Source organism: Nesterenkonia halobia (assembly GCF_039536005.1).
GTDB classification, from domain to species: Bacteria; Actinomycetota; Actinomycetes; order Actinomycetales; family Micrococcaceae; genus Nesterenkonia; species Nesterenkonia halobia.
In genome coordinates, this window is the sequence record NZ_BAAAYG010000018.1 from 1 (window position 1) to 55,668 (window position 55,668).

General features: G+C 72.6%; 51 protein-coding genes and 2 tRNA genes (1 of these 53 only partly in view). 20 read left to right on the forward strand and 33 right to left on the reverse strand.

What is annotated here, in order from left to right:
• Nucleotides 1-224: 224 nt before the first annotated feature.
• Both ABD652_RS13555 and ABD652_RS13560 read right to left on the reverse strand, forming a co-directional pair.
• Complete coding sequence (locus tag ABD652_RS13555; RefSeq protein ID WP_344722287.1) at nt 225-683, reverse strand: pyrimidine dimer DNA glycosylase/endonuclease V; 459 nt, start codon at nt 681-683, stop codon at nt 225-227.
• A gap of 2 nt (nt 684-685) precedes the next feature.
• Nucleotides 686-1,891, reverse strand: a complete 1,206-nt coding sequence (locus ABD652_RS13560) for a ferrochelatase (protein WP_344722289.1) — start codon at nt 1,889-1,891, stop codon at nt 686-688.
• Nucleotides 1,892-2,033: 142 nt separating this feature from the next.
• Between ABD652_RS13560 and ABD652_RS13565 the strand changes: the two genes are divergently transcribed.
• The 3 genes from ABD652_RS13565 (at nt 2,034) to ABD652_RS13575 (ending at nt 4,229) form a co-directional block, all read left to right on the forward strand.
• Nucleotides 2,034-2,585 (forward strand): MarR family winged helix-turn-helix transcriptional regulator, encoded by a 552-nt coding sequence (locus tag ABD652_RS13565; protein WP_344722291.1) that lies wholly within the window; start codon nt 2,034-2,036, stop codon nt 2,583-2,585.
• Between the two features lie 90 nt (nt 2,586-2,675).
• The gene (locus ABD652_RS13570; RefSeq protein ID WP_344722293.1) at nt 2,676-2,981 is read left to right on the forward strand and encodes a DUF4333 domain-containing protein; all 306 of its coding nucleotides are present in this window, start codon (nt 2,676-2,678) and stop codon (nt 2,979-2,981) included.
• Nucleotides 2,982-3,101: 120 nt separating this feature from the next.
• Nucleotides 3,102-4,229 (forward strand): alkene reductase, encoded by a 1,128-nt coding sequence (locus ABD652_RS13575; protein WP_344722295.1) that lies wholly within the window; start codon nt 3,102-3,104, stop codon nt 4,227-4,229.
• Between the two features lie 25 nt (nt 4,230-4,254).
• Here the strand turns inward: ABD652_RS13575 and ABD652_RS13580 are convergent, their stop codons facing one another.
• The 4 genes from ABD652_RS13580 to ABD652_RS13595 form a co-directional block, all read right to left on the reverse strand.
• The gene (locus tag ABD652_RS13580) at nt 4,255-5,850 is read right to left on the reverse strand and encodes a molybdopterin-dependent oxidoreductase (RefSeq protein WP_344722297.1); all 1,596 of its coding nucleotides are present in this window, start codon (nt 5,848-5,850) and stop codon (nt 4,255-4,257) included.
• Nucleotides 5,851-5,905: 55 nt separating this feature from the next.
• Nucleotides 5,906-6,694 carry an anti-sigma factor gene (locus ABD652_RS13585; protein ID WP_344722299.1) on the reverse strand — a complete coding sequence of 263 codons (789 nt, stop codon included), beginning with the start codon at nt 6,692-6,694 and terminating at the stop codon, nt 5,906-5,908.
• Complete coding sequence (locus ABD652_RS13590; protein WP_344722301.1) at nt 6,684-7,292, reverse strand: sigma-70 family RNA polymerase sigma factor; 609 nt, start codon at nt 7,290-7,292, stop codon at nt 6,684-6,686. Before ABD652_RS13590 ends, ABD652_RS13585 begins: the two co-directional genes overlap by 11 nt.
• Before the next feature lie 185 nt (nt 7,293-7,477).
• Nucleotides 7,478-8,203, reverse strand: coding sequence for a fasciclin domain-containing protein (locus ABD652_RS13595; RefSeq protein ID WP_344722303.1), 726 nt, complete (start codon nt 8,201-8,203; stop codon nt 7,478-7,480).
• 323 nt (nt 8,204-8,526) lie between these two features.
• Between ABD652_RS13595 and ABD652_RS13600 the strand changes: the two genes are divergently transcribed.
• Nucleotides 8,527-10,056, forward strand: a complete 1,530-nt coding sequence (locus tag ABD652_RS13600; RefSeq protein ID WP_344722305.1) for an MFS transporter — start codon at nt 8,527-8,529, stop codon at nt 10,054-10,056.
• Between the two features lie 210 nt (nt 10,057-10,266).
• On the opposite strand, the gene ABD652_RS13605 is transcribed toward ABD652_RS13600, so the two are convergent.
• The 9 genes from ABD652_RS13605 to ABD652_RS13645 all read right to left on the reverse strand — a co-directional run bounded on the left by ABD652_RS13605 (nt 10,267) and on the right by ABD652_RS13645 (nt 19,881).
• Complete coding sequence (locus tag ABD652_RS13605) at nt 10,267-10,470, reverse strand: cold-shock protein (protein WP_153142715.1); 204 nt, start codon at nt 10,468-10,470, stop codon at nt 10,267-10,269.
• A 235-nt stretch (nt 10,471-10,705) separates the two neighbouring features.
• Entirely contained in the window at nt 10,706-13,126 is a 2,421-nt protein-coding gene (locus tag ABD652_RS13610; RefSeq protein WP_344722309.1) for an FdhF/YdeP family oxidoreductase, read from the reverse strand.
• 69 nt (nt 13,127-13,195) lie between these two features.
• Nucleotides 13,196-14,110: a formate dehydrogenase accessory sulfurtransferase FdhD gene (gene fdhD, locus ABD652_RS13615; RefSeq protein ID WP_344722311.1), complete on the reverse strand. Its 915-nt coding sequence runs from the start codon at nt 14,108-14,110 to the stop codon at nt 13,196-13,198.
• Nucleotides 14,098-15,387, reverse strand: a complete 1,290-nt coding sequence (locus ABD652_RS13620; protein WP_344722313.1) for a molybdopterin molybdotransferase MoeA — start codon at nt 15,385-15,387, stop codon at nt 14,098-14,100. The genes fdhD and ABD652_RS13620 overlap by 13 nt, the downstream gene beginning before the upstream one ends.
• Nucleotides 15,384-15,782 carry a DUF6457 domain-containing protein gene (locus ABD652_RS13625; RefSeq protein ID WP_344722315.1) on the reverse strand — a complete coding sequence of 133 codons (399 nt, stop codon included), beginning with the start codon at nt 15,780-15,782 and terminating at the stop codon, nt 15,384-15,386. The genes ABD652_RS13620 and ABD652_RS13625 overlap by 4 nt, the downstream gene beginning before the upstream one ends.
• Before the next feature lie 45 nt (nt 15,783-15,827).
• Nucleotides 15,828-16,523 (reverse strand): NTP transferase domain-containing protein, encoded by a 696-nt coding sequence (locus ABD652_RS13630; protein ID WP_344722317.1) that lies wholly within the window; start codon nt 16,521-16,523, stop codon nt 15,828-15,830.
• Nucleotides 16,513-17,007, reverse strand: a complete 495-nt coding sequence (locus ABD652_RS13635) for an HNH endonuclease (protein WP_344722320.1) — start codon at nt 17,005-17,007, stop codon at nt 16,513-16,515. Before ABD652_RS13635 ends, ABD652_RS13630 begins: the two co-directional genes overlap by 11 nt.
• Before the next feature lie 271 nt (nt 17,008-17,278).
• Nucleotides 17,279-18,703 (reverse strand): C40 family peptidase, encoded by a 1,425-nt coding sequence (locus ABD652_RS13640; RefSeq protein ID WP_344722322.1) that lies wholly within the window; start codon nt 18,701-18,703, stop codon nt 17,279-17,281.
• Between the two features lie 431 nt (nt 18,704-19,134).
• Nucleotides 19,135-19,881, reverse strand: coding sequence for an iron-dependent transcriptional repressor DtxR (locus tag ABD652_RS13645; protein WP_344722324.1), 747 nt, complete (start codon nt 19,879-19,881; stop codon nt 19,135-19,137).
• 226 nt (nt 19,882-20,107) lie between these two features.
• Between ABD652_RS13645 and serC the strand changes: the two genes are divergently transcribed.
• Nucleotides 20,108-21,244 (forward strand): phosphoserine transaminase, encoded by a 1,137-nt coding sequence (gene serC / locus ABD652_RS13650; protein WP_344722326.1) that lies wholly within the window; start codon nt 20,108-20,110, stop codon nt 21,242-21,244.
• 10 nt (nt 21,245-21,254) lie between these two features.
• Here the strand turns inward: serC and ABD652_RS13655 are convergent, their stop codons facing one another.
• The 3 genes from ABD652_RS13655 to ABD652_RS13665 form a co-directional block, all read right to left on the reverse strand.
• Nucleotides 21,255-21,758, reverse strand: a complete 504-nt coding sequence (locus ABD652_RS13655; protein WP_344722328.1) for an HD domain-containing protein — start codon at nt 21,756-21,758, stop codon at nt 21,255-21,257.
• A 95-nt stretch (nt 21,759-21,853) separates the two neighbouring features.
• On the reverse strand, nt 21,854-22,249 hold the full coding sequence (locus tag ABD652_RS13660; protein ID WP_344722330.1) for a DUF3027 domain-containing protein: 396 nt from the start codon (nt 22,247-22,249) through the stop codon (nt 21,854-21,856).
• A 1-nt stretch (nt 22,250) separates the two neighbouring features.
• The gene (locus tag ABD652_RS13665) at nt 22,251-22,634 is read right to left on the reverse strand and encodes a cold-shock protein (RefSeq protein ID WP_010524660.1); all 384 of its coding nucleotides are present in this window, start codon (nt 22,632-22,634) and stop codon (nt 22,251-22,253) included.
• 122 nt (nt 22,635-22,756) lie between these two features.
• Here ABD652_RS13665 and ABD652_RS13670 point away from each other — a divergent pair, with 122 nt between their 5' ends.
• From ABD652_RS13670 to ABD652_RS13680, 3 genes are read left to right on the forward strand one after another with little or no spacing between them, the layout of a single operon-like run.
• Nucleotides 22,757-23,029, forward strand: a complete 273-nt coding sequence (locus ABD652_RS13670) for a hypothetical protein (RefSeq protein WP_344722333.1) — start codon at nt 22,757-22,759, stop codon at nt 23,027-23,029.
• Between the two features lie 2 nt (nt 23,030-23,031).
• Nucleotides 23,032-25,275: a helicase-associated domain-containing protein gene (locus tag ABD652_RS13675; protein ID WP_344722336.1), complete on the forward strand. Its 2,244-nt coding sequence runs from the start codon at nt 23,032-23,034 to the stop codon at nt 25,273-25,275.
• Nucleotides 25,272-26,918: a DNA repair helicase XPB gene (locus tag ABD652_RS13680; protein WP_344722338.1), complete on the forward strand. Its 1,647-nt coding sequence runs from the start codon at nt 25,272-25,274 to the stop codon at nt 26,916-26,918. Before ABD652_RS13675 ends, ABD652_RS13680 begins: the two co-directional genes overlap by 4 nt.
• 93 nt (nt 26,919-27,011) lie before the next feature.
• On the opposite strand, the gene ABD652_RS13685 is transcribed toward ABD652_RS13680, so the two are convergent.
• A complete protein-coding gene (locus tag ABD652_RS13685) occupies nt 27,012-27,983 on the reverse strand; it encodes a hypothetical protein (RefSeq protein WP_344722340.1) in 972 nt (323 codons plus the stop codon).
• Between the two features lie 282 nt (nt 27,984-28,265).
• On the opposite strand from ABD652_RS13685, the gene ABD652_RS13690 reads away from it, so the two are divergent.
• A complete protein-coding gene (locus tag ABD652_RS13690) occupies nt 28,266-28,997 on the forward strand; it encodes a response regulator transcription factor (protein WP_010524479.1) in 732 nt (243 codons plus the stop codon).
• Between the two features lie 43 nt (nt 28,998-29,040).
• Complete coding sequence (locus ABD652_RS13695; protein WP_344722344.1) at nt 29,041-30,582, forward strand: sensor histidine kinase; 1,542 nt, start codon at nt 29,041-29,043, stop codon at nt 30,580-30,582.
• 176 nt (nt 30,583-30,758) lie between these two features.
• Here the strand turns inward: ABD652_RS13695 and groL are convergent, their stop codons facing one another.
• The 3 genes from groL to ABD652_RS13710 all read right to left on the reverse strand — a co-directional run bounded on the left by groL (nt 30,759) and on the right by ABD652_RS13710 (nt 33,801).
• Nucleotides 30,759-32,411 (reverse strand): chaperonin GroEL, encoded by a 1,653-nt coding sequence (gene groL, locus ABD652_RS13700; RefSeq protein WP_344722346.1) that lies wholly within the window; start codon nt 32,409-32,411, stop codon nt 30,759-30,761.
• A 303-nt stretch (nt 32,412-32,714) separates the two neighbouring features.
• On the reverse strand, nt 32,715-33,341 hold the full coding sequence (locus ABD652_RS13705) for a LytR C-terminal domain-containing protein (protein WP_344722348.1): 627 nt from the start codon (nt 33,339-33,341) through the stop codon (nt 32,715-32,717).
• Nucleotides 33,342-33,453: 112 nt separating this feature from the next.
• Nucleotides 33,454-33,801 carry a DUF3263 domain-containing protein gene (locus tag ABD652_RS13710; protein ID WP_344722350.1) on the reverse strand — a complete coding sequence of 116 codons (348 nt, stop codon included), beginning with the start codon at nt 33,799-33,801 and terminating at the stop codon, nt 33,454-33,456.
• A 154-nt stretch (nt 33,802-33,955) separates the two neighbouring features.
• Here ABD652_RS13710 and ABD652_RS13715 point away from each other — a divergent pair, with 154 nt between their 5' ends.
• A complete protein-coding gene (locus tag ABD652_RS13715; RefSeq protein ID WP_344722352.1) occupies nt 33,956-34,642 on the forward strand; it encodes a uracil-DNA glycosylase in 687 nt (228 codons plus the stop codon).
• A 52-nt stretch (nt 34,643-34,694) separates the two neighbouring features.
• Here ABD652_RS13715 and ABD652_RS13720 read toward each other — a convergent pair whose 3' ends face one another.
• The 4 genes from ABD652_RS13720 to ABD652_RS13735 form a co-directional block, all read right to left on the reverse strand.
• Nucleotides 34,695-36,824 (reverse strand): threonine/serine exporter family protein, encoded by a 2,130-nt coding sequence (locus tag ABD652_RS13720; protein WP_344722354.1) that lies wholly within the window; start codon nt 36,822-36,824, stop codon nt 34,695-34,697.
• 185 nt (nt 36,825-37,009) lie between these two features.
• Entirely contained in the window at nt 37,010-37,414 is a 405-nt protein-coding gene (gene cutA / locus ABD652_RS13725) for a divalent-cation tolerance protein CutA (protein WP_344722356.1), read from the reverse strand.
• Between the two features lie 120 nt (nt 37,415-37,534).
• Nucleotides 37,535-37,608 (reverse strand) — tRNA-Val (locus ABD652_RS13730).
• A 123-nt stretch (nt 37,609-37,731) separates the two neighbouring features.
• A complete protein-coding gene (locus ABD652_RS13735) occupies nt 37,732-38,421 on the reverse strand; it encodes an SDR family oxidoreductase (RefSeq protein WP_344722358.1) in 690 nt (229 codons plus the stop codon).
• Nucleotides 38,422-38,592: 171 nt separating this feature from the next.
• Here ABD652_RS13735 and ABD652_RS13740 point away from each other — a divergent pair, with 171 nt between their 5' ends.
• Genes ABD652_RS13740 through ABD652_RS13750 form a run of 3 tightly spaced genes read left to right on the forward strand, consistent with a single transcriptional unit; the run spans nt 38,593 to nt 40,264 of the window.
• Nucleotides 38,593-39,177 (forward strand): helix-turn-helix domain-containing protein, encoded by a 585-nt coding sequence (locus ABD652_RS13740; RefSeq protein WP_344722360.1) that lies wholly within the window; start codon nt 38,593-38,595, stop codon nt 39,175-39,177.
• Nucleotides 39,174-39,956, forward strand: a complete 783-nt coding sequence (locus tag ABD652_RS13745) for an AzlC family ABC transporter permease (RefSeq protein WP_425574593.1) — start codon at nt 39,174-39,176, stop codon at nt 39,954-39,956. Before ABD652_RS13740 ends, ABD652_RS13745 begins: the two co-directional genes overlap by 4 nt.
• Nucleotides 39,953-40,264, forward strand: coding sequence for an AzlD domain-containing protein (locus ABD652_RS13750; RefSeq protein WP_344722362.1), 312 nt, complete (start codon nt 39,953-39,955; stop codon nt 40,262-40,264). Before ABD652_RS13745 ends, ABD652_RS13750 begins: the two co-directional genes overlap by 4 nt.
• A gap of 289 nt (nt 40,265-40,553) precedes the next feature.
• Here ABD652_RS13750 and ABD652_RS13755 read toward each other — a convergent pair whose 3' ends face one another.
• From ABD652_RS13755 to ABD652_RS13765, 3 genes are all read right to left on the reverse strand, one after another.
• Entirely contained in the window at nt 40,554-42,128 is a 1,575-nt protein-coding gene (locus ABD652_RS13755) for a DHA2 family efflux MFS transporter permease subunit (RefSeq protein ID WP_344722364.1), read from the reverse strand.
• A 237-nt stretch (nt 42,129-42,365) separates the two neighbouring features.
• Nucleotides 42,366-42,441: transfer RNA gene (locus ABD652_RS13760), tRNA-Thr, on the reverse strand.
• A gap of 70 nt (nt 42,442-42,511) precedes the next feature.
• Complete coding sequence (locus ABD652_RS13765; RefSeq protein ID WP_344722366.1) at nt 42,512-43,453, reverse strand: DsbA family protein; 942 nt, start codon at nt 43,451-43,453, stop codon at nt 42,512-42,514.
• A gap of 301 nt (nt 43,454-43,754) precedes the next feature.
• On the opposite strand from ABD652_RS13765, the gene ABD652_RS13770 reads away from it, so the two are divergent.
• From ABD652_RS13770 to ABD652_RS13795, 6 genes are all read left to right on the forward strand, one after another.
• Complete coding sequence (locus ABD652_RS13770) at nt 43,755-45,293, forward strand: alpha,alpha-trehalose-phosphate synthase (UDP-forming) (protein ID WP_344722368.1); 1,539 nt, start codon at nt 43,755-43,757, stop codon at nt 45,291-45,293.
• On the forward strand, nt 45,290-46,162 hold the full coding sequence (gene otsB / locus ABD652_RS13775) for a trehalose-phosphatase (protein ID WP_344722370.1): 873 nt from the start codon (nt 45,290-45,292) through the stop codon (nt 46,160-46,162). The genes ABD652_RS13770 and otsB overlap by 4 nt, the downstream gene beginning before the upstream one ends.
• 10 nt (nt 46,163-46,172) lie before the next feature.
• Nucleotides 46,173-47,483 carry a DUF4032 domain-containing protein gene (locus ABD652_RS13780; protein ID WP_344722372.1) on the forward strand — a complete coding sequence of 437 codons (1,311 nt, stop codon included), beginning with the start codon at nt 46,173-46,175 and terminating at the stop codon, nt 47,481-47,483.
• Nucleotides 47,484-47,583: 100 nt separating this feature from the next.
• A complete protein-coding gene (locus tag ABD652_RS13785) occupies nt 47,584-48,057 on the forward strand; it encodes a peroxiredoxin (protein ID WP_344722374.1) in 474 nt (157 codons plus the stop codon).
• A 201-nt stretch (nt 48,058-48,258) separates the two neighbouring features.
• A complete protein-coding gene (locus tag ABD652_RS13790; protein ID WP_344722376.1) occupies nt 48,259-49,353 on the forward strand; it encodes an MBL fold metallo-hydrolase in 1,095 nt (364 codons plus the stop codon).
• On the forward strand, nt 49,353-50,693 hold the full coding sequence (locus tag ABD652_RS13795; RefSeq protein ID WP_344722379.1) for an MFS transporter: 1,341 nt from the start codon (nt 49,353-49,355) through the stop codon (nt 50,691-50,693). The genes ABD652_RS13790 and ABD652_RS13795 overlap by 1 nt, the downstream gene beginning before the upstream one ends.
• Nucleotides 50,694-50,720: 27 nt before the next feature.
• Here ABD652_RS13795 and ABD652_RS13800 read toward each other — a convergent pair whose 3' ends face one another.
• From ABD652_RS13800 to gcl, 4 genes are all read right to left on the reverse strand, one after another.
• Nucleotides 50,721-51,659 (reverse strand): LysR substrate-binding domain-containing protein, encoded by a 939-nt coding sequence (locus tag ABD652_RS13800; protein WP_344722381.1) that lies wholly within the window; start codon nt 51,657-51,659, stop codon nt 50,721-50,723.
• A 149-nt stretch (nt 51,660-51,808) separates the two neighbouring features.
• Nucleotides 51,809-52,453 carry a hypothetical protein gene (locus tag ABD652_RS13805; RefSeq protein WP_344722383.1) on the reverse strand — a complete coding sequence of 215 codons (645 nt, stop codon included), beginning with the start codon at nt 52,451-52,453 and terminating at the stop codon, nt 51,809-51,811.
• Nucleotides 52,454-52,577: 124 nt separating this feature from the next.
• A complete protein-coding gene (allB, locus tag ABD652_RS13810; protein ID WP_344722385.1) occupies nt 52,578-53,957 on the reverse strand; it encodes an allantoinase AllB in 1,380 nt (459 codons plus the stop codon).
• 97 nt (nt 53,958-54,054) lie between these two features.
• On the reverse strand, nt 54,055-55,668 hold the 3' portion of the coding sequence (gene gcl / locus ABD652_RS13815) for a glyoxylate carboligase (RefSeq protein ID WP_344722387.1). It continues 168 nt past the right edge of the window; only the last 1,614 of its 1,782 coding nucleotides appear in the window; the start codon falls outside the window, past its right edge; the stop codon is at nt 54,055-54,057.

Here is a 55,668-nt window from a genome sequence, read left to right on the forward strand (position 1 = left end):
GCGATGGGCATCCCGGCTTCTGTCACCGCCAGCACGATGGCCTGGTTCTTGGTGGTGTCCATGGGGCGAACGATGTCCCGGCACAGGTGCTGAACGATGTCGTGACACAGCTGATGAACGATGTCCTGGCACACGGGGTGAACGATGTCCTGAAACCAGACACTGTCCGGGGCACCAGGGAACCGCCGCGTGGCGCCCTGCTGGCCGCGCCGACCGCACGACCCTCACCGACCCGCTCCGCGCTCCCAGGGTTCGACGTCTCCGGGCACCACGCGGAACAGCGGGTGAGCCTCCGGGGAGGCAGCGACGAGCCGAGCCTCGAGAGTCTCGAGCATCTCGGGCGAGCGTCGGGCGAGCTTTGCCCGCAGGTGCTCGGTCTCGACGGCGAGCTGCCCCGTCGTCACTGCGAGGGGTTCGACGACGGCGCCGGGTTCCGGCGGCCGCTCGATCCGGCCGGCGTCGAACCGGTAGCCGCGCGCCGTCGCCTCCTGGTGCAGACCGCAGAGATACGCCCCGACAGCGGCGACCGGGTCCGGATGAGCGCGGAACCGTTCGAGCTGCGGGTGCCGGGTGTAGCCGCGCGTGCGGCCCAGGAGCACGGCCTGGGCCAGCAGAGTCTCCCGCCAGCAGGCGATCAGCCCCTGCCGGTCCAGGACCGAGGGGTGCAGCGACCAGATGCGCATGCTTAGGGCTTCACCCCCGCCGCGGCAGGGCTGAAGCCGCGCCGGACGTTCTCGCAGCACCCCGGACGGCAGACGTCGTACCAGGGGCCCAGATCGGTCAGGTGCGGGCGCCGCTCCGGCTCCACCGCCTGCATGCGCTCCTCGAGCAGGTCGACGAGACCGGCCACGAAGGCTTCGTGCACCCCCGGAGTCGGCGTCCGCACTGCCCGCAGCCCGGCTTCGCCGGCGGCCTCCATCGCCTCCTCGTCCAGATCCCAGAGCACCTCCATGTGGTCGCTGAGGAAGCCCAGCGGGACCACAGCGACGGCTTTCATGCCCTCGGCGGGCAGCTCGGCGATGCGGTCGCAGACGTCGGGCTCCAGCCACGGCTGCGAGGGCGGACCGGAGCGGGACTGGTAGACCAGCTCCCAGCCGGTCTGCGCACCAGCATGCCCCTCGGCGCGCAGCTGCTCGATGATCTGCCCGCCGACGGCCCGGTGCTGGGCCGCATAGGCTCCGCCCTCGCCCAGGCCCAGCTCCTGGGGACCGGATCGCTCGGCGTCGCCGGTCGGGATCGAGTGGGTGGCGAAGAGCACGCGGATCTCCTCGGGGGCCAGACCCTCCGCGGCGAACCCGCGCAGCGCCTCGGCCAGTCCCTCGGCGAAGGGCCGGACGAACCCGGGGACGTCGAAGAACTGGCGGACCTTGTCGATCTGCACCGTCCCGGCGAGTCCGGTGTCCAGCACCGCCCGGGCGAAGTCCTCGCGGTACTGGCGGCAGCTGGAGTAGGAGCTGTAGGCGCTGGTGGCCACGGCCAGCAGGCGGGTGTGCCCGGCCTCGGCCGCCTCCTTCACCGTGTCCTCGAGGTAGGGCGTCCAGTTCCGGTTGCCCCAGTAGACGGGGTGCTGCAGCCCGCGGTGCCGCATCTCGGCCTCGATCGCCGCCCGCAGCTGCCGGTTGTGCCCATTGATCGGACTCACGCCGCCGAAGTGGCGGTAGTGGACCGCGACCTCCTCCAGGCGCTCGTCCGGGATGCCGCGCCCGCGGGTGACGTTGCGCAGGAACGGCAGCACGTCCTCCTGCCCCTCCGGCCCGCCGAATCCGGCGAGAAGGATCGCATCGTACTCCTGCGGGGAGGAGACATGCGGCGCGCCGGCGGCCGAGGCCTCCGTGGCGAAGGGGACCGCGTCGCCGTCGGGCGTCTGCGGACCGGAGTCGTCGACTGTCATGGGAAGCGTCCTCTCTCACGGGCGGGTGCTCCGGCGAGGGGTAGCGTGGAGGCAGACGCCGCGGCGTCGGCCCCCTCCCCGCCATTCATCTAGCGAGGCTAGCATTACTCTCAGCTAGCTAAACCAGAGGACTCTGATCTCGATGCCTGATCGCTCCGCCCCGGACCGCGACGAGCCCCGCATGGTGGACCCCCGCGTGATGGACCCGGAGGGTGCGCTCGTCCCGCATGCCGGCATCGCCGCGGAGGAGATGGACCAGATCGTCGGCGTGCTGGAGTCGCTGCGCCGCTGGCATCTGGCCGAGCGCCGGATGAACGAGGCTTCGCAGGCGGCGATGCGCCTCGGGGAGACGGACATGCGCGCGCTGCGCTTCATCATCGCCGCCCAGCGCGACGAGCGGCTCGCCACGCCCGGCGGGCTCGCCCGGCACCTGGGCATCTCGACGGCCTCGGTGACCAAGCTGCTCGACCGTCTGGCCGCGCAGGATCACATCCGGCGCCTCCCCCATCCCGAGGATCGCCGCAGCACGGCGATCGAAGTCGTCGAGGAGACTCGCCGCGCGGCGCGACGAGCCGTCGGCGGCCCGCATGCCGACCGATTCCGCGCCGTCGCCGAGCTCGCCCCGGAGGAGCGCGACGTCGTCCGCTCCTTCCTCGACCGGCTGGCCTCGACCGAGCCGCCCGACGAGACATGAGAACCCGGGGACACGATCTCTGGCGGCCCCTCGACGGCGACCCTACGATGGGCTCTCGCACCACCGTCGCACCGCTGGAGGGGACCCCTGATGACGACCCGCGCCGCCGCCCTGGCACCCGTGCTCGCCGCCGCGGCACTGGCTCTGACCTCCTGCGGCGCCGAGGTGCCCACCGACGAGCTCTCCGAGCAGGTGACGAGCTCGCTCGCCGAGCAGGTCGGCCAGGAGCCCGACGAGGTCGACTGCCCCGACCCGCTGCCCGCCGAGGAGGGGTCCGAGGTGCGCTGCACGCTGACCGACGGCGGCACCTCCTACGGGGTCACAGTGACCTCGGCCGGAGAGCAGGACGGCGAGGTCAGCTTCGAGGTCCTCGTCGACGAGCAGCCCCAGGAGTGATCGACCCCGCAGGAGCCGGTGATCCCCCGCACACTGCGGAATCAGCGCCGCCGTCGCCCCGTTGGCCCTTCTCGTGAGCCCAGGCAGGCGCCTGGCAGACCCTCGCGAAAGGACCTTCGGATGACGCCCTCCGTCGACGAGCAGACCGCAGCGCAGAAGCTCTTCTCCCCCGCCCGCCTGGGCGCCGTCGAGCTGGAAAACCGTCTGGTGATGGCACCGCTGACCCGCATCCGCGCCGACGAGGACGGCGTGCCCACGGAGGCGATGGTCAGCTACTACGCCCAGCGCGCCTCGCTGGGGATGATCGTCACCGAGGGCACCTTCCCCGTCGGCGAGGGACGCACCTGGATCGGCCAGCCCGGCATCGAGACCGACGCGCAGATCGCCGGCTGGCGGAGGGTGGCCGACGCCGTCCACGCCGCCGGCGGCACGATCGTCATGCAGATCATGCACGGCGGCCGCATCGGCCACCGCCTGGTCTCCACCACCGGCCGGGTCACCGCTCCCTCGGCGCTCGCGGCGCCGGGGCAGATCCGCACGCCCGAGGGCAAGGACGAGCACCCGGTGCCCCATGCGCTGACCACGGAGGAGGTCGCCGAGACCGTCGCTCAGTTCGCCGCCGCCGCCCGCCGCGCGATCGCCGCCGGCATGGACGGCGTGCAGGTCCACGGCGCCAACGGCTATCTGTTGCACGAGTTCACCGCGCCCTCCACCAACACCCGCACCGACCAGTACGGCGGCTCCCCGGAGAACCGGGCGCGGCTGTCGGTCGAGGTCGCCGCGGCCGTGGCCGAGGCGATCGGCGCCGACCGCACCGGCATCCGGCTCTCCCCGCAGCACAACATCCAGGGCGCGCTGGAGGAGGACGCCGACGACGCGCTGACCACCTACCGCGCGCTGGCCGAGGGACTCGCCCCGCTGGGCCTGGCCCACGTCGACGTGCTGCACGCCGAGCCGGCCGGCGAGCTGGTCCAGACCATCCGGCGGACCTCCGGCGCCCCGCTGATCGCCAACACCGGCTTCAGCGTGCAGACCACCCGCGAGGAGGCCGTCTCGCTGGTCGCCGAGGACGTCGCCGAAGCGGTCGGCGTCGGGCGCTCGGCGATCGCCAACCCGGACCTGGCCCGCCGGTGGGAGCTCGACGCCGCGGAGAACGCCCCGGTGCCGGAGACCTTCTACGTCGGCGGCGAGCGCGGCTACACCGACTACCCGACGCTCGAGGCCACGGCGGAGACCGGGCAGAACTGAGCACCGGGGCTCGGCCGCGGCGGGGTCATCGGTCGGCCACGGTGAAGGTGATCCGGTGGTGCCCGGTGGCCGCGTTGGGGATCGGATCGGTCCGCTCGGCGGTCTGCACCGTGCCCGCGCGGTCGATCGCGCGCACGGTGACGGCGTGCTGGCCCGGGGCGACGTCGTCGAACGTGTGCCGCCACTGCCGCCAGGTGTCGATGGAGACCTCCTCGGCGAGCTCCACCTCCTGCCAGTCCCCGTCGTCGAGCCGGACCTCCACGCGCGCGACGCCGACCTGCTGAGCCCAGGCGGTGCCGGCCACGACGACCGCGCCGGCGGGGACCTCCTCGAGCGGATCCGGCACTTCGATGCGCGAGGCCGCCAGGATCGGCGCCTTCGCGTCCCACCCTCGGTCCGTCCAGTAGGCGGTCTCGCGGTCGAAGCGGGTCACCTGCAGCTCGACGACCCATTTCGTCGCCGAGACGAAGCCGTAGAGCCCGGGCACGACGAGCCGGGCGGGGAAGCCGTGTTCGCGGGGCAGCGGCTCGCCGTTCATGCCCACCGCCAGCAGGGACCCCCGGTCGTCGGTGAGGGCCTTCAGCGGCGTCGAGGCGGTGAAGCCGTCCACCGAACGGGACAGGACCATGTCGGCCTCGGGCAGCGGTCGGGCGCGCTCCAGGATCCGGCGCACCGGATGGCCGAGCCAGGTCGCCGTGCCGACGAGCTCGCCGCCGACCGGATTGGAGACGCAGGCCAGCGTGATGTGCCGTTCCTCCATCGGCAGGTCGAGCAGCTCGGCCATGTCGATCTCGACCTCCTCCTCGACCATTCCGGTGATCCGCAGGGTCCACTCCTCCGGGAGCAGCTCCGGGACCACCAGGGCGGTGTCGATGCGGTAGAAGTCGTCGGCGGGCGTCAGGAAGGGCACCACGCCGTCGACGTCGACGGCGGCGCCGCCGGGGATCGCCGCGGCGCGCACTGCCGGCGTCGGCAGCACCATGCGCACGGCGCGACCGCCGATCTCGCGGCCGACGATGCTGACCGACCGGCCGAAGGCGAGCGAGGCCGCGCCGATCACCGTCGCCGCGCCGGCCAGGCCGAGGAAGGCGCGCCGCGCCGTCCTGGACGGAGCGGGTTGCCCCTCCTCCCCGTCGTCCTCCACGACGACGCCGGACCCCGCCCGGCGGCTGAGGAGCACCAGCGTCGTCAGACCGATCGCCAGCCCCACGAACGTGGGGATGACGTCGACCGGGTCGGTCTCGGGCCGCCGGAGCACCAGCGTGGCCAGTGCGGCCCCGACCACGGTGAAGACCGCCGCGGCGAGGCCGAGCCGCCGTCGGGCGACCACGCCGATGACGACGGCGAGCAGCAGCCCGCCGACGATCATCCCGATCAGCAGCACAGTCTTGTTCGCGCTGCCGAAGGTGGAGATCGCGAAGTCCTGCACCGCCGGCGGCGTCACCTCGATGACCGTCGAGCCCAAGGCCACCAGCGGAGCGGCGGCGGGGGCGAAGAATCGCGCCGCCGCGTCGGCGACGCCGAGGAACACCACAGTGGCCAGCACCCCGGCCACCGCGTGCCGCAGGGCCCCGCCGCGCATCCGGCGGCGGGACCCTGCGGTCGTCGATCTGCTCGTCACATGTTCCATGCCCGGTGTTCGGACCGAGTCCGGCAGTCGGATGGGTGCGCCGCTGTCACAGCTCCGCGGCCATCACGGGATCGCTGGTCGGCTGCGGCGAGCCGCCCTCGGGCTCGACGGTCACGCCGAAGGTCGCCGAGTCGCCGAAGTCCTGACCGGTGACCATGGACGGCCCCTGGGCAGACATCAGGCCGGCGTCGTGCGCGCCGTCTTCGTCGATGATCCACATCTGGAGGTCCTCGGACTCCCCGGGGTCCTCCACCTGGTGCGGCATGACCATCATCGCCTGCTGCTCCACCGAGTAGGACAGCGTCACCTGCGCGCCGTCGGGCGTCTCCATCCGCCGCGTATCCAGATCAGGCGCGCCCAGGAGACTCTCGACCTGCTGTCGCTGGGATTCCATCTCCTCCATCTGCGCCTGCAGATCCTGCCGATCCTGGTGCGCGTCGAGGGCGACGCCGCCGAGGACGACGGCGACCAGCAGCAGCACCGAGGCGGCGAGGGCGAAGAGCACGGCGGGTCCGCGGCGCGGCGTGCCGGCCCCGGCTCCGGAGACGGGGGCGTCCCCAGCCCCATCGGCATGCCTCTCCTCCTGGGCCTCCCCGCGCGGGGAGGCCGCCTGCTCCATGGTTCCAGGGATCGCCAGAATGGCATGCTCCGCGTCCTCGGACGGCGCGACAGGCTCGTCGGTCGCGGCCAGCAGCCCCATGGTCTCCTCGAAGGAGACGACCTCCTCCCGGAAGGACTCGTCCTGGTCCCGCAGCCGGGCGGCCTCCGCCTGTTCGGCGTCGGAGAGCCCGCCGAGCACGAGGCCGGCGGCCAGGTATTCGCGATCAGCGTCCATCAGCCACCCCCAGATCTGCTCGCAGTCGTCTCATGCCGTCACGGATCCTCGTCTTGACCGTCCCGAGCGGGACCCCGAGACGCTCGGCGACCTCCCGGTGACTCAGCTCCTGGTAATAGGCCAGCGCGATCGCCCGGGCCTGATCCTCCGGAAGCTCCCGGAGGGCCGTCGCCGCGCGGGCGGACTCCACATGGTCGAGGGCCGTCGAGGAGGCGTCGGGCATCTCCGAGTGGGCCGCACGAACACCCTCCGAGTGATCGCGGTCCTGCTGGGCCTGCACCGACCGGACGCGATCGATGGCCCGGCGACGGCACATGGTGGTCAACCAGGCCCGTCCGCTCCCGCGACCGGGGTCATAGCTCGAGGAATCGGACCAGACGTCGGCGAAGACCTCCTGGAGGACCTCCTCGGCCAAGGATCGATTGTGCAGCACGCGCATGGCGACAGCCAGAAGGATCGCTCCCTGACTCCGATAGAGGTCCTCGAACGCGGCGACGTCGCCTGCGGCGACGCGAGACAGCAAGGAGCTGCAGATATCGCCGCTGTCCGCGGCCGCGGACGTCTGCGGCGGATCGGCGGACGATCTGGACTCATGCATGGGTCAAGCATGCCAGGCCGACGACCGCAGCACGACGTGCGCAGTGCCGTGTGTCGACGACGGCGTCATCCCCCGACGCCGGCCGTGCGACGCCGAGCCGGCCGCCGGGCTGTTCCGGCGGACCGGTCGGCGCCGCTTCACCGCAGCACCCGCAGGCTCCTGCTGAGAATCGGCGGCGCCGAGGATCACTGCTCGTCGCCCTCGGGCATCAGCACACCGTCGATCATGTAGACGGTGGCGTTGGCCGTCTGCACTCCGCCGCACACCAGTCCGGCGTCGTCGAACATCAGCTCCTCGCCTTCGCCCTCGATCGTCACCGTCGCACCGTTGACGGTCTCGTGCTCGCCGGCGATCTCCTCAGGAGACATCTGGCCGGGGATGACGTGGTAGGTCAGCACGTCGGTCAGGGCCTGGGGGTCCTCGGCGAGCGCGTTCAGGTCCTCCTCGGGGATGTCTGCGAAGGCGTCGTCGACCGGCGCCAGGACGGTGAACTCGTCGCCGTTGAGCGTGTCGACCAGGTCCACCTCCTCGTTGAGCTCACCGGAGACGGCGTCGGTCAGCGTGGTCAGCATGGGGTTGTTGGACGCCGCAGTGGCCACGGGGTCCTGAGCCATGCCCGCGACCGAGCCGTCGCCCTCGGGCACCTGCTCGGCATAGTCCGAGCACTGCGAGCCCACCAGATTCGCCGCCGGGTCCATCTCGCCGGACTCGTCGGAGGACTCCATGCCCTCCGACGGGCTCTCCGAGCCCTCCATGCCCTGCGACTCCTCGCCGGCCGTCGAGCTCTCCTCCTGGGACGTCTCTCCCCCGCCGTCGCCGCCGGAGTCGCCGGAGCCGCCGCCGTCGCCGCAGGCCGTCAGCCCCAGCAGCGCGACGGCGCCGATGCCGAGCAGGGTCGTCGTGGAACGCATCTGAGTCTTCATCGTGGGTCTCCCTCACGGTCTGATCCGTCGGAGGCCTCTCCTCCGGACGGCCAGCGGCGACTCGTCGTCGCGCTGTATCCCGGTGTTCGGAGCATCGGGCCCGTCGGATTGGCCGACGTCGCGCGGAGAGGCCTCCGGCTCCCGAAACATTACAGATGTAATGTTCGGTGCTACGATGGCCTCGCCGGACCCCGAGCGGCCCGGAAGGACGGTCAGCATCTCCGCCGCCGATCTGCCCCAGGCGGCCCTCTGACGAACTGATCCCGCTGCGCCCCGCCGTCCCGCGCAGCGATGCGGAAGGTCCAGGGACGATGTCCTCGCATCCCCACCAGAACCTCGACGCGCCGTCGCAGGCACCCCGAGCCGGAGCCCGCCAGTGGCTGGGACTGGCCACCCTCGTGCTGCCGGTGCTGCTGATCTCCATCGACATGACGGTGCTCAGCTTCGCCGTGCCGCACCTCAGCGAGGCGCTGGCCCCGAGCGGGGAGCAGCTGCTGTGGATCGTCGACATCTACGGCTTCATGCTCGCCGGACTGCTGGTCACCATGGGATCCCTGGGCGACCGCATCGGACGACGCCGGCTGCTGCTGATCGGCGCGGCGGCCTTCGGCGTCGCCTCGGCGGCCGCGGCGCTCAGCCCCAGCCCGGAGGTGCTGATCGCCGCCCGCGCGGCGCTCGGACTGGCCGGCGCGACGCTGATGCCCTCGACGCTCTCGCTGATCCGCCATCTCTTCCCCGACGAGCGGCAGCGCACTGTCGCCATCGCCGTCTGGGGCTCGGCGTTCTCCGCCGGCGCGGCCCTGGGGCCGATCATCGGGGCGGTGCTGCTCGAGCACTTCTACTGGGGCTCGGTCTTCCTGATCAACGTCCCGGTCGTCGTGCTCCTGCTGGTGACCATGCCGCTGCTGGTCGGCGAATCGCGCACGCCGACGCCGGGCCGGCTGGATCCGCTGAGCGTGCTGCTCTCGCTGGTCGGCATGATCACGGCGGTCTTCGGCCTGAAGAAGCTGGCCGAGGGCGAGGTCGGCGCGCTGCCGATCGCCGCACTGGTGGTCGGCGTCGGGCTGGTCACGCTCTTCGTCCGGCGGCAGAAACGGCTGACCGACCCGCTGATCGACCTCGAGCTCTTCGCCGTGCCGCGGTTCCGCGCCGGGGTGATGGGCAACTTCCTGCTGGTCTTCGCGATGGTCGGCTCGCTGTTCTTCCTCTCCCAGCTGCTGCAGCTGGGCTACGGGATGCGGCCGCTGCACGCCTCGCTGGTGCTGGTGCCCGGGCTGATCATCTCCGTGGTCGCCAGCTTCATCGTCATCCCGATCGCGCGGCGCACCTCGCTGCGGACAGCCATCGTCGGCGGCATCCTGATCAACGCCGCCGGCTTCCTCGTGCTCGCGACGGTCCCGACCGCCGACGGCGCCGTCGTCGCGCTCTGCGCCTTCACCCTGCTGGGTCTGGGCTCCGGGCTGGCCGAGACGATGACCAACGATGCCATCCTGACCGCCGCCCCTCCGGACCGTGCGGGCGCGGCCTCGGCGATCTCCGAGACCGCCTATGAGCTCGGCGGGGCGCTGGGCGTCGCCGTGCTGGGCAGCGTGCTCTCGGCCGGCTACACCGCGCATCTGGACCACGACGCCGCCCTCGACGGCTCAGTGCCGGAGGCCGCGACGCAGACGCTGGGCGGGGCGGTCTCGGCGGCCGAGCAGATGGGCGGCACGGCCGGCGACGCCCTGCTGACTGCGGCCCGAGCGGCCTTCGTCGACGGCGTGCATCTGACCAGCGCGATCGCCGCAGTGTTCGTGCTCGCCGCCGCAGTGCTGGTGGGCGCCCAGCTGCGCCGCCGCTGATCCTTCCCCGCCCTGCGATACGTCGGACTCTGCGGACGCGGGATCGACGTCGGGCGCAGGCCCGCGACCCCGGACCCGCGCATCTCGCCCCGCACACACAGAACCGGCCCCCGACGATCGCACGGGGCGATCGTCGGGGGCCGGCCTGCTGCGGTTCAGCTCACCGTCGCGCACGCATCACGCGGCACGGGCGGGAGTCGCCGCTGGGATTCAGAGGGGGTTGACGTCCTCCGCCTGCAGGCCCTTCGGGCCGCGGGCGGTCTCGAACTCCACCTTCTGGTTCTCCTCGAGGGTACGGAACCCGGAGCTCTGGATCGCGCTGAAGTGCACGAAGACGTCGTCCGAGCTGTCGTCGGGTGCGATGAACCCGTAGCCCTTCTCAGCGTTGAACCATTTCACGGTGCCAGTGGCCATTGTGTTTCCTTACTCTACTTTCGATGCACCGATCTCACGATGCTTGTCCCGCGCCCACCCTGGCCGGGCCGGACGCGGCGTTCATGAAGGCCGCTGGACTGTGGGGAACGACGTCGACTGTGCGTCTGATCAGCGTACGCGCAGTGTGCGCGCGACGTCGCGAAAAGTCTTGAGTGGTCAATCATCGGCACATCCCCCGCCGCAACGGGTGACGTGCTGCTTCCAGCCTACGCCATCACACCGGCTGAGTCGACGGCTTCTCCGCCTCAGCCTGCGCAGATTGCTCCGATTCCCCGTGATGGGGCTCGAAGCGGACCATCATCGACTTGAATCCGGGGGTGTTCGACTCGCGGGCGACCGCCTCCCGGTGGACCAGCTCGTTGGCCTCCGGGTAGTAGGCCGCCGCACAGCCGCGCGCCGTCGGGTATGCCACGAGCCGGTACCGCTCACCGCGCAGCTCACGCCCGCGGAAGACGGAGACGACGTCGATCAGGTCCCGGTCGGAGAAGCCCAGCGCGGTCAGATCGTCGGGGTGGATCAGGATCACCCGGCGCGCGTCGGAGATGCCGCGGTAGCGATCGTCGAGGCCGTAGATGGTGGTGTTGTACTGGTCGTGCGAGCGCATCGTCTGCAGCACCAGATGGCCCTCCGGCGCGGCCAGGTACTCGAGGGGGGCGACGGTGAACGCCGCACGCCCGGATTCGGTGTCGAAGCTGCGGCTGTCCCGCGGCGCATTGGGCAGCACGAAGCCGTACTTCTGCCGGATCCGGCGGTTGAAGTCCTCGGTGCCGGGGATCACCCGCGAGGCGTGGTCGCGGATGACGTCATAGTCCTCGCCCATCGCCTGCCAGTCGACGACATGGTCCTCGCCGAGCATCGCCTGCGCCATCCGGGAGATGATCACCGGTTCGGCCAGCAGGTGGTCGGAGACCGGCTCCAGCCGCCCCTGGGTGGAGCTGATGACCGACATCGAGTTCTCCACCGAGAGGAACTGCCGGCCGCCGGGGTGCTTGTCGTCGCGGTCGGAGCGGCCCAGCGTCGGCAGGATCAGCGCCGTGCCGCCGTGGACCACATGCGAACGGTTCGGCTTGGTGGAGACCTGCACCGTCAGCCCGGTCCGGCGCATGCCGGTCTCCATCATCCGGGTGTCGGAGTTCGCGCGGGCCAGGTTGCCGCCCATGGAGACGAAGACGTCGACCTCGCCGTCGGCCATCGCCTGCATCGCCTCAGTGGAGTCGTACCCCACCTTCCGCGTGGTGTCGAGGCCGAACTCCGCGTCGAGACGCTGGTGGAAGCTCTCCGGCATCTGCTCCCAGACGCCGAAGGTGCGGTCGCCCTGGACATTGGAGTGGCCGCGCACGGGGCAGGCGCCGGCTCCGGGCTTGCCGACGTTGCCCTGCAGCAGCAGCATGTTGACGATCTCGCGGATGGTGTCCACCGAGTGGGGCTGCTGGGTGAGTCCCAGCGCCCAGCAGACCACTGTGGCCTTCGACTCGAGAAGCATCTGCCCGACCCGTTCGATCTCCGCGCGGGTCAGCCCGGTGGCGGCCTCGATCTCGTCCCAGTCGATCTCGGAGTGGGCGGCCCGGTACTCGGCGAATCCGCTGGTCTTCTCCTCCAGGAACCGGTGGTCGAGCACTGTGCCGGGGTTCTCCTCCTCGGCGGCCAGCAGCAGGTGCCCCAGCGCCTTGAAGAGCGCCTGGTCGCCGCCGACCTTGATCTGCAGATGCTCGTCGGAGACCCGGTCGCCGTCGCCGATCAGCCCGCTGGGGGTCTGCGGATCCTTGAAGTTCATCAGCCCGGCCTCGGGCAGCGGATTCACGGCCACGACCTTGCCGCCGTTCTTCCGCGCCTCGGTCAGCGAACCGAGCATGCGGGGGTGGTTGGAGCCGGGGTTCTGCCCGACGACCAGCACCAGCTCGGACTGCTCGACGTCCTCCAGGGTGACGGTGCCCTTGCCCACGCCCAGCGTCGGCGTCAGCGCCGCGCCGGAGGACTCGTGGCACATGTTCGAGCAGTCCGGCAGGTTGTTCGTCCCCAGCGACCGGGCCATCAGCTGATACATGAAGGCGGTCTCGTTGGCGGTGCGGCCGGAGGTGTAGAAGACGCACCGGTCCGGCGTCGTCGCCCGGACGTGCTCGCCGATCGTCGCGAAGGCCTCGTCCCAGCTGATCGGCCGGTAGTGGGTGTCGCCCTCGCGCAGGACCATCGGGTGGGTGATGCGGCCGGCCTGCCCGAGCCAGTAGTCGGTGGCCTCCTCCAGCTCGGCGATCGAGTGATCGGCCCACCACTCGGGGGTCGCCACCCGCTGGGTGTTCTCCTCGGCGAGCGCCTTGGCGCCGTTCTCGCAGAACTCCACGTGCTTGCGGTCGCCCTTGATCGACTCCGGCCAGGCACAGCCGGGGCAGTCGATGCCGTCGGGCTGGTTCACCCGGTAGAGGGAGCGCACTGTGCGGCTCACGCCGCCCTGCGTCAGACCGCGGGCCATGGAGACTCCGACGGCGGTCAGCCCGGCCGCCGAGGTCTTCGGCTTCGAGACGCTCAGCGCGTCCTCGTCGATCTCCTCGACCTCGGCGCGACGGCCGCGGACGCCGTCGCCGGTCTCCTCGAGCTCGTCGGAGGTCGCTTCACCGTGACGTCCGTGGATCAATCCCATGCCTCCATTGTCCCAGAGGATCCCGTCCGGTGACATACCTCACCGGAGATTCGCGGCGCCGGAACCAGGTCAGCCGTCGACGGCCTCCGCCGCGGCGCCCGCCGCCCCGTCCTCCGAGCCGTCCTCCGAGCCGGTGCCGGCCTGCTCCTCCGCGAGCTCCACGATCCGCTCGGGATGGGTATAGACGTTGGCCCCGGAGCCGCGCGAGAAGCCGACCAGCGTCAGACCGGCGCGCTCGGCGAGGTCCACCGCCGTCGACGACGGCGCCCCGACGGCGGAGAGCAGCTCCATGCCGGCGAGCGCGGCCTTCTGCACCAGCTCGAAGGAGGCCCGCCCGGAGACCTGCAGGGCGGTGCCGGTCAGCGGCAGGCGGTGGTCCATCAGCGCCCAGCCGACCACCTTGTCCACGGCGTTGTGCCGACCGACGTCCTCGCGCAGGCAGAGCAGCTCGCCGTCGCCGGTGAAGATCCCGGCGGCGTGGACTCCCCCGGTGCGGTCGAAGATCGGCTGCGCCGCGCGCAGCGTGTCCGGCAGATCCATCAGCGTCTGCGCGTCGATGCGCAGCGCCGGGCCCGCGGCCGGCCGCTCGGGCAGCGTCTTCTCCACCGCATCGATGGAGGTGGTCCCGCAGATGCCGCAGGCCGAGGTGGTCACCACCTCGCGACGGCGGCCGACCGGCACACGCTCCAGCCCCGGGGCCAGCGCGGCGTCGATGACGTTGTAGGTCTGCAGCCCGTCCTCGTCTGTGCCGACGCAGTAGCGCAGCCCGCGCAGCTCCTCGGCCGCGCCGATGATCCCCTCGGAGACCAGGAAGCCGGCGCAGAGCTCGAAGTCATGGCCGGGGGTGCGCATGGTGACGACGAAGGATTCGCCGGCCAGGCGCAGCTCCATGGGTTCTTCGACGGCGACGACGTCGGCGCGGGTGCGCACCGCGCCGTCGCGGCTGAGTCGGGTCACGCGGTGGCGCTGGGTCAGGCGTCCCATGCGGCCTCCCCTCGGTCGGCGGTCCAGGGCAGCAGATGCAGTCTGGCAGGCGACCCGGCGGCGACGCCTCCCGCGGGGACCTCGGCCAGCGCGTCGGCGGCGGCGAGCCCGCGGAGCATCGCCGATCCGTCGCGTCCGGCGGGCACGACGCCGGCACGGTCGAGGATCACCGGCAGCAGCCGGGTGCCGCGCCGGGCGCCGGGCAGCTCCTCGGCCGCACGGCCGGCCCCCAGGCGGCGGTCCTCGGGGCGCTCGTGGCCGGCGAGGCCGTCGAGCACCACCCCGCCCAGACCCAGCAGCGCGGCGAATCCGGCCAGCGGGTTCCCGGGCATCCCGACCACGAGGCTGTCGCCGAGCCGGGCGAGGACGGTCGGATGGCCGGGCCGCATGGCGATCCCGTCGACGAGCAGCTCGGCGCCGAGCTGCTCCAGCGCCGGGTGCAGCGCGTCGGCGGCGGAGCCGGCCGTGCCGCCGGTGGTCAGGATCAGCTGTGGGGCCGCGCGCTCCGCATCCGTCGCCTCCCCCGGCCGCTCCTCGCCGTGCGCCGCGGCGGCCAGCGCCTCGACCAGCGGCTCGACGGCGTCGCCGATCCGCCGCACCGCCGCAGTGCGGCCGCCCATGGCCTCCACGGCCGCGGGCACCGAGACTTCGAAGGCGTCGCGCACCTGGCCGGGACCCGGCAGCCCGGCGGTGATGACCTCCTCGCCGGTGCAGATCAGCGTGACCTGCGGCGCCGGGCGCACGGGTAGCAGGTCATGGCCGGCGACGGCGGCGACGGCGGCCGCGGCCGGGGTCACGACGCTGCCGGCGGCGAGCAGCGTCTCGCCGGCGGCGGCCTCCGCCCCGGCCGGGCGGATGTGCCGTCCGGCGGCCAGATCCCCGGTGGTCGGGTCGGCGTGCAGGCTGTCCCCACCGTATTCAGCGCGCACCGTCCCGTGCTCGGCCCGCAGCACCGAGTCGACGCCGGCGGGGATCGGCGAGCCGGTGACCACGGCGACCGCTTCGCCGTCCGCCGGGCTGGTCGGCGGCTGCGCCGGGCTCGGCGCCGCCTCGGCGGGCCTCAGCCGCCAGGGACCCGGACCGGCGACCGCCCAGCCGTCCATGGCCGAGGTCGCCGCATGCGGGATCGGCGTGCGGGACAGGACCGGCTCGGCGAGCACGCGCCCCACTGCCCGCCGCGGCGGCGTCGGGACGGCCGGGCCGCGCAGCGCGACGGCCGCGGCGGCCGCCCGGCGTCGGGCGTCGGCGAGCGTCGTCGCGGCGTGCTGGTCGGTCATGCGTCCTGCGCGCCCGCGGAGCCGCCGGCGGCGTCGGAGTCGCCGGAGCGGCCGGAGTCGCCGGAGTTCTGGGCGTCGCGGCGGCGCGCGAGCAGCTCGGCGGCCACTCGCGAGGCGGCCCGCGAGGCCTTGGGATGGTCCGCCTGACCGGTGGCCTCGGCCAGTCCCGAGACATAGCCGATCAAGTAGGTGGTCACCGGGGCGGCCGGCCGCACCACAGTGTGCGCCGCCTGGCCGGCCAGGCGGAGCACGGCGTCGACGTCGAGCTCGACGTCGTCGATCTCCAGGTGGTGGGCCAGCTCGCGCACCCAGTCCTCGATCGCCGCGCGGGCGGGGTCCTGGCCGTCTCCCGCGGCCTGCGCGCCCGGGGTGTCCTCGGTCCGTCCATCGGTCATCTGCTGCGCGCCTCCTGTCTGCTCCTGCTCGGGGTCTTCAGCTTCTCACAGCGGCGGGTCGCCCTCCGCGTCGGGGACTTCGACCCCCAGGGCCGCCGCGTCGGCGGCAGTGTCCACGTCCCGGCCGAGGCCTGCGGGCAGGCGGGGGTGGTCGACGGCGAGCCCCTCCAGCAGACGACGCAGCGGCCATCCGACCTCCTCCCCGGGGGCCAGGGCGTCCACCGTCCGACGCAGGGCGGCGGCGTCGACCATGCTGGTCAGCCGCTGCTCCCGACCCGCGGCGTCGACGGGGATCACCCCGCGTCCGGGTCCCGGAGCGACGCCCTGCAGCGCATCGAGCAGCGCCCCCGGGTCGACAGTGTCGACGGCGAGGAGCAGCACCTGCCCCTCGTGGGGCAGCAGATCGGCGGCGGCCAGCGCCCGGACCCCGGCCGCGACGCCGGCGGCGGGTCCGGAGAGCGGCGGGTCCTCGCGGGTCAGCAGCATCTCCGGGGCAGCGCCGGCGGCACCGCGGGAGCTCTGCGGGGCGTCGAGCTGCGGGCCCAGATGCGGCGGGCCGACCACGACGACGGCGATCTCACGTGCGACGAGCGCCTCGAGCCAGTCCTGCAGCAGCGTGGAGCGGCCGCGCCGCAGCAGCGCCTTGTCCGCCCCGCCGAGGCGGGAACCGGTCCCGCCGGCCAGCAGCACGGCCGCACGCGGCGAGCCGTCCGCGGCGGCGCGGCCGCGCTCAGCGGGCATGCTCGAGGAAGGGCATCCAGAGCTCATGCGGAGTGTCGAGCTCCTGGGGCAGCCAGGCGTGGTGGCGCGGAGCCCGCGGCGTCACGCGCAGCGACCAGCCGAGTTCGCCGAGGGTGCGGTCGCCCTTGCGCAGATTGCAGGGACCGCAGCAGGCGACGAGGTTCTCCCAGCTGGAGTCGCCGCCGCGGGAGCGCGGGATGACGTGGTCGACAGTGTCGGCCGAGCCGCTGCAGTAGGCGCAGCTCTGCTGGTCACGCCGCAGGATGCCGCGCCGGGAGGGGGACCCGGGCCGGCGTCGCACCACGCGGACGTACTGGTGGAGCAGGATGACGGCCGGGCGCGGCCACAGCGTCGTCGGCGAGACGATCGGCCCGCCGTCCTCCGCCAGCACACTGGCCTTGCCGCGCATCACCAGCACGGCGGCGCGCCGGGAGGACACCACGCTCAGCGGCTCATAGCCGGCGTTGAGCACCAGGGTGCGCATGGCGGTCCCTCCGTCCCTCGTCGAATCGAGCACGGAGCAGCGCCGACGGCGCCGTTCCGCGCCTCACTTCCCCACAATATAGACGGTCGGCGGGCAGAACGACATCCCATGACGTAGGTCACGACCCGGGTCGGCTCGGAGGCGGCTTCGGGCGACGACGCGGCCGGATGCAGAGACGCCGCAGGCGCCGCCCCTTTCTGGGACGGCGCCTGCGGCGTCATCGTGGTGGACGTCGAACCCGGTCGACGTCCGTCGGCGGGGCCGACTCTGCTCAGCGCAGGGTCAGGTAGCCGACGTGGGTGTTGTACGGGCGCGTCTCGTAGCTGTACTGCACCGTGTCCGTGTCGGCGTTCTGAGCGCCGATGAACTGGCCGTTGCCCACGTAGATCGCCACGTGGCCGCCGCCGTTCTGGACGACGATGTCGCCCGGCTGCGGGTTGTCGGTCCAGCGCAGGTTGCTCGCGCCCTGGATGCCGCCGGTGTGCGACGGGATCTCGTGGCCGGCCTGGGCGTAGGCCCAGGCGACGAAGCCGGAGCAGTCCCAGCCGCTCTGGTCCTTGCCGCCCCACTGGTAGGGGGTGCCGATGCCAGCGTAGGCGGCGGCGACGGCGCCGCTGGCGGAACCGGTGGAGGGCTCCGGCTGCGGCTCCGGCTCCGGGTCGTTGTCGGCACCGGCGGCTGCAGAGACGGTGGCCTCGCCCTCGTTCTCCTCGGTCTGGACCTCGACGTCAGTCTCGGCCTGAGCCTCGGCCTGCTGCTGGCCGGCGTCGTCGTTCGAGCTGCTCAGCTCGGCCACGCGGCTCTGCAGGGCCGCGTGGTCCAGGATGCCGCCGTCGGTGTAGGAGGAGTCGTTGACGAGTTCCTGGAACTTCGCCGAGGCGCTGGTGCCCTCGAGCTGGGCCAGCTCCTCGACCAGGCCGCGGGTGCCCGGCAGGTAGGCGTCCAGCGAGGCGCTGGACTGCTGGGAGGAGTCCTCCTCGACCGGGGCCTGCTCCGGCTGCGCCGGGGCCTGCTCCTGCTCGGCCGGAGCCTCCTGCTCGCTCTCCTGCTCGGCCGACTCGTTCTGGCCGCTGAGCTCGGCGACGCGGGACACCAGGGCCTGGTGGTCCAGCTCGCCGTTGTCCGCCACGTAGGCGTCGTTCGAGATCAGCGCCTCGAACTCGGCCTCGGGGGACTCGCCCTCCAGCTCGGCGAGCTCCTCGACGACGCCGCGGGTGCCCGGCAGGTAGTCGTCCAGGGTCTGGTCGGAGCCGGAGTTCTCCTCGGCACCCTCATCCTGGGACTCGCCCTGGGGCTCGTCCTGGGACTCGACCTGGTCGGCGATGGCGCCGTGGTCGAGCTCGCCGTTGTCGGCGACGAAGTCCTGGTCGGAGACGAGCTGCTGGAACAGCAGGGACTCGCCCACGCCCTTCTGGGCGGCCAGCTGCTCGATCGCGCCGCGGGTGCCCGGCAGGTAATCGGTGAGCTCCTGGCCCGGGATGGCGCCGCTCTCGGTGCGCTGAGCGGGGGCATCCTGGTCGTCCTGGGGAACGGCGTTCGCGGCGACGGCGCTGGAGGCCAGCATGCCCGAGGCGGCGGCAGCGATGGCCACGCCCCGGCCGAAGGAGCCGGCGTTGTTGGCGACGGCGCGAGCCAGCAGGGGCTGCGCCTGACGGCGACGCTCGCGACGCGAGCTGTTCGTCGTGTTCTCAGTCACGGGGTTGGTACCTCTCCTGTGTATGACGGGCATCCGGGGAGCGCGCCGAGGGCCGTGCCGTCGGCTCACGCCCGACCGTGCATCCCCGCCCCCTGCCATGCGGTAGTTGCAAAGTCCATGTCCCGACGACGGCAGGGTGTACATCGTCGGAGGCTCGCGGGACCACGAACGTCACCGTCCCGCGTGCCGGACACGACGCTATAACAGAGCACCGCCGATGTCACGCTCAGATCACGACGCGCGTCGCATCGATTCAGTCGGCGTTCACCGAATATCGGGGGAATATTGCGTGAGTCAGGTCATCATGCCTGGTCAGCGCGCATTCGGGGTGATCCGCGGGACACCTTCGGCGTCGCGATCCGTGACCGGCCGCACGACACGCCGGCGCAGATGTCGTGATGATGTCGTGATCTCCCCGGGAGCCGGGCTTCTCAGCCGCGGTCGACGAAGATGTGCTGGGCGACCTCGAGCGGGAGCTCCACCTCGACCTCCTCGCCCGCCCCGTCGGCCGCGACGACCAGCGAGACGTAGGCCTCGGACACCTCGCCGGGCGTGACCCGCACGCCGGGGCGGATGCCGGCTTCGAGGAGCTGCTCGAGCACCTCCGGCTCGACCTGGATGGACTCGGCCAGCCGCTGCACCCGCCACGTGCGGCCGGGTCCGCCGGCGGCCGCGTCGACGTCGCCGTCGACGTCGCCGCCGTCCTCCGCGACCCGACGCAGCGTGACCAGCTGCTCGGCGACCTGCTGGGCGCGCGAGACGCCGAGCTTCTCCATCCCCGGGATGGGATTGCCGTAGGGCGAGACCACCGGATCCTCGAGCAGCTCGACCAGCCGGCGCTCCACCCGCTCGCTCATCACGTGCTCCCAGCGGCAGGCCTCCTCATGGATGTGCGGCCAGTCCAGGCCGATCACGTCGGAGAGCAGCCGCTCGGCGAGCCGGTGCTTGCGCATCACCCGCACGGCCAGCTCGCGGCCGTCCGCGGTCAGCTCGAGATGCCGCTCCGCAGTCAGCGAGAGCAGCCCGTCGCGCTCCAGCCGCGCCACCGTCTGGGACACCGTGGGCCCCGAGTGCTCGAGGCGTTCGGCGATGCGCGCGCGCAGCGGCACGATGCCCTCCTCCTCGAGATCGAGGATCGTGCGCACGTACATCTCGGTGGTGTCGATGAGATCTGTCAAAAGGGGATCACTTTCCTCAGCCGGGTCCCGCGTCCCGCCCCAGCCCCGGGCGTCGACGACGACGGCGATGTCGCCCGGCGACGGCGGCCCGTCCGGAGGCTCGCGGCACGAAGGCTCTTGATACCGTGAAGCACGGCGTCCTGCACCACTGACAGCATAGTGGCTGGGCCGGCATTCCGGCCCGCCGACGCCTCCGGCCGGACCGACCACAGTCGAGGAGCACCCCATGTCAGCTGCGTCTGCAGCCCGTGTGACCATCCCCAGCGATCTGCTGCCCGCCGACGGCCGCTTCGGCGCCGGCCCCTCCAAAGTCCGCGACGAGCAGGTCGCCGCGCTGCAGACCGCCGCCCGCGGGCCGCTGGGCACCTCCCACCGCCAGGCCCCGGTGAAGAACCTGGTCGGCTCGATCCGCAGCGGACTCGCCGAGTTCCTCGCCCTGCCCGCAGGCTACGAGATCGTCCTCGGCGTCGGCGGCTCCACCGCCTTCTGGGACGCGGCGACCTTCGGTCTGGTCGAGACCCGCGCCCAGCACCTGTCCTTCGGGGAGTTCGGCGCGAAGTTCGCCGCGGCCACCTCCCGGGCGCCGTTCCTGGAGGACTCCGAGGTGCTCACCGCCGAGCCCGGCACCCGTCCGACGGCGCGGGCGAACGCCGGCGTCGACGTCTACGCCTGGCCGCACAACGAGACCTCCACCGGCGTGGCCGCCGACGTCCGCCGCGTCGACGGCGCCGACGACGGTGCGCTGGTGCTGGTCGACGGCACCTCGGCCGCCGGCGGGCTCGCCGTCGACGTCGCCGCGACCGACGCCTACTACTTCGGCCCGCAGAAGAACTTCGGCTCCGACGGCGGGCTGTGGCTGGCGGCGATGTCCCCGGCGGCGATCGAGCGCGCCGAGCGGCTCGCGGCCGACCGCTGGATCCCGGACTTCCTGAGCCTGACCACCGCGATCGACAACTCGCGCAAGGAGCAGACCTACAACACCCCGGCGCTGGCGACGCTGATCACCCTCGACGAGCAGGTGCGCTGGCTCAACGCCTCGGGCGGGATGGAGTTCGCCGCGGCCCGGACCGCCGACTCGGCGTCCCGGGTCTACGCGTGGGCCGAGGCCCACGAGCTGGCGACGCCGTTCGTGCGGCGGACCGAGGACCGGTCCGACGTGATCGTCACCGTGGACTTCGACGAGTCGGTCGACGCCGCGGAGGTCGCGACGATCCTGCGCGCCCACGGCGTGGTCGACGTCGAGCCCTACCGCAAGCTGGGCCGCAACCAGCTGCGCATCGCGACCTTCGTGGGCATCGAGCCCGAGGACGTCTCGCGGCTGCTGCAGTGCATCGACGTGGTCCTGGAGGGCCTGACCTCCTGAGTGCGCGGAGTCATCCGTCCCGGGCGACCTCGTCGAGCACCTCGGCGGCGCGCCGGTACTTCTCGCGCAGCCGGGCGGCGAGCTCGGGGTCCAGCGCCGCCAGGCGCTCGGGGTCGGCGTTGTCGGCCAGATCGGCGCGCTTGACCGCGAGTGCGCCGGCATCGGCGGCGGCGCGGCGGAGATAGTCCTCGTAGCCGTCGGCGTCGCCGCGGGTCAGCCGCTCGACGATCGCCGCCGTGCGTCCGTCGACGCCGGCGGCCCGCAGCGACGCCGGCGTCTCTCCGGTGTCCTCCACCGTGTCGTGGAGCCAGCCGGCGGCGACGACGGCGTCGTCCTCCCCCGCCGCGGCGAGCCGACGCGCGACGCGGGCGGGATGCTGGATGTAGTCGACGCCGGCCTTGTCCGCCTGTCCGGCGTGGGCCTGCGCGGCGATCTCGGCGGCCAGCCGCGAGGCGGGGCCGACGACGGCGGTCGGCTCGGGGATCTGCGGAGCGGCGGGATGCTCGGCGGACATGGCGGGGACCTCCTGGCGGTCAGTCGGCGGGGACGGCTGCGGCGCCGACCGGCGCCGCCGTCGCGTCCATCCTCCCGCGACGCACTGACGCGCCCTCAGCCCTGCTGCGCCGCGCCCTGGCCCGCCTCCGCCTGCTCCGCCGCCTTCTCCGCGGCGATCTCGGCCTCCTGCTCACGGGCCTGCGCCTTCTCCTCGGCGTCCATGCGCTCGACCCAGGGGATCCACTTCGGCGACAGCAGCGCGTCGTCGCCGGGCAGCAGGCCGAGCTCGCAGACGGTGACCCTCTTGCTCCGCGGGGCGCGGGCGACGGTCACGTACCACTCCCATCCCCGGTACCCGGTCAGGTGCGCGGCGAAGCGATGCGTGTGCAGCCGGTCCTCCTCGGCCTTCACCGTCAGGTGGTCGCCGATCTGCTCGGCGGGGGCGATGTCGGCGAGCGCCTCGCGGGCGAGGTCGGTCGCCGCGGTCAGCACAGCGTCTCTGCGGGCCATGTCATGCCTCGAAATCGTCGGCCACACGGCGCAGCAGTGCGGCGATCTTCTTGGACTGGGCCGGCTGCGGGTACGAGCCGCTCCGGAGCGTGCGGGTGGTGCCCTCGAGCACGTTGACCAGGTCCTGGACCACCGAGGCCATCTCCTCGGCCGGCTTCCGGGAGGCGCGGGCGACGGACGGACCGTCGTCGAGGATCCGCACGCTCAGCGCCTGCTTGCCCCGGCGACCGTCGGCGACGCCGTACTCCATCCGGGTGCCGGTCTTCACGCTGGAGACGCCGGCGGGCAGGGCCGAGGAATGCAGGAACACCTCCTGACCGTCGTCGGAGGTCACGAATCCGAAGCCCTTCTCGGCGTCGAACCACTTCACTTTCCCGGTCGGCACGTTCCTCCACCTCGTCGTCGTTCCCGTGCGGTCATCGTCGAGCGCGCCGTCGGATGGTGATCATGACGGGCGTCGCCCGCTCTCCAGGATACCGATGCGCGGCGGAGAGATAGAATCGCCCCATGTCCTCCGCTCAGCCCTCCGCGACCGGCGCTCCCCCGACGCCGCTGCGCCTGACCCTGCGCCTGCTGCTCGCCCTGGGCGTGGCGCTCTCCGTGGTCGGGGCGGCCTGCCTGGTGGTCATCCTCGGGGTGTACTTCACCGGCGGCGAGCCGGCCCCGGCGCTGTACGCCGTCGTCCTCGTCGGCATCCCGGCCGGGTTCCTGCTGATGATCGCGCACATGGTGTCCCTGTCCGCGTGGAGTCGGCGCGCCCGCCGGCGCCGGCACGTCTGAGGATGTCCGCGCGCCCGCTCGGCATGGCCCCGCTGGCCCGGCTGCTCGCCCGTCGCGACGACGACGAGCTGGCCGCGCTGCTGACCTCCCGCCCCGATCTGCTCCGCCCCGCTCCCGCCGATTTCACCGGTCTGGCGGTGCGGGTGCAGTCGGACATGAGTCTGCGCCGCTGCCTGCAGCATCTCGACGCCGCGCAGCTGGCGGTGCTCGGCGAGGTCGCCGCGGCCGTCGAGCGCGACGCGGCCCCGGAGCTGCCCGCCGACGCGCGCACTGCGCGGATCCTCGCCGAGCTGCGAGCGCGCGGGCTGGTCTTCGACCGCGCCGAGGACGAGGCCGGCTCCGCCGATGCCGACGCCACGGCTGCGGCCGACTCCGCACGGCCGACTGTCGCGGCGAACCTGCTCGGCGTGCTGGCCGACCTGCCGCGGCCGCGGCGGGTCGGCGAGACTCCGCTCGATCCGCCGACCGCCGCCGCGGCGGCGACGGTGCCGCCGTCGCTGGTGCGCAACGGGGCGCTGGCCGCCGTCACCGAGCTGCTCAGCGCCGTCGAGGATCTGCTCGGCGTGCTCGCCGAGACCCCGGCGGCGACGCTGCGCACCGGCGGCGTCGGCATGCGCGAGCTGCGCCGGCTCACCGTCGCCCGCGGCGCGGCGACCAAGCCCGGCGACGCCGACGTCGGCGAGACCGGCTGGCTGCTGGAGCTCACCGCCGCGGCGGGGCTGATCGACCTCGACGTCGACTCCGACCGCTGGGCGGCCTCCCGTCTGGCCCGCCGCTGGCTGCAGGCGCCGCGCCATCGCCGCCACCAGCTGCTCGTCTCGGCCTGGCTGCTCGCGCCGCGCTCCCCGCTGCTGGTCCGCGGCCCGCATCCCACCGCGCGCCCGGCTCCGACGCTGACGGCGGAGCGCCAGCGCGGCGACGCGACGACGCTGCGGATGCGGCTGCTCGCCGCCGCCGGACGGCTCACCGAGGAGGCGTCCTCCGCGTCCGCCTCCGACGAGGCCGCGGAGAAGCCGCCGCAGCTCTACACGCTGCGGATGCCCGACGACGCCGAGCCCGGCGCGGACGCACTGGCCGGCCCGCTGCTCGAGCGGCTGGCGTGGGAGGCACCGGTGCCGACGGACCGGGTCTCCGGCGTGCTGCCGCCGATGGTCCGCGAGGCCGAGCGGCTGGGCCTGCTGGCCGCCGGAGCGCTGAGCACTTTCGGCCGCGCGCTGCTCGACGGCCTCGCCGCCGACTCCGCGGAGGAGCCCGACGATCCCGGATCGCTGGCCCGCGGCGCCGCCGCGCTGGCCGAGCGGCTGGCCGAGAGCCTGCCGCCGCTGGTCGAGCAGGTGCATCTGCAGTCGGACCTCACCGCCGTGCCGCTGGGCGCGCCGACCCCGGACCTCGCCGCGCGGCTGGACCAGCTGGCGGAGAAGGAGACCCGCGGCGGGGCCCCGACGTACCGCTTCACCGCCGCCTCGCTGCAGCGCGGCCTCTCCGCCGGCTGGACCGCCGAGGGCATCCGCGCGTTCCTCGCCGCCCATGCGACGGCCGAGCCGCCGTCGTCGCTGACCACGCTGATCGACGACGCCGCCCGCACCTGGCGCGGCGTGCGGATCGGCGGCGCCTCGGCCTGGCTGCTGGAGTCCGACCCCGAGGCCCGGCAGGCGCTGCTCGACCACCCGGAGCTGCGGCGGCTCGGCCTGCGCCCGCTGACTGAGCAGGTGCTGGTCTGCGACGCCTCCCCGGCCGAGCTCTCCCGGACGCTGAAGGGCGTCGGCGTGGCCGCCGTCGACGACGACGCGCCCGCGGCGCCGAGCGGGTCCGCCGCGGGCGCCGCCGAGGCCCGTCCGGCCGAGGAGTCGGCCGCGGCGTGGAGCCTGATCGCCTCGCCGTGGCAGCGCACCCCGGTGCGCACCCTCTCCGCCGACGCCGACCCGGCCGCGGTCCGCCGCGCCGTCGCCGATCTGCGCGCCGGCCGCGGAGCCTCCGGCGCGGCGGCGGTGACCGAGGATTCCGACGTCGTCGCCCTGCTGCGCACGGCGGTGCGATCCGGCCAGCCGGTCCGCCTGCACAGGGTCGACACGCAGGGCCGCGAGCATCCCGCCCGCGGCGTGCCCACGGCGCTGAACGCCGGGCGCGTGCGGCTGCGCACCGCCGGCGGCGAGGAGGCGGTGCTGCTGGTGCATCGGATCACCGCCGCCACCCTCGACGACGCCGCGAGCACGCCGGAGCCCCACCACCGTCAGGAGGCGCGATGAGCGGAGCGCTGATCGTCCAGTCGGACAAGACCATCCTGCTGGAGGTCGACCACGACGACGCCGACGCCGCCCGCCGGGCGGTCTCGGCCTTCGCCGACATCGAACGCGCGCCCGAGCACATGCATACCTACCGGATCACTCCGCTGGGGCTGTGGAACGCCCGGGCGGCGGGGATCGACGCCGAGTTCGTCATCGACACGCTGCTGAACCACTCGCGCTTCCCGGTCCCGCACGCGCTGCTGGTCGACGTCGCCGAGACGATGAGCCGCTACGGCCGGCTGCGACTGGAGCAGGATCCGGTCCACGGGCTGGTGATGCGCGGCGTCGACGCGGCCGACGTCGAGGAGGTCTCCTCCGCGACGGCGGTGGCCCCGTTGCTCGGCCCGCGGATCGACGAGACCACCGTCGCCGTCCACGGCCAGGCCCGCGGGGACCTGAAGCAGGCGCTGGTGCGGCTGGGCTGGCCGGCAGAGGACGAGGCCGGGTACGTCGACGGCACTGCGCATCCGATCACCCTGGAGCAGGACGGCTGGAACCTGCGCGGCTACCAGCAGGAGGCGATGGACAATTTCTGGGCCGCCGGCTCCGGGGTCGTGGTGCTGCCCTGCGGGGCGGGCAAGACGCTGGTCGGCGCCGGCGTGATGGCGGTGTCCTCGACGATCACGCTGATCCTGGTCAACTCCACCGTCTCGGCCCGGCAGTGGAAGGACGAGCTGCTGCGCCGGACCTCGCTGACCGAGGACGACATCGGCGAGTACTCCGGCGACCGCAAGGAGGTCCGCCCGGTCACCATCGCCACCTACCAGGTGCTGGCGGTCAAGCGCGGCGAGCTGCACCCGCATCTGGAGCTGCTCGACCAGCATGACTGGGGGCTGATCATCTACGACGAGGTCCACCTGCTGCCGGCGCCGATCTTCCGCCGCACCGCGGATCTGCAGGCCCGCCGCCGGCTCGGGCTGACCGCCACGCTCATCCGCGAGGACGGCCGCGAGCGCGAGGTCTTCTCGCTGATCGGGCCGAAGCGCTACGACGCCCCGTGGAAGCAGATGGAGGCCCAGGGCTGGATCGCCCCGGCCGACTGCACCGAGATCCGGGTGGATCTGCCGCGGGCGGTGCGGATGGAGTACGCCTCCGCTCCGGACCGGGAGAAGCATCGGCTGGCCGCGGCGACCGAGACCAAGGACGACGTCGTCGCCCGGCTGGTGAAACGGCACACCCACCGGGGCGAGCAGATCCTGGTGATCGGCCAGTTCGTCGAGCAGCTGCAGGCCCTCGGCGAGCGGCTGGACGCGCCGGTGCTGACCGGCTCGACGTCGACCGCCCGGCGGCAGCGGGCCTTCCAGCAGTTCCGCGAGGGCGAGGTGGACGTGCTGGTGGTCTCGAAGATCGCGAACTTCTCGGTGGACCTGCCGCAGGCCTCAGTGGCGATCCAGGTCTCGGGGACGTTCGGCTCGCGGCAGGAGGAGGCCCAGCGGCTGGGCCGGCTGCTGCGCACCGACGCCGCCGACGAGGGCAAGCGCGCCCATTTCTACACGCTGGTCGCCCGCGACACGGTGGACATGGAGTACGCGGCCAAGCGGCAGCGCTTCCTCTCCGAGCAGGGCTACGGCTACACGATCCTCGACGGCGACGACATCGTCTGACCCCTCCCCCTCTGCGATGACTCCGTGGCACGTGTGGGAATACGCCCGCTTTCCCACACGTGCCGCCGAGTCATCCTCTGGTGCGGCGGGGCGTCACGGGCCGTGGAGCAGCCTGTCGACGCGGCGGACCACGCGGCGGAAGCGATCGCGGAGGTCCTCGACGTTCACCGTGACCACTGTCCAGCCGTCGTCGCGGAACGCCGCGTCCCGCGTGCGATCGCTGGCCTGCTGCGCGGCCGAGAAGTGCCCCTCGCCCTCGTACTGCAGCACGACCTTCTCCTCCTCGTACCCCAGATCCCCCGACCACGGACTGCCCGGGCACGGACGCACCTGCAGCCGGGGCTCGGGGAGCCCGGCGTCGACGAGCGCCAGGCGCAGCAGCGTCTCCGGGCGCGAGTCGGCCCCCTCCCGGATCAGCTCCAGCGCCTCGCGCCCGGCGACGATGCCGCGGGTCTTCCGATGGTCGCCGACCAGCGTCCGCAGCGACGCCGGCGTCTCCCAGGGCTGCTCGCGCCCGTCGAGCGCGGGGTTCGGACGCCGGATCAGTTGATCGCCGAGCGCGACCAGGTCGTGGAGCGGAAGCATCCCCATCAGGTCGAAGCAGGCCCGGCCCGGACGCGAGACCTGCAGCCCGTCGACGTCGACCACCTCGCCGTCCTCGACGACGACGGCGTGCGCGACGAGCCCCGGAATCCGATCCGTCGACGACGAGGACTCAGCACGACTGACATGCAGCGGGCGGGTGCCGTCGAGCCACGGCGGCAGCGGCAGCCCCCACAGATGGGCCGCCGTCGCGTGGCTGAACCACATGTCGGGGCACTGCTGCTGCAGCGCGTGCAGCAGGCTGAGCAGATCGGCGTCGACGGGGGCGAAGCGACTGTCCTCCGCCGCCGCGCCGCATCCGGCCGGCCGTGCGTCGGAGGACGCCAGGCGGTAGAGCCCCCGCCCGACACGCTCGACGTCGCGCGCTCGCAGCCGGTTCGGCGAGACGCCGAGCGCCAGAGCCCGCGACCGCGGGAAGATGCCGGAGCGGAGCTCCTCGGGGAGCGGACGGGGAGTGCGCATATCCGGCATCCTCGGCGCCGTCGCCGTCGGCCGCGACTGCGCGCCGTCGTGCTGTGCACTGCTCGGCGCGTCGTCGCCCCGACTGCGGCACCTGTGCAGGACCCCGCCCACCCCGGGCGATGACTCCGTGGAACGTGTGGGAACGCGCACGCTTTCCCACAGTTTCCGCCGAGTCATCGCAAAGGGGGAGGCGGCAGGCACCAGGGGTTGGGCACCCGACCCATACCGGACATACAGTACTCGTACAGACAATGTCCAGAAATCGGAGGGACACTGGGGCCCGTGAGTGACAAGACGCCTGAAGCCAAGCTGCTCGTCGTCGACGACGAGCCGAACATCCGTGAACTCCTCGCCACGTCCCTGCGCTTCGCCGGGTTCGAGGTTGCGGCGGCGTCCACCGGTCGCGAGGCCCTGGACTCCGCGGAGCAGTTCCACCCGGACCTCGCAGTGCTCGACGTGATGCTGCCGGACATGGACGGGTTCACCGTCACCCGACGGCTGCGCGCGGCCGGCAAGCATTTCCCGGTGCTCTTCCTGACCGCCCGGGACGACACCGACGACAAGATCACCGGACTGACCGTCGGCGGCGACGACTACGTGACCAAGCCCTTCTCGCTGGACGAGGTCGTCGCCCGCATCCGCGCGGTGCTGCGCCGCACCGCCCCCTTCGAGGACGAGGACGCGGTGCTGACCATCGACAACCTCGAGCTCGACGACGACGCGCACGAGGTCCGCCGCGCCGGCGACATGATCGACCTCTCCCCCACGGAGTTCAAGCTGCTGCGCTACCTGATGATGAACCCCAACCGGGTGCTCTCCAAGCAGCAGATCCTCGACCATGTCTGGGAGTACAACTTCAACGGCGACGCCTCGATCGTCGAGTCCTACATCTCCTACCTGCGGCGGAAGATCGACTCGGGCGCCGAGGGCGCGCCGATGATCCAGACCAAGCGCGGCGTCGGCTACGTGCTCCAGACCTGGGAGCGCCGCCAGCGGGCCCAGGGCCTGGCCTGATGCCGAGACCGGCCCGCACCGCCGCCGTCGAGGCCGCGGCGGCATGATCACCTCTCCCTGGCACGCCGTCGCCCGGACCTGGCGGCGGGCCAGCCTGCGCACGCAGCTGGTCGCCATCATCTCCGGACTGCTGGTGCTGACCCTGGCGGTGACCACCTTCGTCTCGGCCTCGCTGTTCCGGCAGGAGCTGCTGCGCAATCTGGACGAGGACCTCTACGCCAACCGCAACAACATCTCGATGTACCTCACCCGGGTCTCCAACGCCGACAGCGCCGAGGAGCGGGCCGAGGAGCTCTCCATCCTGCGGTTCTACGGGGTGCTGCTGACCAACGACGGCGAAAAGGTCCCCGGAGCGTCCACGCATCCGGCGGTGCCCGGGCGCGACCTGCCGGACCTGCCGACGATGACCGACGAGGAGGTCCTGGAGCTCGGCGGGGAGTCGATCAACGTCCCCGGCACCGAGCCGGACTCGCGCGGCTGGCGCGTGAAGTTCTACCGGCTGGAGTCCGGCGAGAACTCGATCGCGATCGCGCTGAAGCTCGACACCGTCGAGACCTCGGTGGAGCGCGCCATCTTCCTGGTGGCCACCATCGGGCTGCTCGCCACCCTCGGCGCCTCGACGATCGCCTATGCCGTGGTGACCCGCGCCTTCAGACCGCTGATCCAGGTGGAGAAGACCGCCGCGGCCATCGCCGGCGGGGACTTCTCCGAGCGCGTGCAGACCACGGCGCCGCCGGACACCGAGATCGGCCGGCTCTCCCGCTCGCTGAACGCGATGCTCGAGCACATCGAGGCGGCGTTCCGGGCGAAGTCCGACTCCGAGGAGAAGATGCGCCGCTTCATCCAGGATGCCTCGCACGAGCTGCGCACTCCCCTGGTGACCATCGGCGGCTTCTCCGAGCTCTACCGGCACGGCGGGCTCGACGAGGAGGAGAAGGTCGAGGAGGCCATGGGACGCATCGAGTCCGAGGCCAAGCGGATGTCGCAGCTGGTCGAGGACATGCTCCACCTGGCCCGGCTGGACGAGCAGCGTCCGCTGCAGTCCACCCCGGCGGACCTGAACCTCATCGCCCACGACGCCGCCACCGACCTCGGCGTGAACAGCCCCGACCGCGAGGTCCGGGTGGTCGGCCTCGACGGCGGACCGCCGCGTCCGGCGCCGGTGTTCGGCGAAGAGGGCAAGATCCGCCAGATCGTGACCAACCTGATCACCAATGCGCTGCGCTACACCCCGGAAGGCTCCCCGCTGGAGCTGGCCGTGGGCACCGAGAGCCTGATCCGGGGGCGCACCGACTCGGTGCTGCAGGTCCGCGACCACGGCGAGGGCATCTCCGACGAGGACGCCGCGCGCATCTTCGAGCGCTTCTACCGGGTCGACACCTCCCGCGACCGCGGCACCGGCGGCACCGGCCTGGGTCTGGCCATCGTCGCGGCCATCGCCGCCCAGCACGACGGCACGATCCGGCACAGCGAGACCGAGGGCGGCGGGGCGACGATGACGCTGCGGCTGCCGATGGTCGAGCCCGAGGACCAGAGCGACCACGAGTCGGACTACTCCGAGGCGGACGACGGCTCGCTGAGCTGACCTGACGGCCGCCGCGCCGTCGCACCGCCGGCCGTCGCACCGCCGCCGTCGCACCGGCCGGCCACCGCGCGCCCCCGACCACACAGCAGAGGCCCCGCAGGATCGCTCCTGCGGGGCCTCTGCGCGGTGCGGACTCAGCCGACGGCCGGCTCAGCCCGCGCGGCGGGCGCCGATGATCACATCATGCCGCCCATGCCGCCCATGCCGCCCATCGGGTCCATGCCGCCGCCCTCGGCGCCGGCACCCGCGGCGTTCTTCTCCGGCTTGTCGGCCACGACCGCCTCCGTGGTGAGGAACAGCGACGCGATCGACGCGGCGTTCTGAAGCGCCGAGCGGGTCACCTTCACCGGGTCGTTGACGCCGGCCTCGAGCAGGTCCTCGTACGCGCCGGTGGCGGCGTTCAGCCCGGTGCCGTCCGGCAGCGACTTGACCTTCTCGGCCACGACGCCCGGCTCCAGACCGGCGTTGATGGCGATCTGCTTCAGCGGGCCCTCGACGGCGAGCTTGACGATGTTCGCCCCGGTCGCCTCGTCGCCGGTCAGCGAGAGGTTCTGGAAGGCCCGGGCGCCGGCCTGCAGCAGCGCCGCACCGCCTCCGGCGACGATGCCCTCGTCGACGGCGGCCTTGGCGTTGCGCACGGCGTCCTCGATGCGGTGCTTGCGCTCGGAGAGCTCGACCTCGGTGGCCGCGCCGGCCTTGATGACCGCGACGCCGCCGGCCAGCTTGGCCAGCCGCTCCTGCAGCTTCTCCCGGTCGTAGTCGGAGTCGCTGTTGGCGATCTCCGCCTTGATCTGCGAGACGCGGCCGGCGATCTCGTCGGCGTCGCCGGCGCCCTCGACGATGGTGGCCTCATCCTTGGTGACGACCACCTTGCGGGCGGTGCCCAGCAGGTCGAGAGTGGCGCTCTCCAGCTTCAGGCCGACCTCCTCGGCGATGACCTGGCCGCCGGTCAGCACGGCGATGTCGGCCAGCATGGCCTTGCGGCGGTCGCCGAAGCCCGGGGCCTTGACGGCCACGGACTTGAAGGTGCCCTTGAGCTTGTTGACCACCAGCGCGGCCAGGGCCTCGCCCTCGACGTCCTCGGCGATGACCAGCAGCGGACGGTTCGACTGCATGACCTGCTCGAGGACTCCGATGAGGTCCTTCACGTTGGAGATCTTGGAGTTCACGATCAGGATGTACGGGTCGTCGAGGACCGCCTCCTGGCGCTCGGAGTCGGTGACGAAGTAGCCCGAGAGGTAGCCCTTGTCGAAGCGCATGCCCTCGGTGAGCTCCAGCTCCAGACCGAAGGTGTTCGACTCCTCGACGGTGATGACGCCTTCCTTGCCGACCTTGTCCAGCGCCTCGGCGATCAGCTCGCCGATCTGCGGGTCGGCCGCGGAGATCGAGGCGGTGGCCGCGATCTGCTCCTTGGTCTCGACCTCCTTCGCGGACTTGAAGAGCTCCTCGGTGACCGCCTCGACGGCCTTGTCGATGCCGCGCTTCAGCCCCATCGGGTCAGTGCCGGCGGCCACGTTGCGCAGCCCCTCCTTGACCAGGGACTGGGCCAGCACCGTGGCGGTGGTGGTGCCGTCGCCGGCGACGTCGTCGGTCTTCTTGGCGACCTCCTTGACGAGCTCGGCGCCGATCTTCTCGTAGGCGTCCTCGAGCTCGATCTCCTTGGCGATGGAGACGCCGTCGTTGGTGATCGTGGGAGCGCCCCACGCCTTCTCCAGCACGACGTTGCGGCCGCGGGGGCCCAAGGTGACCTTGACGGCGTCGGCGAGGCTGTTCAGGCCTCGCTCGAGGCCCCGGCGGGCCTCCTCGTCGAATGCGATGGTCTTAGCCATGTCGGCACGTGTCCTTCCTGGACTGCGGATGGTGTGATTCGGACGTGTTCGCGTCAGAAGGGTCGAACCTCGCCAGATGCCCGCGACGGACGGCCGCGCCTCCGCGTCACCGGAGGCGCACTTCTCGGCCTCACCTGTTCAGGTTCATCCCACTCCTGCCTGAGGCCGCCGGGCGAGGACGACGCCGGGCAGTCGGCCCGACGCCGACGCGTCGCCTGGCAGTCTCATACAGTGAGTGCCAGCTCAATATTTAGCACTCTGCCCAGGAGAGTGCAAGCTGTCGCCGGGCCGCGGCCCGGCTCCTCACTCGGCCTGTTCCTCGCCGACGACCAGCGCCACGACGCTCCAGCTGGTGTTCTCCTCGACGGTCTCGACGCCGTACGCCTCCGCCAGGTCCTGAGCGTGCTCCTGCTGCCCGCTCGGGTAGTAGATCACCGGAGTCTCGACCTCGCCCCAGGAGTCCTCCCAGGAGGCGGTGCTGGTGACGTTGTACTGCATCTCGGCCAGCCGCGCCTCGACGTCGTCGAGCCCGCCCTCGGGCAGGCCGGCGTCGATGATCTGCACCGGAGTCTCGGTGTCGGCGGCGGTGGGCGTCTCCTCGGCGGCCCCCTCGTCGGACCCCTCGCCGTCGGAGGAGCCCTCCCCGGACTCGCCGTCCGCGGCGCCCGAGGCCTCGCCGGCGGGCTCGGCCTGCTGCTCGGCGGCGTCGTCGCCGGCGAAGGGCACCCAGTCGTCGGGCAGGCGGGGCAGCACGAAGTAGCTGAAGGCGCCGACCAGCAGCGCGAAGACCGCCAGCAGCGTCACCCAGCGCAGCGCGGCGCCGCCGCGCCGCTGCTCCGTGCCCGGAGCTGCGGCCCGGTGCTTGCCGATCCGGCCGTCCGCATAGGGCGGCACCTCGTCGAACTGGTCCTGCGGATGATGCTGGGTCATCGTCGTCGCGTCCTCACCACGTGCGCGTCATCAGTGTCACCGGTCCCTCGCCGGTGCGGCCCGGCGGCCGTCGGCGACGTCCGTGACGCCGCCGGGATCCTCGTCCTCCCGCTCATCGTCGCGAGGCCCGGCCCCGCTGGCGCGCGTCGCGCTGCCGGCGCAGCCGCTTGACGAGCATCGGGTCGTGGGCCTGGGCGGCCTCCGCGTCGATCAGTCGGTTCAGCACCTGGTGGTAGGCCACCGCCGAGATCCCCAGCCGGTCGCTGATCGCCTGGTCCTTCGCGCCGGCGTACTTCCACCATTGGCGCTCCAGGTCCAGGATCTGCCGCTCCTGCTCGGTGAGCTGGCCGGCGCGCCGCGGGGTCGTCGACTCGGCCGGCGACTCTCCCGCCTCCGCGCTCGGCGGCTCGGCGTCCGGCGAGGTCTCCAGGATCGCGTCCGCGGATCCGGGTGCGCTCATCGGGGCCTCCTCCTGACTGGTCGGTGCACCGCCCATCCTACGGCGCGGCGGCCGACGGCGGCGGCATCCCCGCGCTCTGTGTTCGCCCTCGGCCTCGCGACGGCCTCGCCGCGGCCTCGCGACCGCGCCCTCGAGGGGCCTAGGCTGGAGCGCGATGGACCTGCACACCGATCTGATCGCCCCGCTCGACCCCGGCTGGGAGCATGCCCTGGCTCCGCAGCAGGAGGCCTTCGACCGCGTGCGCGCCGAGGTCGCGCGCCGGCGCGCCGCCGGCGAGCATGTGCTCCCCGAGCCGCCCGACGTGCTGCGCGCCTTCCGGCAGCCCTTCGACCAGGTCCGGGTGCTGATCATCGGGCAGGACCCCTACCCCACCCCCGGGCATCCGATCGGGATGTCCTTCGCCGTCGCCCCCGACGTCCGCCCGGTCCCGCGCAGCCTGCAGAACATCTACGCGGAGCGGCAGGCCGACCTGGGCCTGCCGCCGGCCGAGCACGGGGATCTGCGTCCCTGGGCCGGCCAGGGCGTGCTGATGCTCAACCGGGTGCTGACCGTCGCCGCCGGCTCGTCGGCCTCGCACCGCGGGATCGGCTGGGAGCAGATCACCGAGGCCGCCGTCCGCGCGCTGGTCGCCCGGGGCACGCCGCTGGTCTCCATCCTCTGGGGAGCCCAGGCGAAGTCGCTGCAGCCGCTGCTCGATGCCGGCGAGCACACGGCGGTGCTCACCAGCTCGCACCCCTCGCCGCTCTCGGCCCGCCGCGGGTTCTTCGGCTCGCGGCCGTTCTCCCGGGCGAACGCGGCGCTGCAGGCGATGGGCGCCGAGCCGGTCGACTGGTCGCTCTAGCGACGTCGCAGGCGCCGATGCCCGCGCCCGAAGCCCGGGCGACGGAGCCGCGCTATCGCCGTCGGGCCCGCTCGCGCTCGTTGGACGGCAGCCCCGTGGTGAACCGGCGCATGATCACATCGCCGAGCACGATGCCCGCGGCGATCGACATGATGATGATCATCGCGTTGAACAGCTGAGTCAGACCGCCCATCATGAACGTCGTCGTCGACCCCATCGCGATCTGGTACATGCCGCGGAAGATCATCAGCCCGGGCAGCATGAACATCATCGCCGGCACGGCGATCACCAGCTGCGGGGCGCCCATGCGCAGCGCGACCACGCGCCCCAGGGCCCCGACGACGGTGCCGCCGATGACCGGGATGATGCGTTCGCCCAGCCCGATCTGCTCGCCGGCGAAGTAGGCCAGGAAGCCCAGCGCGGAGATCACTCCGGTGGGCAGCAGCATCGTCCAGCGGGTCTGCTCGACGACGGCGGCCGCCACCGCCGCGCAGAAGACCAGCCCCACCAGCACCGCCGGGTGATAGAGCCGGTGCATCGGCACCGCGACGTCGATCTCCGGGGCGCCGAACAGATCGGCGACGACGACGGCGGCCATGATGCCCGCGGTCATGCCGGCGAAGGCGATCATCGCCGAGACCAGGCGTCCGGCGGCGGTCAGCGGGAAGCCGTTGATCCCGTCCTGGATGGCCGAGACGATCCGTGCCGAGGGCAGCAGGATCATCAGCCCGCCCGACACCACGATCGACGGCGCCACCGGCGCGCCGAGCCCGAAGGCGCCCATCGCGATGGAGGTGGCGACGAACCCGCCGGCGGCCAGGCCGTAGAACTCCGGCACGCGCCAGGCCGCCAGCCGCCGCGTGGTGCCCAGCACCAGCAGCGTCGCCGTGAAGCCCAGCGCCGCGTCGAGCACCGGGGCCCCGAGGTAGGCGGCGAAGAAGCTGGCGAAGATCGCGCCGCAGACGGTGGCCATCCACCGCGGATACGGCTTGGGATCGTGGGTGACCTCGTGCAGCCGCGTCGCGGCCTCGGCGCGCGTCATGCGCCCGGCGCTGATGTCGCTGACCAGCCGGTGCACCGCCGCCAGCGACTTGAAGTTCCCCGACCAGGACCGGACCACCCGCACCCGCGAGTACGGGATCTTGCCCTCCGGGGCCCAGTTCAGGCTGATCGACTGGTTGGTGATGTCGACGTCGGTGTTGGACATGCCGAACGCGGCGGTGACCGCGATGATCGAAGTCTCCACCTCCAGGGCGCCGGCGCCGTAGCGGAAGAGCGTCTCGCCCAGGTCCAGGACGAAGGAGATGGTGGCCAGCTCGTCGGAGTCCACCGGCTGATCGGCCTGGCGGACGTTCTCGAAGGGCGTGCCGGTCAGCTGCGCGACCAGCGGCACCGACGTCGTCGGCGGGCCCTGCGGGCGCATGATCCGCCGGAAGAACATCTGCGGCGAGACCTTCTGCTCGAAGACGCTGCGGTCGAACAGCGGCGCCTTCTTCAGCGGGTCGGGCAGCTTCTGCTTCAGCCGCGAGGGGCGCAGCACCGAGCCGCGCCGGATCGGCTGCGTCGCCGGCGCCTCGGCCGGGACCTCGGCGGCGGAGCCGGCGCCGTCGCCGGGCTCGCCGCCGTCGGGACGCTCGCCGCCCGCCGAGTCGTGACCGGGCACGACGCCGGGCATAGCACCGGGCATGCCGCCGGGCATGCCGCCGCTCCAGGGCTCGTGCCGAGCCTCCGACGGAGCCTCCGGCTGGCCGTCGGTCCACCCCTGCACCGGCGAGGAGCTGCCGGTGGGGAAGGGTTCGGCGGCCGGGGCCTCGCCGCCGTCGGCGCCGGGCTGCTCGTAGAAGGCGTCCGGGGCGAACTCGTGGCGGGCCGCCTCGGCCTCGTCCTGCTCCTGGAGCCGCTCCTCGGCGGCCTCGGCGTCGTACTCCTCCCATTCCAGGGCGGCCTCGGCCTCGCGGGAGGCCTGCCAGGAGGAGGCGATCGAGCCGGTGAGCGCGCGCACCAGCCCCGGGCCGTCCTCGTCGTCCTCCGTCGCCGAGGCCGGACGGACGACCGGGATGAGCGTGGTCTGCGGGTCAGGTCCGCTGATGACGGGGTCGATGGCCTCGGGCTCGTAGTCCTCGGCCGCCGTGCGCGGCTCCCGGTCCTCCGTCGGCTCCCGACGCTCCTCGTCAGCGGCCACCTGCCCCTCCTTTCCTCTGCTGGTCGCGGCGCGCCGGCGGCGCCCTCCTCGACACGATCCCGTCCGCGGCCTCCGCGCGACGGGGCGCCCGAGCCTTCCTCGGGCGCCGATGTTCAATGTACTGCCCCGCGCGTCTCCGCGGCGGACACGACGCCGTCGCTCCCGGCGAGCCGGCCGCCGACGCCTCAGCCGGCGGCGACGCTCTCGGCCACCCAGGCCAGATACGACGGCGAGCCGTCGATGATCGGCAGCACGACGAGCTCGGGCTCGTCGTAGGGGTGCTCGGCCTCCAGCAGCGTGCGCAGGCCGTCCACGGCGGCGGCGGTGGTCTTCATCGCCAGCAGCTGCTCAGGCTCCTGCTGCACGGCGCCGTCCCAGGCGAAGACGCTGCGCACCTCGCTGGTCTGCACGCAGGCCGCCAGCCCGGCGGCGACGACGCGCCGGGCCAGCTCATCGGCCCGGGAGGCCGAGTCGACGGTGGTCTGGGCGACGACGTGCTGCGCGGCGCTCTGCTGCACGGCGCTCTCCTGCGCAGCGCGCTGCTGCGCGGCGGCGGGGTCGCGGGGCGTCTCCTCCGGCATGGTGCTCATGGCCCCAGTGTGCCGCCTCCTCGCCGGAGGCGACCAGCAGGACCGATCGACGCGACCGCGGCACGGGGCGTCGAGAGACGCGAAGAGCCCGCCGGGGACCGACGGGCTCTTCGAAGGGGGTGGATCCGAATGGACTTGAACCATCGACCTCTCGCGTGTGAGGCGAGCGCTCTGACCAACTGAGCTACGGATCCGCGCGGCGCTCGTCGCGGCGCGAGCCGCGGACGATTGCCAGAAAAGCCTAGCACCGTCGAGGCCGCGAGGGGAAACCGGGGGCCGCGGAGGCCCCCGGTCGTGACGAGGATCTCGAAGGCGGGTCAGGACAAGGCGTCGGCCAGCGGGGTCTCGCCGTCGACGAAGTTCACCGTCTCGCGCCGCGCCGCCCCCGTGCGCAGCACGTGGACGATCGCCTCGGCGACGTTCTCCCGGGAGGCGCCGGGCAGCTCGGCCGGCGGCTCGGAGCCGTCCAGCGGACGCCCGGCGGAGTCCAGCGGCCACAGCGCCGACGTCGCCGGCTCCAGGGTCAGCCGCCCGGGGCCGAGGATCGTGTAGTCCAGCCCCGTGCCGCGCAGGTGCTCGTCGGCGTCGTGCTTGGCCTGCGCGTAGGGGAAGAAGGAGGACTCGCGGTCGAGGGTCTCGACGTCGGTCTCGCTGCGCGCGTAGGAGACCATCACGTACCGGGGGACGCCGGCCTGCTCGGCGGCGTCCATCGAGCGCACCGCCGCGTCGTGGTCGACGGCACGGGTCCGCTCGGGGTTCCCGCCTCCGGCGCCGGCGGAGAAGACCACGGCCGCCGCGCCGGCGAAGACCTCGGCGAGCGCGTCGACGTCGGCCTGCTCGATGTCCAGCAGCACCGGGTTCGCGCCGGTCGCGGCGACCTCGTCGCGGTGCTCGGGATTGCGGATCAGCGAGTCCACCGCATAGCCGGCCTCGACCAGCTTCGGGGCCGCCAGCAGGGCGATCTTCCCGTGTCCGCCCAGGATCACCACTCGCGTCTCGTCAGCCATCGTCTCCTCCTGCGAAGTCTGCTGCGCCGTCGCGACTACGACGGCACCGGGCACAACAGCAGCACGGCGCCACTATTCCGGGCGCGGACCGGCCGAGGACCTGTTGTTCGATCCATCGAACGTATGGCAGGATCAGCGAACGATTCATGATGCGGAACTGAGGGAGGGACGATGACCGAGACGCCGGAGGAGCCGGGCGACGACGGCGGCGCGCCGCTGATCCGCATCGCCGCGGCCGTGCAGACCGAACGCCGACGGGCCGGCCTGTCGCTCAGCGAGCTGGCCCGGCGCGTCGGGCGGTCGAAGTCGACGCTGTCGCTGCTGGAGTCGGCCTCCGGCAACCCGAGCGTCGAGACGCTCTGGGCCATCGCCGCGGCGCTGGAGATCCCCTTCGCCCGACTCGTCGAGGCCCCCGCCCCCGAGCCGCGGATCGTCCGGGCCGGGGAGCGGCCGGAGGTCCGCGCCGAGCATGCCGACTTCGCCGCCTCCCTGCTCAGCGGCGGGCGACCGGAGGCGCGCCGCGACCTCTACGTGGTCACCCTCGAGCCCGGCGAGCTCCGCGACGCCGAGCCGCATCCGCGCGGGGCGCTGGAGCACGTCGTCGTCGGCGCCGGCCGGGTGCGCCTCGGCCGCACCGAGGAGCCGGTGGAGCTGGGGCCCGGCGACTATGCGATGTTCCCCGGCGACGCTCCGCATCGCTACGAGGCGCTGACCGCCGGAGCCTGGTTCGTGCTGGTCATGGAGCACCCGGCATGAGCGCGACGACCGACGCCGCGCACGCCGCCCGCGCCGGCCGGCGGATGCGGCCCCGCCTGACCCCGGCGACCCGGACCGGACTGTCCATCGCCGCGGCCGTCTCGCTCTACGGACTGTCCTTCGGCGCGCTCTCCGCCGCGGCCGGGATGACCTTCTGGCAGACCGTCGCACTGTCGGCGCTGCTGTTCTCCGGAGGCTCGCAGTTCGCCTTCATCGGGATCCTCTCCGGCGGCGGCGCCCCGGCGGCGGCCCTGGGGGCCTCGACGCTGCTCAGCGCGCGCAACACGCTCTACGGCGTGCAGATGAAGGCGCTGCTGGATCCGCGCGGCGCACGACGGCTGCTCGCCGCCCAGCTGACCATCGACGAGACCGCGGCGACGGCGATGAGCCAGTCGACCGACGCCGAGCGGCGCCGCGGCTTCTGGGTCACCGGCGTCGCCTGCTACACCGGGTGGAACCTGGCGACGGCGGCCGGGGCGCTGCTCGGCGACGTCGTCGGCGAGCCGGAGGCTCTGGGGCTCGACGGCGCCGTGGTCGCGGCCTTCCTCGCGCTGCTCTGGCCGCGGCTGCGCGGCGCCGAGCCCTGGGCGCTGGCCGTGGTCGCCGCACTGGTCACCGCGCTGACCATGCCGACGCTGCCCGCCGGCGCCCCGGTGCTGCTGGCCGCCGTCGTCGCGATCGGCTGGGGACTGGCCTCCCGGCGGCGCGGCGACGCGGGACCAGAGGAGGCGTCGAGCGACTCTCCGGACGACGCCGCGACCGAGGAGGCCCGCCGATGACGCTCTGGCTGTGGGTGCTGGCCGCCAGCGCCGCCGTCTACGCGACCAAGCTGGTCGGCCATCTGGTCCCCGGCGCCTGGCTGCGCCACCCGCTGGTGGGCCGCATCTCGGGGCTGATGACCGTCGCCCTGCTCGCCGCGCTGGTCACGATGAACACTGTCGACGGCGACGACGGCCTGGCCTTCGACGCTCGGCTCGGCGCCCTGGCCGCCGCGGCCGTCGCCCTGCTGCTGCGGGCGCCGTTCATCGTCGTGGTGCTCGTCGGCGCGGCCGCGGCGGCCGGGCTGCGCCTGCTCGGCCTGAGCTGAGCTCGGTCACGCGCGGACATTTCGACACATACGTATTGCGTAATCGAGCATCCCGTCGCTAAGGTGGATCTCACTTGGCTGCGACGGGGCCCGCTCGGTGCGGGCGGGCCCCATTCCCACCCGGGATGCCCGACCTCAGCGACGGAGACGCCGGACCTCCGCGCATTCCTCAGTCGACCCGCCTCCCCTCCGGGAGCCGGACCGACGACATGGACAGGGCCCGGCAGGATGATCAGCACATCCTGCCGGGCCCTGTCTCTGTCCGGGCGCCCCCTCGACCCGCGGCCGGTCAGCGCACCTGCTCGGCGACGCCTCCGCCCGAGCCGGGCTCGCCCTCGACGGCCTCGTCCGCGGAGCCCTCCTCGGGCGCCTCCTCAGCTGGCTCCTCAGGAGACTCCTCGGTCGCGCGCAGCGTCAGCCCCAGCAGCAGCGTGCCGATGCTCATGATCGACGCCGTGCGGAACGCGGTCTGGAAGCCGGCGATCTGCGCCTCGTCCGCGGCGGCTCCGCCGGAGGCCGCGGCCGCCGCGCCGATCCCCATGACTGCGACCAGCAGGGCGGTGCCGGTGGCCCCGGCGAGCTGCTGCAGCGTGTTCAGCAGCGCCGAGCCGTGCGAGTACAGCGGCTGCGGCAGCGGGTTCATCGCCGTGGTGAAGGCCGGGGTGAAGAGGAAGGCCAGGCCCAGGCTGAGCATCAGATGCAGCCCGAGGACCAGCCAGATGCTGCTGCCCGCGCCGAGCAGGCTCAGCAGGAACATCGCGACGACCAGCAGCCCGGCGCCCGGGCCGACCAGCGGCTTCGGGCCGACGCGGTCGTAGAGCCGGCCGACGGTCGGCGCCAGCAGCGCCATCAGCAGGCCGCCCGGCAGCATCAGCAGTCCGGTCTGCAGCGTGTCCATCCCGCGGGCGGTCTGCAGGTAGAGCGGCAGCATGATCAGCGCGCCGAAGAGCGCGATCATCATCAGCAGCATCATCAGCAGCGACCGGGTGAACATGCTGTAGCGGAAGGGCTGGAGGTTCAGCAGCGCGGTGCCGTGCGACTGCAGCCGGATCTGCAGCAGCGTGAACGCCGCCAGGAAGAGCGCCCCGAAGATCAGCACGACGACGGCCACCGGGTCGACGGAGACGCCGTCGGCCGCGCCGGCGCCGTGGCCGCCACCGCCCAGCTGGCTGATGCCGTAGACCAGCCCGCCGAAGCCGGGCACCGCCAGCAGCAGCGAGGGCACCGAGAGCTTCTCGGACCCGCCGCCGCCGTCGGAGGACAGCCGCGGCCGGCCGAGCAGCAGCGCGGCCGCGGCGATCGGCAGGATGGTCAGGAAGAGGAAGCGCCAGTCGGCGAAGTGCAGGATCGTGCCCGACAGCGCCGGGCCGGTGGCCGGAGCCACGGAGATGACGATGGCGATGTTGCCCATCACCACGCCGCGGCGGTGCAGCGGCACCAGGGTGAGCACTGTGGTCATCATCAGCGGCAGCACGATCGCCGTGCCGGCGGCCTGGACCACGCGTCCGACCAGGAGCATCGGGAAGCCGACGGCGGCGCCGGCGACGGCGGTGCCGATGACGAAGAGGCTCATCGCCAGGGTGAACGTCGCCCGCAGGCTCAGCCGCTGCATCAGCCAGCCGGTGGTGGGGATGACCACCGACAGCGTCAGCATGAACGCGGTGGTCAGCCACTGCACCGTCGACTCGGCCACCTGGAACTCCTCCATCAGCGGCTGCAGCGCGACGTTCATGACGGTCTCGTTGAGGATCATCACGAAGGCCGACACCAGCAGCACGCCGATGGTCAGCTTGTTCCCGGCGGACAGCCGGTCCGGCGCGGCCTCGGCCGGCGGCGGGTCGGAGGGGCTGGTCTGTGCGCTCATAGGGCCTCCAGGCAAGAGTGGTCGCCGGCCGCACGCGTCCTGCCCGGACCCGGGCGCAGCCGGGGTGCGGCGATGCGGTCGGAAGAGTCGACGAGGGCCCGCTCCCGGGACGCGGCGGCGTCCGGCCGCGCGGGCGGCGTCCGTTCCACGCGGTATCAACTGGAACGCGTCGTTCCCTATTCCCGGGCCGGTCGACGTCGGCGAAACGGCCCGCCCGCGAGCGCGGACGGGCCGATGTGGAGCCCCCTGCCGGGTTCGAACCGACGACCTGCTGTTTACAAGACAGCTGCTCTACCTGCTGAGCTAAGGAGGCGCGGCGCATCGCCGGAGTCCGATACTACCGGCGACGCGCACGCGGGGACCAGTCCGGTCCCCGAGACTGCTCACTCCTCGGAGGAGTCTCCGCCCGAGCCGTCGCCCGAGCCGTCACCCGAGTCTCCGCCTGAGTCTCCGCCCGAACCGTCGCCGGTCTCCGAGCGGTACTCCTCGACGATGCCGCCGGCCCACTCGCCGAAGGCCTGCTCGGAGTCCTGCCAGTTCTGGTCGCCGATGTAGACCGTCGGAGTGCCCTGCACTCCGACCTCGGAGGCCTGTTTCGTGGTGTAGGAGACGAAGGCGCGGTAGGTGTTGTTCTCCACCGCATCGGAGATGTCCACGCCGAAGCTGTCCCGGGCGATGCCGATCAGCTCGTCGTCCGACAGCTCGCCGGAGGGCTGGTGGGTGACCACCTGCTCCAGGTAGGCCAGGTAGTCCTCCGGCGACTCGACCGCCATGGCGGTGATCGCGTTGGCCGCCCGCGAGGAGTAGTTGGTGGTGGAGTTGCCGTCCAGCATGCCCAGCATCCGGTACTCGACGGTGATGTCGCCGTCCTCCAGCCACTGCTTGATCTGCTGGCCCTGCGAGGACTCGAAGTTCGCGCAGTGCGGGCAGTTCGCGTCGACGTAGAGGATCATGTGCGGCGTCTCGCCCTCCTCGCGCGGCTCGGCGCCGGGCACCGGGGCCTCGGAGTCGCCGGAGCCGGGGACGTCGGACGCGTCGACGCTGCCCATGTCGGCGCCGTCGGCGAGCTCGGCGGCCGAGGTCAGCGTGATGCCGCCCTGCTCGTTGGCGATCGCCGGCGCCTCACCCTCGGAGGCGGAGAAGTCCTCGCCGTCGCCCGGGCGGTTGAGCACGAAGAAGGCCAGCCCGGCGACGACGACGAGCGCCACCACCACGACGCCGACGCGCAGCAGCACTGAGGCGCCGCGCTGGCGGCGGTGTTGCTCCTGCTGGATCCTGCGGGCCTTCTCGCGGGCATTCTCGCCCGAGGGCTGGTTACGAGCCATGTTCTCTCCGATGGGTCTGGGACGATGCTCTGTCGTGCTGGATCGCATGCCCACCCCGGCACGGACCGGGTCGGGACGGCCGACGCCGCCGGGGTCGCCGACGGGGCACGGGGCCAGGGTAGCGTCTCGACCTGCATGGCCGCCGCCGAGCCCCCGGAGAGAGTCTGGGCGCGGACCGGGCCGCGGAGCGGCACGACGGGCTCATCCGGGTAGGCTGGGCCGCAGAGCCCGCGACGGACGTCACCGAGGTGGCGCGCCCGGCTCGGCCGGCGTCGCCCTGCGAGGAAAGGGGATCGGAACGATGACCACGACGCAGCAGGACCGATACGACCACGGCTACGACTTCGTGGTGGTGGCCAACCGACTCGCCGTCGACCGGGTGACCGACGAGGACGGCACCACCGGATGGCGCCGCTCCCCCGGCGGACTGGTCACCGCCCTGGCACCGGTCATGGCCGAGTCCGACGGCGCCTGGGTCGGCTGGCACGGAGCCGCCGACGAGCAGCTCGAGCCCTTCGACCACGCCGACATGCACCTGGTGCCGGTGCCGCTGAGCGGCCAGGAGGTCGAGGACTATTACGAGGGATTCGCCAACGCCACGCTGTGGCCGCTCTACCACGACGTCATCGCCCGCCCGGAGTTCCATCGCCACTGGTTCGAGGCCTACCGACGGGTGAATCGCCGCTTCGCCGAGGCCGCCGCCGCCGTCGCCGCCGAGGCCGCGACCGTCTGGGTGCAGGACTACCAGCTGCAGCTGGTCCCGCAGATGCTGCGCGAGCTGCGTCCCGACGTGACCATCGGCTTCTTCAACCACATCCCGTTCCCGCCGCCGGGCCTGTTCTCCCAGCTGCCCTGGCGACACTCGGTGCTGCGCGGCGTGCTGGGGGCGGATCTGATCGGCTTCCAGCGCGAGTCCGACGCGCGCAACTTCCAGCAGGCGGTCCGCCACCGGCTGGGCCACTACATCAAGTCCGACCGCATCCACGTGCCGGCCGACTCCCGCGCCACCGACGAGGGCTCGCCGCTGGTCGGCTTCGACGCCGACCCCTCCCGCGGCACCGCTGCCCGCCGGTTGTCCGCCCCGACCGCCGAGGACGGCGAGCATCACATCGCCGAGGCGCGGGCCTTCCCGATCTCCATCGACACGCAGAAGATCGTCGAGCTGGCCGAGCGGCCCGACATCATCGCCCGCTCGCAGCAGATCCGCCGGGAGCTGGGCGACCCGGAGACGGTCTTCCTCGGCGTGGACCGCCTCGACTACACCAAGGGCATCCGGCACCGGATGAAGGGCTACGAGGAGCTGCTGCAGGACGGCGACCTCTCCGTCGGCCAGGCCTGTCTGGTCCAGGTGGCCAGCCCGTCGCGCGAAGGCGTCGAGTCCTACCGGGTGCTGCGCGAGGAGATCGAGGGCACTGTCGGGCGGATCAACGGCGAGTTCGACACGCTGGCCCACACCGCCATCCGCTATCTGCACCACTCGTATCCGGTGGAGGAGATGGTCGCGCTCTATCTGGCCGCCGACGTCATGCTGGTCACCGCCCTGCGCGACGGGATGAACCTGGTGGCGAAGGAGTACGTGGCCGCGCGGAAGTCCGGCACCGGCGTGCTGGTGCTCTCCGAGTTCACCGGAGCCGCCGACCAGATGCGCCAGGCGCTGCTGATCAACCCGCACGACGTCGACGAGCTCAAGGCCGCGATGGTCACCGCGGCGACGATGGACCCCGCCGAGGCCCGCCGCCGGATGCGCAGCCTGCGCCGACAGGTGGTGTCGAACAACGTCCAGCGGTGGGCCCGGGACTTCCTGGGCCGGCTGGCCGACCTGAAGGCCGCGGCACGATGAGTCCCGCCGCCGACGCGCCGGCCGATCCGGCCGGACCGGTCGAACCGCCCGAGGCGCTCCGCGCTGCGGTCGAGGCGCTGGCCGTCCGCCGGCCGACGCTGGTCTGCCTGGACTTCGACGGCTGCGTGGCCGAGCTCGCCGACGACCCCGCCGCCGTGGCCCCGGTTCCGGCCAACGCCGCGGCCGTCGAGCGGCTGGCCGCCCTCGACGACGTCGTCGTCGCCTATGTCTCCGGGCGGCCGCTGGAACAGCTGCGCGCGCTGGCCGCCCCGCCGGCCGGCGTGCTGCTGGTGGGCTCGCACGGCGCCGAGCAGGACCTCGGCGCCGACGCCGCGCCGCTGCAGCTCACCGCCGCCCAGCGGCGCACCCGCGAGCAGGTCCTCGAGCTGCTCGAGGAGCTGGCGAACCGGGTGGACGGCGCGCTGGTCGAGCGAAAGCCGGCCGGCGCGGCGCTGCACGTCCGCGCCGTCGCCGACGCCGCGGCCGCCGAGGCGCTGCTCGTCGAGGCCCACGAGGCCGCGGCCGCCGTCGACGGCGCCCACCCGAAGGACGGCAAGATGGTCGTCGAGGTCCCCGTCGTGCACGCGACCAAGGGCGAGGCCATCCGGACGCTGCGTCGGCGCACCGGCGCCGCGGCGGTGTTCTTCGCCGGCGACGACGTCACCGACGAGCAGGGCTTCGCCGTGCTGGGCGACGACGACGTCGGCGTGAAGGTCGGCACCGGCGAGACCCTGGCCGGCCATCGGATCGCGGCCCCGAGCGACCTGGCCGGCGTGCTCGCCGCGCTCGCCGCGCGGGCCGAGGCCCGCGGGGCGGACGCCCCTCCCCGTTCGACACCGACCCGTCCCGGCGCCGCGCCGGACGCATGAGGAGCACCCTGTGACCACCGTCCCCGGCCTGAGCCTGACCGCCTCGGGCACCATCCCCCAGGAGCTGCTGGATCTGCCGTGGCAGCTGCCGCTGCAGGAGTGGCCCGAAGACGTCCTCGCCGCGCTGCCCCGCGGCATCTCGCGGCACATCGTCCGCTTCGCCTATCTGGGCGGCTCGGTGATCGCGATCAAGGAGACCTCCGAGCGGGCCGCGCGGCACGAGTACCGGATGCTGCGCCGCCTGGGGCGGCTGGGCGCACCCTGCGTGAAGCCGGTGGCCGAGGTCAACGGCCGCGCCGCCGAGGACGGCTCGGAGCTGACGCCGGCGCTGGTGACCCGGCATCTGCGCTTCTCGCTGCCCTACCGCGCAGTGTTCAACCAGATGATGCGCAAGGAGACGCTGCACCGGCTCATCGATGCGCAGGCGCTGCTGATGGTCGAGCTGCACCTGATCGGCTTCTACTGGGGCGACGTCTCGCTGTCGAACACGCTCTTCCGCCGCGACGCCGGCAAGTTCGCCGCCTATCTGGTCGACGCCGAGACCGGCGAGCTGCACCCCGAGCTGTCCACCGGCCAGCGCGAGTACGACCTCGACGTCGCCCAGGTGAACATCGCCGGCGAACTGATGGACCTGATGGAGGGCGGCATGATCGACGAGGACGTCGATCCGGTGGCGACCTCGTATCAGTTCATCGACGCCTACCGCGGGCTCTGGCAGGAGCTCACCGGCGACACCGCCTTCGATCCGGACCAGCAGTGGCTGGTGGAGGAGCGGATCCGGCGGCTCAACGAGCTGGGCTTCGACGTCGAGGAGTACGACATCCGCTCGGCCAGCGCCGACGGGAAGCTGCTGCTGCGTCCGAAGGTCGTCGACCCGGGCCACCACCAGCGCCGACTGATGAACCTGACCGGGCTGGATGTGCAGGAGAACCAGGCGCGCCGGCTGCTCGGCGCCATCGACGCCTATCGCGCCCAGCACGACCCGCACGGCGACGAGGCGGTCGCCGCGCATATGTGGACCCAGCAGGTCTTCCAGCCGATCATCGCCCAGATCCCCCGCGAGCTGCGCGACAAGCTGGAGCCGGCCGAGCTGATGCACCAGCTGATCGACCATCGGTGGAAGCTCTCCGAGCAGCAGGGCCACGACGTCGCGCTGACCGATGCGCTGCCCAGCTTCATCGACGAAGTGCTGCGCACCTACCGCGACGAGGCCACGCTGATGATCGACCCGCCGACTGACGTGATCGAGCAGATGGAGCGCGGCGCCCCGGAGTCGGGCCCGATCGACGTCGTCGGCGAGGACGACTCCGCCTGGTACTGAGCCGGACCGCTCCGGCGTCACAGGATCTCGCACAACGAGATCACTGTTCCGCATCACGATAGGCTGACATGGCCCATCACCCCACGACGAGGAGAGATCCATGACGACGCTGCAGACCGGCCAGCAGGCCCCCGCCTTCACCCTGCCGGACGCCTCCGACCGCCCCGTCTCACTGGCCGACGAGACCGCGCAGGCCGAGCGCGGGGTGATCGTGTACTTCTACCCGAAGGCCGCGACGCCGGGCTGCACCACTGAGGCCTGCGACTTCCGCGACACCCTCGGCTCGCTGCAGGCCGCCGGCTACCGCGTGCTCGGCGTCTCCCCCGACGAGCCGGAGGCGCTGCGCTCCTTCGCCGCAGACCAGGCGCTGACCTTCCCGCTGCTCTCCGACGCCGACGGCGCCGTCGCCGAGGCCTACGGCACCCGCGGGGAGAAGACCATCGAGGGCACGCCCCGCACGATCACCCGGCGCTCGACGTTCGTCGTCGACCGCCAGGGGGTGCTGACCCATGCGGAGTACGACGTCGACGCCCAGGGCCACGTCGCCGCGCTGCGCGAGACGCTGGGCGCCTGACCCGGAGTCAGGACCGACGCGCGACCTGCGGGCCGCCGCAGTCTCCGGCGATCCGCACCGCCGCGGACCCACTTTATAAGGATGGCCGATGATGACCATCGGATAAATCCGTTTCACTTCTGCCATGAGCCCCGTCACAGTGGTATGCATCACGCCGCAGCTCCGCGGCGCCGCTCCCCGCCACCTGACGAAGGAGTTCATGTGCACACCTCCTCGCACACCAGCCTGCAGCCGCACGTCATCACCCTCGGCACCGCCGGCGGCCCGCGCTGGTGGCCGTCCGGCGCCGACGGCCGCGCCGGCCGCACCGGCCACCGCCACGGGATCGCCACCGCCGTCGTCGTCGGAGACGCCTTCTACCTGGTCGACGCCGGCCTCGGCGTCGGCCGCCAGCTGGAGAAGGCGGGCCTCGCCCTCCAGGACATGCGTGGGCTGTTCATCACTCATCTGCATTCCGACCACACCGTCGACCTCCCGAGCCTGCTGCTGATGGGCCTCTACGAGCGCGATCCGGCGATGCTGGATCCGATCCGGATCCTCGGCCCCGGCGAGCGCGGAGCCCTCCCGCCGGCCTCGCCCCGCGCCGAGGTCCCGCCCGCCCCGGTGTTCCCGGAGAACCCGACGCCGGGCATCACCGGCATGGTGCGCTCTCTCGTGCAGGCCTACGCCACCGACGTCAACGACCGCGTGCTCGACGCGCTGCGCCCCTCCCCGCTGGACTGCTTCTCGATCACCGACATCCCCATCCCCGAGGAGAGCGGATACCACCCGAACACGAATCCCACCCCGGCCGGGATGGCCCCGTTCGTGATCCACCGCGACGAGCTGGTGACGGTGACCGCGATCCTCGTCGAGCATCCGCCGATCGCCCCGGCCTTCGCCTTCCGCTTCGACACCGCGGAGGGCTCGGTCACGATCTCCGGGGACACCACCGCCACCGACAACCTGGTCACGCTCGCCCGGGGCACCGACCTTCTGCTGCACGAGGCGATCGACTTCGACTGGGTGGAGTCCCGCTACGGGGCACACCCCGACGAGACCGCCCGCGCGTCGATCGACCACCACCGCAAGTCCCACACCAGCCCCGAGCAGGCCGTGGACGTCGCCGAGCGCGCCGGCGCCGCGCACCTCGCCCTGCACCACCTCGTCCCGGGCCATACTCTCCGCGAACGCTGGCACGAGCTGGCCCGGACGTTCTCCGGACGCTTCCAGGTGCCCGATGATCTGACGACGATAGCCCTCTCCTCCGAGCAGACGGACCACGCTCCGGAGGCCCCGAAAGCAGGTGTTCGCTGATGTCCGTCGAAGCCGCCCAGACGCATGACCCCCGAAATCACGAGATCTCCACGTCGCTCAACACCACGATGATGCGACGCATCCTCGCCTCCAGCTTCCTGGGGTCGATGATCGAGTTCTACGATTTCATCCTCTTCGCCACCGCCTCGTCCTTCGTCTTCAGCCAGGTCTTCTTCACCGACATGCCGGCCACGCTGGGGACCTTCCTCTCCTTCACCATCCTCGCGGCGGGCTACGTCGCCCGCCCGCTCGGCGGAGCGGTCTTCGGACACTTCGGCGATCGGCTCGGCCGCAAGGGCGTGCTGGTCACCACGATGCTGCTGATGGGAGCGACCACCTTCGCGATCGGCCTGCTGCCGCCGACGGCGGCCATCGGCGTCGCCGCGCCCATCCTGCTGACCGTGTTCCGCGTGATCCAGGGACTCGCCGTCGGCGGCGAATGGGGCGGGGCGATGCTGATCGCCCTGGAGCACGCCCCCTCGTCGCGCCGCGGATTCGCCGCCAGCTTCGCGAACATGGGCGGTCCGGCCGGGGCCATCCTCGCGACCATCATGGTCTCGCTGTTCACCATGCTTCCGGACGACCAGTTCATCGCCTGGGGCTGGCGCATCCCGTTCCTGTTCAGCGCGGTGCTGGTGCTCATCGGGCTCCTCGTGCGCCTCAAAGTGCACGAGTCGCCGCTGTTCGCCCGTCTCGAGGAGAAGGCCGAGGAGCGCAAGGCTCCGCTCCTCGAGATCGTCACTCGCCACCCGAGGGGCCTCGTCCTCGGCGTGATCGCCGGCATGAGCTCCTACACGGTGCAGGGCCTGATGACCGTCTGGGGCCTGTCCTACGTCCTCGACCAGGGCCTCGACTCCACCCACACGCTCTGGGTTAAGGCACTCGGCGCCGCCTGCACAGTGGTCGTCATCTGGTTCGCCTCGCGGCTCTCCGACCGGATCGGCCGCCGCCCCATCATGATCACCGGCATGCTCTGCGGCGCGGCCCTGGCCTTCCCCGTGATGACCCTGCTCGACCTCGGGGCGCTCTGGGCCTTCGCCCTCGCGCTGATCCTGACCCAGGGCATCGTGCAGGGCTCCATCTTCGGCCCGTTCGGCGCCTTCTGCGCCGAGCTCTTCCCCACCCGCGTGCGGTACACCGGCTCCTCGCTCGTCTACCAGCTCTCGTCGACGGTGGGCGCGGGCTTCACCCCCATGCTCGCGACCGGGATCGTCGCCCTCGCCGGCGGCTCCCTGTGGCTGCTCACCGTCACCTGGATCGTCGTGTTCCTGATCGCCGTCGCGGCCATCCTCGGCACGCGAGAGGGCCGCGAGCTGGACCTGGAGGGCGAGATGCGCTGAGGGCGGAGCCCTTCCGCGCAGACCACCTCACCTCTCGGGCGCGCGGCTCGGCGGATACTCTTCGTCGAGCCGCGCGCCCTCGGCGCGGCAGAGGGCGATGAGCTCCTGCAGCCGCCGGCTGCGACGCTCGCGCACATGGGCGAGGCAGATGTCGCTCGGCTCGAAGTCACTCAGCGGCACGGGGACCACCGGCAGCCCGTCGTAGGAGACGTCCACCGGCGGTCGCTGCACCAGGACGCTCCAGCCGAGACCCCGCCCGACGAGTCCGCGGACGGCCTCGAAGCTCGACGACCGCCATTGGATGTTCGGCTCCAGGCCCGCCGCCCGCAGCTTCGGAATCTGCGTCTCACGGACCGCCGGGACGTCCAGCAGCACGAAGGGATCGTCGCCGAACTCGGCGACCGCGACCGTCTCGCGGGAAGCCAGGCGATGCGAGGGCGGCACCAGCGCATACCCGCGGCCTCGACGGATCACGTCATGGTCAACCCCCTCCACGAGGTGCGCGGTATGGGTGATGACGGCGTCGAAGCGCCCGTCGAGCATCTCCTGCTGCAGCTCCTTGCCGTCCCCCTCGACGATGCGCACGGAGACGTCAGGATGGGGCTGGATGAATCGCTCGGCGATGAAGGGGACCCAGAACGGGGCGACCGCCGTGTAGCATCCGAGGTCGAGCGGACCGATGAGCCGTCCGGACCGGTCGGCCATCTCCTGCTGGACGTCGGCGGCGCGACCGACCATCTCCCGCGCGTTCGAGAGGAACCGGCGCCCCGCGGAGGTCAGCTGGATCCCCTGCGAGCGGGTGCGGACCATGAGCTGCTGCCCCACCGCCCGTTCGAGCTCGCTCAACGACTGGGACATCGCGGCCTGCGAGATGCTGGCGTCCGCGGCGGCCGCGGTCACCGTGCCCGCCTCCGCCGCAGCGATGAAGTGCTGCAGCTGGCGCAGGGTGAACCGAAAAGGCTCCATGCTCCGCCCCCTCGCGTCGTGAACTCCGGTGCTCGGGCACCGAGAGGCCCGGCCCCGACGGGGCCGGCTCCACGGCATCTGTTGCCGTCCAGCGTAGCCAGACCCGCCCCCGGGGACGAATCACCTCCGACGCGACCGAGGCGGCGCCGTCACTCGGCGACGACGACCAGCGCCGTCTCGGCGGCCCCCTGCAGGCGCCCGGCCGGCACGCCGTCCAGCGTGCTCGTGGGCACTTCGACGGCGGAGAGCTCGACCTGCCGGCCGACCTCCAGCGTGCCGAGCTCGGGCGCCGTCACCGAGGGACGGTCGCCGCGCAGCGTGAACTCGGCGTCGTCGCCGAACACCAGCAGCTGCGGCTGATCCGCGGAGACCAGCGCGAGGTGGCCGCCCGGTCCGACGATCAGCCGCCCGGAGACGTCGTCCGTCGTGCCCGACGGCCGCTGCTCGGTGGTCAGCCCATACGGCTCCGAGCCGACCTGCTCGACGGACAGCGCGCTCTGCTCACCCTCTGCCGGAGCCTCGGACGACGCCTCGGCAGATCCGTTCGGCGACGGACTCTCCGAAGCGTCGGGCTCGGCCGCCGCGGTCTGCGCGGAGGCCGAGCCGTCCGCGGCGGGCGACTCGCCGGTCGCGCAGCCGGCGGAGAGCAGCGCCAGCAGCGCGGCCCCGGCCGCCGCCGCTCTGCGTCCCGTGCTCGCCGATGACGTGGCCTTCCCCTCCCGCGGCGGACGCCGCGCGTCCGACGCGGTCTGCCGGGGCGGCGGATCCTGCGGGCGCTCCGCGCGCTGAGCCATGATCGTCCCCTTCTGCTCGCGTGGCCGCGGTGCCGACCGCGGGTCGTTCGCCCATGCACATTACGCCGCGCCGGCACGTCATGCCACTTCGGCCCGACGCCCCGCACGCGGCGCCGACGAGCTGTCAGGACCGCTCGATGAGCCGTCCGCGGGGCCGCGCCCCGTCCACCTCGTCGCCGCGCAGGATCGTGCGGGTGACCGCACCCTGGACCGGCCACCCCTGGTAGGCGGTGAGGGGATGACGATGCCGCAGCTCGGCGGCCTCCACCGTCCACTCCCGCTCCGGAGCGAAGACCGCGAAGTCGGCGTCGCCGCCCTCGACGATCGATCCTTTGCCGGAGACGCCGGCGACGGCGGCCGGGCCGGAGGACATCCAGCGCACCACCTGCTCCAGGCCGATGCCCCGCCGCCGGGCCGCAGTCCACAGCAGCGGCAGGCCCAGCTGCAGCGAGGAGATCCCGCCCCAGGCGGTGCCGAAGTCCCCGGTGTCCACCTCCTTCAGCTCCGGGGTGGAGGGCGAATGGTCGGAGACCACGCAGTCGATGGTGCCGTCGAGCAGGCCCTGCCACAGCGCATCCCGGTTGGCCCCCTCGCGGACCGGCGGGCAGCACTTGTGGGTGGTCGCGCCGTCGGCGATCTCCTCGGCGGCCAGTACCAGATAGTGCGGGCAGGTCTCGACGGTCAGCCGCACGCCCTCGGCGCGGGCCGCGGCGATCTGTTCCAGCGCTCCGGCCGCGGAGAGATGGAGGATGTGCGCTCGGCAGCCGGTGCGTCGGGCGGCGTCGATCACCGCGGCGATCGCCACATGCTCGGCCTCCTCCGGCCGCGACTCGAGGAAGCTGCGATACTGCCGCCCGGATGCGGTCGGCGCGTCGGCCAGCGTGCGGCTGTCCTCGGCGTGGACGATCATCTGCGAGTCCCGCTCGGCGAGCACCGCCATGTCCCGTTCCATCTCCTCGGGCTCCAGATGCGGGAACTCGTCCACGCCGGAGTGCTCCAGGAAGCACTTGAAGCCGAACACTCCGGCCTCGTGCAGCGGCGCCAGCTGCGCCGTGCTCCCCGGGGTCGCCCCGCCCCAGAAGCCGACGTCGACGTGCGCCGCCGGGGCGGCGACGGCACGCTTGGTCTCCAGCGCGTCGACGTCGACCGTCGGGGGCAGGCAGTTCAGCGGCATGTCGATCAGCGTGGTCACGCCCCCGGCGGCCGCGGCGCGGGTCGCGGTCGCGAAGCCCTCCCACTCGCTGCGGCCGGGATCGTTGACGTGGACATGGCTGTCGACGAGTCCGGGCAGCAGCACCTCGTCCGCGGCGAGCTCGATCCGCCGCTCCCCCGCCAGCCGGGCGCCGGCGGCGGCGACGGCGACGATGCGGCCCTCGGTCACGCCGATCTCCACGGCGGCCCAGCCCTCGGGCAGCAGGGCCCGCTCGGCGCGGATCACCAGCTCATGGACGGTCCGCCCGCCGGAGACGGCGCCGTCGACCGTGTCTCGGATGCTCTGTGTCATGGTCACTCCTCCTGTGCTCGCCGTGCTTCCGCCCGCCGGACCTCCCCGCCCGTCCATCGCACCGCGCAGCGGCCGCGACGGCCCGGCGGGGGCACGGTCACGACTGCAGCGCGACCAGCGCGGTCGGCGCGTCCTCGGGGCTCTCGGCCATCGGCTCGAACTCATTGATCGCGTCCAGCGAGGCGCCCATCGAGATGTTGGTGATCCGCTCGAGGATGATCTCGACGACGACCGGCACCCGGTGCTCCTCGGCCAGCTCGCGAGCCTCGGCGAAGGCCGGGCCGATGCGCCCCGGCTCCTCGACGCGCAGCGCCTTGCAGCCCAGCCCTTCGGCCACGGCGACGTGATCGACACCATATCCGGCCGCGGGACCGGAGGCGTTGATGTTCTCGAAGGCCAGCGAGACCTCGAAGTCCATCTCGAACCCGCGCTGAGCCTGACGGATCAGCCCCAGGTACGAATTGTTCACGACCACGTGGACGTAGGGGATCCGGTGCTGGGCGCCGACGGCGAGCTCCTCGACCATGAACTGGAAGTCATAGTCGCCCGAGAGCGCGACGACCTGCCGGTCCGGCGCCGCCTTCGCGACGCCGAGGGCCGCCGGGCCCGTCCAGCCGAGCGGGCCGGCCTGACCGGCGTTGATCCAGGAGCGCGGACGGTAGGCGTGCAGCATCTGCGCGCCGGCGATCTGCGAGAGGCCGATCGTGGTCACGTAGGTGGCCTCGCGCCCGAAGGCCGCGTTCATCTCCTGGTAGACGCGCTGCGGCTTGATCGGGACGTCGTCGAAGTGCGTCCTGCGCTGCAGGGTGCCCTTGCGCTCGGCGCAGCGGCGGGCCCAGTCGCCGAACGACAGTCCGGATCCGGCCTCGAGGCGCCGTCGCGCGGCGGCCAGCAGAGCCTCCAGCATCGCGCCGGCGTCCGAGACCACCGAGTAGTCCGGGGCGAAGACCCGGCCGATCTGGGTGGGCTCGATGTCGACGTGGATGAAGCGCCGGCCGGTCCGATAGGTCTCCAGGTCGCCGGTGTGACGGTTGGCCCACCGATTGCCCAGCCCCAGGACGACGTCCGACTCCAGGAAGCTGGCGTTGCCATAGAGGGTGTGCGTCTGGATGCCGACCATGCCGGCCATCAGCCGGTGGTCGTCGGGGATCGCGCCCCAGCCCATCAGCGTCGGCGAGACCGGGACGTCCAGCAGCTCGGCGAGCTCGACGAGCTGCTCGGCCGCGTCGGCGTTGAGCACGCCGCCGCCGGCGATGATCAGCGGGTGCTCGGCCTCGGCGAGCATGTCCAGGACCTTCTCGGCCTGGGCCGCGGTGGCCCGCGGCGTGGTCACCGGCAGCGGCTCGTAGGTGTCGATGTCGAAGTCGATCTCCGTCTGCTGGACGTCGAGCGGCAGGTCGATGAGCACCGGGCCCGGACGCGAGGAGCGCATCAGCTGGAAGGCCTTCTGGAAGGTGCCGGGGACCTGGCCGGCCTCCAGCACCGTCGTGGCCATCTTGGTCAGCGGCTCGGCGATGGAGGCGATGTCCACCGCCTGGAAGTCCTCCTTGTCCAGCACCGCGACCGGCGCCTGGCCGGTGAGGCACAGGATCGGCTGGGAGTCGGCCTGGGCGGCGTAGAGACCGGTGATCATGTCGGTGCCGGCCGGGCCCGAGGTGCCGATGCAGACGCCGATGTTGCCGGGTGCGGCCCGCGTGTAGCCGTCGGCCAT

Bases quoted from the DNA above. Each gene is read 5' to 3' on its own strand.
- ABD652_RS13555 (WP_344722287.1), bottom strand. From the start codon at position 683: ATGCGCATCTGGTCGCTGCACCCCTCGGTCCTGGACCGGCAGGGGCTG.
- ABD652_RS13560 (WP_344722289.1), bottom strand. From the start codon at position 1,891: ATGACAGTCGACGACTCCGGTCCGCAGACGCCCGACGGCGACGCGGTC.
- ABD652_RS13565 (WP_344722291.1), top strand. From the start codon at position 2,034: ATGCCTGATCGCTCCGCCCCGGACCGCGACGAGCCCCGCATGGTGGAC.
- ABD652_RS13570 (WP_344722293.1), top strand. From the start codon at position 2,676: ATGACGACCCGCGCCGCCGCCCTGGCACCCGTGCTCGCCGCCGCGGCA.
- ABD652_RS13575 (WP_344722295.1), top strand. From the start codon at position 3,102: ATGACGCCCTCCGTCGACGAGCAGACCGCAGCGCAGAAGCTCTTCTCC.
- ABD652_RS13585 (WP_344722299.1), bottom strand. From the start codon at position 6,694: ATGGACGCTGATCGCGAATACCTGGCCGCCGGCCTCGTGCTCGGCGGG.
- ABD652_RS13590 (WP_344722301.1), bottom strand. From the start codon at position 7,292: ATGCATGAGTCCAGATCGTCCGCCGATCCGCCGCAGACGTCCGCGGCC.
- ABD652_RS13595 (WP_344722303.1), bottom strand. From the start codon at position 8,203: ATGCGTTCCACGACGACCCTGCTCGGCATCGGCGCCGTCGCGCTGCTG.
- ABD652_RS13600 (WP_344722305.1), top strand. From the start codon at position 8,527: ATGTCCTCGCATCCCCACCAGAACCTCGACGCGCCGTCGCAGGCACCC.
- ABD652_RS13605 (WP_153142715.1), bottom strand. From the start codon at position 10,470: ATGGCCACTGGCACCGTGAAATGGTTCAACGCTGAGAAGGGCTACGGG.
- ABD652_RS13610 (WP_344722309.1), bottom strand. From the start codon at position 13,126: ATGGGATTGATCCACGGACGTCACGGTGAAGCGACCTCCGACGAGCTC.
- fdhD (WP_344722311.1), bottom strand. From the start codon at position 14,110: ATGGGACGCCTGACCCAGCGCCACCGCGTGACCCGACTCAGCCGCGAC.
- ABD652_RS13620 (WP_344722313.1), bottom strand. From the start codon at position 15,387: ATGACCGACCAGCACGCCGCGACGACGCTCGCCGACGCCCGACGCCGG.
- ABD652_RS13625 (WP_344722315.1), bottom strand. From the start codon at position 15,782: ATGACCGATGGACGGACCGAGGACACCCCGGGCGCGCAGGCCGCGGGA.
- ABD652_RS13630 (WP_344722317.1), bottom strand. From the start codon at position 16,523: ATGCCCGCTGAGCGCGGCCGCGCCGCCGCGGACGGCTCGCCGCGTGCG.
- ABD652_RS13635 (WP_344722320.1), bottom strand. From the start codon at position 17,007: ATGCGCACCCTGGTGCTCAACGCCGGCTATGAGCCGCTGAGCGTGGTG.
- serC (WP_344722326.1), top strand. From the start codon at position 20,108: ATGTCAGCTGCGTCTGCAGCCCGTGTGACCATCCCCAGCGATCTGCTG.
- ABD652_RS13655 (WP_344722328.1), bottom strand. From the start codon at position 21,758: ATGTCCGCCGAGCATCCCGCCGCTCCGCAGATCCCCGAGCCGACCGCC.
- ABD652_RS13660 (WP_344722330.1), bottom strand. From the start codon at position 22,249: ATGGCCCGCAGAGACGCTGTGCTGACCGCGGCGACCGACCTCGCCCGC.
- ABD652_RS13670 (WP_344722333.1), top strand. From the start codon at position 22,757: ATGTCCTCCGCTCAGCCCTCCGCGACCGGCGCTCCCCCGACGCCGCTG.
- ABD652_RS13675 (WP_344722336.1), top strand. From the start codon at position 23,032: ATGTCCGCGCGCCCGCTCGGCATGGCCCCGCTGGCCCGGCTGCTCGCC.
- ABD652_RS13680 (WP_344722338.1), top strand. From the start codon at position 25,272: ATGAGCGGAGCGCTGATCGTCCAGTCGGACAAGACCATCCTGCTGGAG.
- ABD652_RS13685 (WP_344722340.1), bottom strand. From the start codon at position 27,983: ATGCGCACTCCCCGTCCGCTCCCCGAGGAGCTCCGCTCCGGCATCTTC.
- ABD652_RS13695 (WP_344722344.1), top strand. From the start codon at position 29,041: ATGATCACCTCTCCCTGGCACGCCGTCGCCCGGACCTGGCGGCGGGCC.
- groL (WP_344722346.1), bottom strand. From the start codon at position 32,411: ATGGCTAAGACCATCGCATTCGACGAGGAGGCCCGCCGGGGCCTCGAG.
- ABD652_RS13705 (WP_344722348.1), bottom strand. From the start codon at position 33,341: ATGACCCAGCATCATCCGCAGGACCAGTTCGACGAGGTGCCGCCCTAT.
- ABD652_RS13710 (WP_344722350.1), bottom strand. From the start codon at position 33,801: ATGAGCGCACCCGGATCCGCGGACGCGATCCTGGAGACCTCGCCGGAC.
- ABD652_RS13715 (WP_344722352.1), top strand. From the start codon at position 33,956: ATGGACCTGCACACCGATCTGATCGCCCCGCTCGACCCCGGCTGGGAG.
- cutA (WP_344722356.1), bottom strand. From the start codon at position 37,414: ATGAGCACCATGCCGGAGGAGACGCCCCGCGACCCCGCCGCCGCGCAG.
- ABD652_RS13735 (WP_344722358.1), bottom strand. From the start codon at position 38,421: ATGGCTGACGAGACGCGAGTGGTGATCCTGGGCGGACACGGGAAGATC.
- ABD652_RS13740 (WP_344722360.1), top strand. From the start codon at position 38,593: ATGACCGAGACGCCGGAGGAGCCGGGCGACGACGGCGGCGCGCCGCTG.
- ABD652_RS13745 (WP_425574593.1), top strand. From the start codon at position 39,174: ATGAGCGCGACGACCGACGCCGCGCACGCCGCCCGCGCCGGCCGGCGG.
- ABD652_RS13750 (WP_344722362.1), top strand. From the start codon at position 39,953: ATGACGCTCTGGCTGTGGGTGCTGGCCGCCAGCGCCGCCGTCTACGCG.
- ABD652_RS13755 (WP_344722364.1), bottom strand. From the start codon at position 42,128: ATGAGCGCACAGACCAGCCCCTCCGACCCGCCGCCGGCCGAGGCCGCG.
- ABD652_RS13765 (WP_344722366.1), bottom strand. From the start codon at position 43,453: ATGGCTCGTAACCAGCCCTCGGGCGAGAATGCCCGCGAGAAGGCCCGC.
- ABD652_RS13770 (WP_344722368.1), top strand. From the start codon at position 43,755: ATGACCACGACGCAGCAGGACCGATACGACCACGGCTACGACTTCGTG.
- otsB (WP_344722370.1), top strand. From the start codon at position 45,290: ATGAGTCCCGCCGCCGACGCGCCGGCCGATCCGGCCGGACCGGTCGAA.
- ABD652_RS13785 (WP_344722374.1), top strand. From the start codon at position 47,584: ATGACGACGCTGCAGACCGGCCAGCAGGCCCCCGCCTTCACCCTGCCG.
- ABD652_RS13795 (WP_344722379.1), top strand. From the start codon at position 49,353: ATGTCCGTCGAAGCCGCCCAGACGCATGACCCCCGAAATCACGAGATC.
- ABD652_RS13800 (WP_344722381.1), bottom strand. From the start codon at position 51,659: ATGGAGCCTTTTCGGTTCACCCTGCGCCAGCTGCAGCACTTCATCGCT.
- ABD652_RS13805 (WP_344722383.1), bottom strand. From the start codon at position 52,453: ATGGCTCAGCGCGCGGAGCGCCCGCAGGATCCGCCGCCCCGGCAGACC.
- allB (WP_344722385.1), bottom strand. From the start codon at position 53,957: ATGACACAGAGCATCCGAGACACGGTCGACGGCGCCGTCTCCGGCGGG.